This is a genomic window from Dyella sp., assembly GCF_035685805.1.
In the GTDB taxonomy this organism is placed as follows: Bacteria; Pseudomonadota; Gammaproteobacteria; order Xanthomonadales; family Rhodanobacteraceae; genus Dyella_A.
This window is the reverse complement of the sequence record NZ_DASSAB010000034.1, coordinates 1-57,671: the sequence shown is the minus strand read 5'-3', so window position 1 is coordinate 57,671 and position 57,671 is coordinate 1. Positions and strand designations below refer to the sequence as shown.

Here is a 57,671-nt window from a genome sequence, read left to right as displayed (position 1 = left end):
CCAGCTGCGCCACCGGCACGTAGAGCTTGTCGCCCTTGGCGTACTCGATGATCAGGAACTCGCCCTGCATGCCGCCGAGCTCCATCGACTCCAGGCCCTGATAGCGGCCCACGCCGTGGTCCACGTGCACGATCGGCGAGCCCACCGACAGCTCGGTGAGGTCGCGGATGATGGTGTCCGGATCGCGCGCCTGGCCGCGCCGGCGCTTGCGCTCGCTGCGCACGCGCTCGCCGAACAGCTCGCGCTCGGTCAGCACGGCCAGGGCCGGCTTGGCCAGCGCGAAGCCCTGCTCGAGCGGAGCCACGGTGATGGCGAAGCGCGTGGCGTCGGCGGCGACAAACGCCGGCCAGCTGTCGATCGCCTCGGGCTTCATCCCGGCGCCGGCCAGCTGCTCGGCCAGTGATTCGCGCCGGCCGGCCGAATCGGCGGCGATCAGCACGCGGCCTTTGTAGCTGGCCAGAAAATGCCTGAGCGAGGTGCCCGGTTCCTCGCCCTTGCGGTTCAGCGGCACCTCCGGTGCCGGCTGGGTCCCGCTGTCCACGCTGTGCTCGTGGCCTGTCGGCACGATCTCCACACGCAGGCGCTTGTTCCACTGCTCGCGCAGCTGCTCGGGCGACAGGTACAGCTCCGCCGGCGGCAGCACCGGGCGCTCAATGTCGTGGGCGCGCTGGTCGTAGCGCTCGGAGGTCTGCGCCCAGAACTGGTCCGAGGCTTCGCCGGCGCCTTCGCCCAGCACGAACAGGGCGTCGTCGGCGAGGTAATCGAACAGCGTGGCGGTCTGTTCGAAGAACAGCGGCAGGTAGTACTCGATGCCGCCGGGTGTCACGCCCTCCTTGATGTCCTGGTAGAGCGGGCAGCGGCGCACGTCGATCGGGAAGCGCTCGCGCAGCCGCACGCGGAAGTTCTTGGCCGCGTCGTCGGTCGAGGGAAACTCGCGCCCGGGCAGCAGTTCCACCTTCTCCACCGGCTGCTGCGATCGCTGGGTTTCCGGATCGAAGCTGCGGATCGACTCCACCTCGTCGTCGAACAGCTCGATGCGGTAGGGCTCGGCCGCACCCATCGGAAAGATGTCGATCAGCGCGCCGCGCACGGCGAAGTCGCCCGCTTCGGCGACCTGCGGCACGTAGCGGTAGCCGGCCGATTCCAGCCGGCGCTGTTCGGCCAGCAGGTCCAGCTTCTGGCCCTTGGCCAGCATCAGGCCGGCGCCGGTGATGTGGCTGCGCGGGGCGATCCGCTGCATCAGCGTGGCCACCGGCACTACCAGCACGCCGCGGGTCACCGAGGGCAGCCGGTACAGCGTGGCGATGCGCTGGGAGACGATGTCCGAGTGCGGGCTGAAGATGTCGTAGGGCAGCGTTTCCCAGTCCGGGAAATGCAGCACCGGCAGGTTGCCGGCAAACAGGCGCAGTTCGTCTTCCAGTGCGGAGGCACGCTGGGTGTCGCGGGTCACCGCCACCAGCAGGCCGCTGTGCGAGCGCGCCGCCTCGGCGATCAGCAGTGCCCGGGCGGAGCCGTGCGGCGGCGTCCAGTAGCGGCGCTGGCGGGGCGTGGTGGGCAGCGGGGGATGGGCGATCGGGGTGCTGGAAGCGGGCATGGACTGGCGCAGGGCTCGTCGACGCGCGGGAGGCGCGGGTAAAGCGTCCAAGTGTACCGCGGGCACCGTCACCGGCTGGCGGCGGCACTGTCGCAGCGACCAGCGGGCAGGCTGCGTCCGCAGGCCGCGTCGGCGACCGGAGGCGGCGTTGCCCCGCAGCCAGCGCCGCGGTTACAGCTTCAGCGAGATCTGGGCGGTGCCGGGTTCGTCGGTGGCGGCGCGACGCTGGAAGCCCAGTTCGCGGCAAAGCTCGAGCATGGGGCGGTTCTCCATCAGCACGTAGCCCCAGATCTCGTGCAGGCCACGGCGCCGGCAGTCGTCCACCAAGCGCTGCATCAACAGGGCGCCGAGGCCCAGTCGTGCCCAGTCGTGCTCCACCAGCACGGAAAACTCGGCGCTGTTGGCCGCCTCGTCCACATAGATGCGGCCCACGCCGCGCATCTCGTGCGGCTCGACCGTGGTGTCCATCAGCACCAGCGCGGTTTCCAGCGCGGGGCGGATCTGGCACAGGCGCTGCGCCATCGGCTCGGGCAGCTCGGACATCGAGTGCAGGAACCGGCGACGGATGTCCTCCGGCGAGAGCCGCGCGAAACAACGCTGCAGCGCGGCCACGTCGGTCGGCTCGATGCTGCGCAGGAGCAGGCCGCGGCCGTCGCGGGTGCTGACCCGCTCGCCCGCATCGTCCACCGGGCCGCGATCAGCGGCAGGCAGCGGCCGGGGCGCGAAACGATCGCTGCTGCGCGGCGGGATCGGGCGGTGCGTGACGAGCGGATCGGGGAGGGGAGCAAGCATGGCGTTCATTCCCATACTCTAGCGTATCTACCGCACTGCAACATTAACAGCCTGAGCCATTGCCAACCCGTCCCGGCTGTTCGTGCCGCGCTGCGGCAATCTGCCCGCTCGCAGCGCATGGCATCATCGCCGCTTCCCCGCCGCCCATCGAAGGAGCACCCATGGCGCAGACGCTCGGCCTGGTCACCCTGCTGGTAAACGACTACGACGAAGCGATCGACTGGTTCACCCGCATCGCCGGTTTCTGCCTGCGGGAGGATACGCCGCAGGGCAGTGGCAAGCGCTGGGTAGTGGTCACCCCACCGGGCAGCGACGGTGCCGGCCTGCTGCTGGCGCGGGCTGTCGGTGCGGAACAAGCGGCCGCGGTTGGACGCCAGGGCGGCGGGCGCGTGCTGTTGTTCCTGCATACCGACGACTTCCATGCCGACCATGCGCGGATGGTGCAGGCGGGCGTGCGCTTCCGTGAAGCGCCGCGCGAGGAGCCCTACGCCACCGTGGCGGTATTCGAGGACCTGTACGGCAACCCGTGGGACCTGCTCCAGCCGAAGTGATCTCGCTGCGTCAGTCGGTGAGGTCGGGCTCGAAGAAGCTCCAGCGGATGTCTTCGAACTCGGCCTTCATCGCCGCCTCGACCGTGTTGATCGCTTCGATCAGGCCACGGTCGGAGCTGGTCGGTTCCATCCTGGCCTTCACCGCCACCATCACGTCCGGGCCCATCTGCAGGGTGATGAGGTTGAGCACATCGGCCACCTCCGGCCGGCTCTTGAGAAACGTGAGCAGCTCGGCGCGGCGACGTGGCTCCACGCCCTGGCCGATCAGCAGCGCCTTCACCTCCACCGCCAGCAGCACGGCGACCACCAGCAGCAGCACGCCAATGGCGAGCGTGCCGATGGCGTCGTACATCAGATTGCCGGTGAGCATGGTCGCGCCGATCGCCAGCGCCGCCAGGCACAGGCCGAGCAGGGCGGCGAGGTCTTCGCCGAAGATCACCAGCAGCTCGCTGGAGCGCGTCTGGCGGAACCACGTCCACAGCGGCTGGTCGCCGCGGGCCTTGTTCACCTCCTGCATGCAGCCGCGCATCGAGATGCCCTCGGCGACGATGCCGAACACCAGCACGCCCAGCGCCAGCCACGGCCACTTGAGCGGCTCCGGGTGGCCAAGCTTGTGCACGCCCTCGTAGACCGAAAACATGCCGCCCACGCTGAACAGCAGGATCGCGACGAGGAACGACCAGAAGTACATCGCGCGGCCCCAGCCGAGCGGGAATTCATCGGAGGGAGGCCGCTTGGTCTGCCGGATGCCCAGCAGCAGCAGGCCCTGGTTGCCGCAGTCGGCCAGCGAATGCACCGCCTCGGCAAGCATGGCGCCGGAGCCGGTCATCAACGCGGCGACCAGCTTGGCAAGGAAGATCGCAAAGTTCGCGCCGAGCGCGAGGAAGATCGCCTTCAGCGAATTGGCGTGGCCGGACATGCGCGGTGTTCCATCACGGATCGGGCCGCACAGTGTAGTGGCGTCGCAGCTCCTTGCGACCGGCCGCGCTTCAGCGGATGCCCACGCCAAGGCCCACGCCGAAGTGCACGTTGCTGTGGCCCGATCGCATTTCCTCGGCGGTCCACGCGTGCGCCTGGTCGACCTGGACCAGCGGGAACACGTAGTCGGCCGCGCCGACCCGGCCGGCGCGGCTGCCGTCGAGCTTGCCGCTGACGGTGATCAGCGCGCCATCGGGGTAGGCCATCGGCTCGACGAAGCCCTTGATCACCGCGATGAAACGGCCGTTGCCGGAGTCGCTCACCTTCGGCCGCTGCGACTTGTCCAGCGGATACGCGAGCACCTCGATCTCGCTGTGGTCGGCGAGGTTGTTGACCGCCACAACGCGGCCGCCCCAGATCACGCTGCCGTTGGCAAAGCGCTCCGGACTGCGCGCCACCTCGAACGGCACCGCCGCCACGGCGTCGGTGCTGGGCTTGTAGATGGGCGCCGGGGCGCAGGCGGCGAGCGCGAGCATGGCGGCGGGGGCGAGCAACGGGGCGAGGAAGCGGACAGGGCGCATGGCAGAACTCCTGGGCGACGCGGCATGGCAGGGCGGCGCGAGCACGATTACCAACATCCTGATCGCTCGGCCGTGAAGGCCGCAGCGGCCTGCCGGGAGCGCAGGTTAGCGCGGTCGGGGTGAACGCGGTGGTGCCCGGCGTGCGGCAGGGGCGGCGGTAGCCGGCTCGGCGCTGTCGTTGGCCAGCCACTCCAGCTTCCATTCCGCCGGCCGGCCCTGGCCGAGCAGGCGTGCCAGGGCGCGGAGCGGCTCGCGCAGGGTCGCGTCGAGATTCCACGGGGCGTTCAGCACCACCATCCCCGAGCCGTTGAGCCGCAGCGGCGAGTCGTCCGGATGCACCAGCAGCTCCGCCCGCAGCACGCGCCGCGCGATGCCGTGCTGCAGCCCGCGCAGGAACGGCTGCACCTGGCTGCGCTGCTTGATCGGATACCACACCGCGTACATGCCCGTGGGCCAGCGCTCGATGGCGCCCTTGAGCGCCTGCTCGATCAGCCGGTACTCCGCTTCCTGCGCCTCGTACGGCGGGTCGATCAGCACCAGGCCGCGTTTTTCCTTCGGCGGCACCAGCGCCTTGAGCGCCTCGTAGCCGTTGCGGTGGTGCACGTGCACGCGGGCATCGTGATGAAACAGCTCGCGCAGTCGCGCGGCTTCCTCCGGATGCAGTTCGCACAACTGTGCGCTGTCGATCCCGCGCAGCGCGCGGGCCACCTGCAGCGGCGAGCCGGGGTAGAGCTTCAGGCCGTCCTCGTTGCCGGGCAGCGCGAGGATCGCATCGAGCCAGCGCCGCAGCAGCGGTGGCAGCGCGGAGGAGCTCGCGTCCGATGCGCCCAGGTCGGGAAACAGCAGCCGGTGGATGCCTTCCTTGTATTCGCCGGTCTTGCCCGCCTCGCGCCCGTCCAGCGCGTAGCAGCCGCTGCCGGCGTGGGTGTCGATGAACGCGAACGGCGTGGGCTTGGCCTGCAGCGCCTCGATCAGCGCCAGCAGCACGGTGTGCTTGAGTACGTCGGCGAAGTTGCCGGCGTGAAAGGCGTGGCGATAGTTCATGGCGGTCACGGCAGGCGGGGCCGGCCAGTATAGGGGAGCCGCCGCGGCGGCCCCGCGGCGGTCACTCCACCACGTTGTGGCTTTCGGCCGTGCCCAGCAACTCCGGCGCGGTGGCCTCGCCTTCGTGCCGGTGCAGCAGCGGATGGATGAACACCGCGCCGATGATCACCACCACGCCCACGTAGAACCACGCGTGCAGTTCGCGCTGCTCGCCCAGCAGCACGATCGCCAGCACGATCGAATAGACCGGCTCCAGGTTGGTCACCATCTGGATGCCGAACGCGCTCAGGTGCCGCAGCGCCACCAGCGCCAGCGCGAACGGCAGCAGCGTGCAGCCGAAGCTCAGCGCCAGCAGCATCCAGGTGTCGTGCAGGCTCGGCAGCATGAAGGCGCTGCCGGCATGCGGCATCAGTGGCGCCAGCGCGGTCAGGAACAGCGTGCCGGTGCCCAGCTCCAGGCAGGTGACGGTGAGCGGATCGCCGTGATCCACCAGCCGCTTGTTGAATGCCCCGAACAGCGCCACGAACAGCGCCGACAGCGCGCCCACCGCAATGCCGATACGCATGCCGTGCGGCACGCCGCCCACCACCATCGCCACGCCCGGCACCACCGCCACCGCAATCAGCAGCTCGCGGGTGTCGAACCGGCGCCGGGCGATCCACGGTTCGATGAAAGACAGGAACACCGGCCCCAGCGCAATGCAGGTGGCGCCCACCGAGGCATTGGAGAGCTTGATCGCGGCATAGAAGGTCAACCAGTGCAGCGACACCAACACGCCGATGCCCGCATAGGCCCAGCGCAACCGCGCCGGCATGGCGAGCAGCCCGCGCCAGACCCGCGGCACCAGCAGCAGCGCCACCGCCACCAGCAGCATCCGCCACCACACCAGCGGCAGCGCGGGCAGGGTGATCAGCTTGCCGAGGATCGCCGTGAACCCCCACAGCAGCACGCAGAAGTGGATCTGCAGACGGGCCTTGCTGATCGGTGCCATGACAGGGGATCGGAGCGGAGAAGGGCGCCATTCTAGCGGCGCCTCCGGCTATTTCCCGGCGTGCGTCGGCTCCGGCTTGCCCTCGCTGCGCAGCTTGCCCAGCACCGTGCGGCAGGTGTTGCCCGACTCGTCGTGATCGGGCGACACCAGCGCCAGCAGCGCTGCCGCCGGTGCGGCCACCGCGCCCAGCGCCACCGCACCGGCGGCACGCAATGCCAGCGGCCCGGCATGCACGCCCACGTCGGGGTTCTTCAGCGTGCCGCGCACGTACAGCGGCGAGCGCAGCGACAGGATGCGCAGACCCTTGGTCTGCGGCTTTACGTCGAGATCAAGCTTCTCCGTGCCCAGGTCGACGGTGCCGTCCACGGTGATCCGCGCATCGGTGGTGTCGAACACGAACAGCTGGGTGGAGAACACGCCGTCTTTGGCCGCAAAGTCGCTGGCGGCGCAGTTGATCTGCACGGTCTTGTCGCCGAACAGTTTGCGGATGACGACATTGCCGAGGTTGAGGCCGGCCGTTTCCAGCAGCGTCTTGCTGATCGCGCCGTCGTTCATCAGCAGCTTCAGCTCGCCGTCGGCGCTGCCGAGCAGTGCGGCCACCGAGTTGCCGCTCGCGTCCAGGTCGGTGTCGCCGTTGATCTCGCCGAGGCTGGTGCGCATCGGCTCGAAGGTGGGGAACATCTTCTTCAGCTGCAGGTGTCGCGCGTGCAGCTGGATCGATCCGCGCATCGGCTCGCGGCTGCCGTCCAGGCGCAGCGCTCCGCGCACGTGGCCGTCGGCCAGGCCGAACTGCAGCGGGTCCAGGTGCAGCAGGCCGTCGTCCATGGTCACGTGGGTGTCGAGCGAGTCGATCGGCAGCGCCTTGACGTGCGCGATGTGCGCCGCCTTGAAGCTCACGTCGGCATCCATGGCCTTCCAGCGATCCGTGCGGAACGGTTCGACCGGCAGGACCTGGCCCGGTGGTGGCGCGGGGCCGTCGTCCTGCGCGGTCTTGTCGTCATCGCCATGGACGCCGATCAGCGGTGCCAGGTCGCCGAACTCCAGCCGCTGCGAGTGCAGGTTGCCGCTGAGCTTGGGGCGTGCGCTGCCGGTGACGAACAGCAGGTCACCGTACAGGTCGCTGTCGCCCACGCGGCCGTGAAAGTCGCGATAGCTGAAGCGGTTCGCGTCCTTGTCCAGCGTCGCCTGCAGGCGGCCGCCGGTGGCATACGGGCGGGTGTCCGGCAGGGTTACCCCGATCAGCGGATAAAGCCTGGCCATGCTGGAGCCGGCGAACCACAGGCGCAGGTCCAGCGCGCCCAGGTGCAGCGGATCGGTGAGTGTGCCAACCAGCCCGATGTGGGTGTCGCCGACCCGCACCCGCGCCTGCACCGGGAACGGCTCGTTGTCGCGCTGCAGTGCGAGCACGGCGCCGATGCGACCGGTACCGTCCACCGGCACGCCCTGATAGCTGCCGCTGGCTTTCCACTGGAACTGGTAGCGCGTGTCGCGGGCAGCGACGCGCGTGCGGTCGGGTTCGACACGGCCGGTGGATGCCGCTTTCGCCGGCTGCGCCTGCGCGTCGTCGCCGTCGCCCCCGCGGGCCACGGCCTTGCCGGCCGCGGCGCCGGCGCTCTTGCGCGCCTGTGCCCGGGCGTCCTGTTCGGTGGCGGCGACCATCTGCGCGTAGGGAATGGCCTGCTGCAGCGGCGTGATCGCGATCGTCACATCCGCCTTGCGCGGGGCGTCGTCGTAGCGGATCCGGCCGCGGTCGAAGCCGATGTCGCCCAGCTGCAGCGACCAGCGCGATGGCGTATCGCCCTTGCCCACGGTGAAGGTCCAGTTGTTGCGGGTGGGCCGATCCCGCTCCAGGTTCACGCTCGGCTGCACCAGCTGAAACGAGGGCACCACGATGCGGTGTGCCAGCAGCGGCAGCGGCGACAGCCGGAAGCGCAGCGCGTCCAGGTGGGCGAACCGCGGTGCCTCGGCCCAGTCCGGGTTGGCCACCACGATGTCGCGCGCCGTGAACTGCGGCCACGGCAGTACGGCGGCGAGGCCATGGCCCGTGTGGTCAGTTGTCCACGCCACGGAGAGATCACCGCGGATGGCGAAGGAGCGGCCGATCGCCTGGCTGACCTTGTCGTTGATGAACGGCTTGATCCGGTTCCAGTCGAAGAAGATCACCACCAGCACCAGCAGCGTGACCAGCGCGAGCAGCACGCCGCCGATCCAGGTCGCGATTTTCCCGCTGCGTTTCATCCATTTCCTCCGGCCATTGACGGTGTGGCACCGCCGTGGGGGCGAGCGCTCCGTACCGGCATACCCGCCGGGGCGGCAAGATTCCGTGCTCGCCGCGTGTTTGCCGCAGCGGCGATTCATCGCCGCCGGGCGCGGCGTGGGCTCACGGCGTCGCCGCGGCCTTCCAGTAGCCGGTGGCCTTGACGTGCTCTTTCGGCACGCCCTGATCGGCCAGGGCCTCGCGCATGCGGCGCGCGCGCTCGGACTCGGCCGCGATCCAGTAGAACGTATCGCCCGGCGGCGGCGTCCAGGCGGCGAGCGCGTCCTCCAGCAAGGTGCTTTCGGCCGGCGCCACGCCGCTGCGCTCGAGCCAGGTCAGCGCGAACTCGGTGCGCGAGGTGAGCGGCTGGCGTTCGTAGCGGTCGGCGATCTCCACGAACACCCAGGCCGAGGTGCCGGCGGGCATCTCGTCCAGTCGGCGGGCGATCGCGGGCAGCGCGCTTTCGTCGCCGGCCAGCAGGTAGGCGTCGAAATCGTCGGCGATGATCGTCGAGCCGCGCGGTCCGCCGGCGCCGATCTGCTGCCCGGGTGCGGCCTGCGCGGCCCAGCGGGCGGCCGGGCCGTCGCCATGCAGCACGAAGTCGATGGTCAGCTCGTGGGTCTGCGGGTCGTAGTGCCGCGGCGTGTAGTCGCGCATCGGCGAATAGTCCACGCCGGGCACGCGCTCGAGCCCGTTGGGCCCCATCTCGGGCCGCACGATGGCGCCTGCGGCGTTGGGGAAGAACAGCTTCACGTGGTCGTCGGCAGCGGCGGTGACGAAGTGGCGCAGCGACTCACCACCAAACACCACGCGGCGCATCTGCGGGGTCAGCGTTTCCACGCGCAGCACTTCGAGCGTGCGGGCAACCAGCGGGTGGCGAATCGTCCGGTGGACATGGTCGGTCATGGTGTCTCCTTCGGCGGGGCGGGCACGGGTCCGGGTGCCGCGAAGCGGCGTGCGCATCGGCGCGGGCAGACCGAGCCCGGCGGGCCGTCGTGGCGGCTGCGGCGTGACGGCGGGTCACCATCACACCGCAGCGCAGGTCGGCGCGGCGTCGACGCCGGCGTCGGCTCAGCCGTCGCCGGCGTGTCCGCTGGCGATCTCGGTGGCTGCCCGCTCGAGGATCTTCGCCACCCGCTGTCCTTCGGCGCGGGTCCAGTCGGTGCCGCGCATCAGCAGGGCGTGCTTGAGTGCGTGCATGGCCTTGTGCACGCTCGCCGGCATCGCGGCGCGCGCCGCCATGCGCGCGCTACGGCGGGTCTGCTCCATCACCGCTTCCACCGCTTCGCGGTTTTCGTCGAGATAAGCGCGGCCGGCCTCGGTGATGGCGTAGCTCTTGCGCCCGCCCGCTTCCGGCTGCACCACCGCGTGGCCCATCTCCTCGAGCATGGTCAGGGTGGGGTAGATCGCGCCCGGGCTGGGGGAGTATTCGCCGTTGAACATGTCCTCGATGATCCGGATCAGCTCGTAGCCGTGGCGCGCCTGCTGTTCGATCAGGGCCAGCAACAGCAGGCGCAGGTCGCCGTGACCGAACATCCGGCCGCCGCCGCCGTGACGCCCGCCGCGCAGTCCGCCCAAGTCGACGGGATCACCGCCGCGCGCAGGACCGAAGCCGCCACGGCGGCCGCGGCCGATGCCGTGCATGCGCTCGTGCAGGGCGTGGCGGAATGCCGCGAACCGCTGTCCCGCTTCTGTCGGCGAACAGCGGCGGCCCTCGTGCGTCTCGTCACCGGACATGTCGTGAACCGGCATGTCGTGGCGGCCGCGGTGTCCACCGCAGCCCGTCCAGGGGCCGCCGGCAAGGCGGTGGTGATGTCTCATGATGTATCTCCGATATATCGCAATTGACGACGCTACGATATATCGCAAGAATATCGCAAGACAAGCCATCCCGACTGCCGAGGCCGCACCGCGGCACAGTCGCCTCCCATCGATGAAGCGGATCGAGCGCAGTGCCCGTGGCATGCTGCGGCCTCGCACGGACCGCAGAGGAACGCCCATGCCACGCCCTCCTGGCTCCCCCCGACGCGCTGGCGGCCCGCACCAGCCGCCGCCCGTGCAGAGCCTGCGCGAACGCTTCGCCGCGCTGCGCAACCTGCCGCCGTTCCTGCGCAGCATCTGGGCCACCAGCCGCTGGCTGACCGTGTCCAGCGTGCTGTTGCGGCTGACCCGCGCGCTGCTGCCGGTAGCCACGTTGTACGTGGGCAAGCTGATCATCGACGAGGTGGTGAGACTGGTCGGGCTGGGCGGTCGCCACGGCGACCTGGCCGGCTGGCTGCACAGCGGCGAGCTCGATCACCTGTGGCTGTTGCTGGCGCTGGAGCTCGCCCTGGCGGTGCTGGCCGACATCCTCGGCCGGGTGGTGTCGATGATCGACTCGCTGCTGGGCGAGCTGTACGCCAACAGCACCTCGATCCGGCTGATGGAGCACGCCGCTTCGCTCGACCTGGAGGATTTCGAGGACGCCGACCTGCAGGACCGGCTCGACCGCGCGCGTCGCCAGGTCGCCGGGCGCAGCTCGCTGCTGTCGCAGCTGCTGCAGCAGGCGCAGGACATCGTCACCATCGCCAGCTTCGCGGTGGGGCTGGCGGTGTATGCGCCGTGGCTGATCGTGCTGCTGGCGGTGGCGCTGGTGCCCGCGTTCCTGGGCGAGTTCCATTTCAACGCGCAGAGCTACGCGGTGAACTACGAGTGGACGCCGGAGCGGCGCGAGCTGGACTACCTGCGCATGGTCGGCGCCAGCGCGTCCAACGCGAAGGAGGTGAAGAGCTTCGGCCTCAACCCGTTCCTGATCGAGCGCTACCGCGTGCTGTCGCAGTCGATCTACCGCGCCAACCGCAAGATCGCGCTGCGCCGCGCCAGCTGGGGCGGCCTGTTCACCACGGTCGGCACGCTCGGCTACTACGCCGCCTACGCGATTATCGCCTGGCGTACCGTGCGCGGCGACTTCAGCATCGGCGACCTGACCTTCCTGTCCGCGTCGTTCCGACGCCTGCGCACGCTGCTGGAGACGCTGCTGGTGGGCTTCTCGCAGGTGGCCGGGCAGGCGCTGTACCTGGACGACCTGTTCTCGTTCTTCCGCATCCAGCCGGAGATCCTCTCGCCGGCCAACCCGCGACCGTTTCCGCAGCCGATGCGCGAGGGCTTCGTGTTCGAGGACGTGGGCTTCCGCTATCCCGACGCCGAACGCTGGGCGGTGCGCCACCTGAGCTTCACCCTGCGTGCCGGCGAAGTGCTGGCGCTGGTGGGCGAGAACGGTGCCGGCAAGACCACCCTGGTGAAGCTGCTCTCGCGCCTGTACGACCCGGACGAGGGCCGCATCCTGCTCGACGGCCACCCGCTTCACGAGTACGACCTGGACGAGCTGCGGCTGAATATCGGGGTGATCTTCCAGGACTTCGTGCGCTACTACTTCAACGCCTCGGACAACATCGCGGTGGGGCGCATCGAGGCGCGCGGGGACGAGGCGCGGATCGCCGACGCCGCCCGCCGCAGCATGGCCGATGAAGTCATCGCCAGGCTGCCGAAGGGCTACGCGCAGATGCTCGGCAAGCTGTTCAAGGGCGGGGTGGAGCTGTCCGGGGGCGAGTGGCAGAAGGTCGCCATCGCCCGCGCCTACATGCGCGACGCGCCGCTGCTGATCCTGGACGAGCCGACCGCGGCGCTCGATGCTCGCTCCGAGTACGAGGTGTTTCAGCGCTTCAAGGAGCTGTCGCACGGCAAGACCGCGGTGATCATCTCGCACCGCTTCTCCACCGTGCGCATGGCCGACCGGATCATCGTGCTCGACGGTGGCCGCATCGAAGAGGTGGGCACGCATGCCGAGCTGGTCGCCGCCGGCGGACACTACGCCGAACTGTTCGAGTTGCAGGCGGCCGGCTACCGCTGAGTGCCACCGCCCCTGACGCGGCCTTGACTCAAGTTATGCTCGGGCGGACCGACAACCGCATGTCCACCGCCCGACGGATCCAGGTCGGCCCTGGACCGGCCACGGTCGGCAGCATCCCGCTTTCCCGTGAAGCGGCATGTCGATGCACCAGCCGTTGCGCCGCGATTCTCTGGGGGTGATCCGATGCTGTCCGTGCTTGTGCCGCTGAAAAGCCGTATCCAGTCGCTGGCCCTGCGCTTTGCCGCGCAGTTGCCCGAGCGTTTCGTGCTCGATCCGCGCGAGCGCGTTCGCGTGGGCGAGCACGACACGCCGGTGCTGCGCAACGGCACCACCGTGCTGAACCTCAACTTCGGCGTGCCGGATCGGTTCACCCAGCAATCGGGTGCCACCGCCACGCTGTTCGCACGCAAGGGCGACGACTTCATCCGCATCACCACCTCGGTGAAGAAAAAGGACGGCGGCCGCGCCGTCGGCACCTTGCTGGATCGCTCGCATCCGGCCTGGACCGAACTGCTGGCGGGGCAGGCGTTCACCGGCTACGCCACCATCTTCGGCACCCAGTTCATGACCCGCTACGACCCCATCGCCGATGGCGGCGGGCAGGTGATCGGTGCCCGCTACGTGGGCCTGGACGTGAGCGCCATGCGCAGCGTCGGCATGCCGCTGCGCGTGGGCCTGACCACCGCCGTGCTCAACGCAGCGGTGTGGACGGCGCTCTGGCTGGCGTTGCCGCGGGCTGTCACCGCTGCGGCGATGCCGCTGTTCGCCGGGCTGGGCGCGGCGTCCAGCGTGGGCGTGGCGGCGCTGGTATACCTGCTGGTCCATCGCAACATCAGCGCACCGATGAGCGAGTGCAAGGCCGCCGCCGGCAAGATCGCCGCGGGCGACCTCAGCGCCCAGGTGCCGGTGGCCCGGCGTGACGACATCGGCCAGCTGCTGCAGGCCATCAACGGCATCAGCGTGGGCCTGGCCGACGTGGTCATGCAGGTGCGCCACTCCAGCGACGACATCCACACCGCCACCGGCCAGATTGCCGCCGGCACCGCCGACCTTTCCCACCGAACCCAGGATCAGGCCGCCTCGCTGGAGGAAACCGCCGCCGCGATGGAGCAGCTCACCGCGACCGTGCGCCAGAACGCGGCGCATGCGCGCGAGGCCGATCAGCTCACCGCTTCGGCCACGCTGCTGGCGCGCGAGGGCGGCGAGATCGTGGCGCAGGTCGTCACCACCATGGGCGAGATCAAGGCCAGTTCCCGTCGCATCGAAGACATTGCCGGCATGATCGACGGCATCGCGTTCCAGACCAACATCCTGGCGCTCAACGCGGCGGTCGAGGCGGCGCGCGCGGGTGAGCACGGCCGCGGGTTCTCGGTGGTCGCCAGCGAGGTCCGCGGCCTGGCCCAGCGCGCCGCCGCCGCGGCCAGGGAGATCAAGGAGCTGATCGGCAGTGCGGTGGCCACCGTGGATGCCGGCACCGTGCTGGTGGACAGCGCCGGCGACACCACGCGCCGGATCGCCGTGGCGATCGAGCGCTCGGCCCAGCTGATGAGCGAGATCTCCGCGGCCAGCGACGAGCAGAGCAAGGGCATCGAGGAGGTTGGCTCCGCCGTGGCCCAGATGGACGAGGCCACCCAGAGCAATGCCGCGCTGGTGGAAGAATCCGAGGCCGCCGCCCGCAGCCTGCAGGAACAGGCCGAGCGCATGCGTGCGGTGGTGGCGACGTTCCGCACCGCCGACCAGGTGGCGCGCGCCGGCCGGTAGCCGGCGTCGGCTGGATAGCCAGGCGTGTACGGGTCGCGCAACCCGCTGCCCGCAGGCGGAGCGCTAAGGAAACGAAAGTGCCCGGGCACGGTCACCGCGCGTTCTTCCGTTTTCGCGCTGGCGGGGGAAGGCGGCTTCTCATGTGCTACCCACGCCCGTTGTGACGAGCTGGCCGGCCGCGTTTCCGTGGATCGTGCGTTCGCCCCCATGTTTCCGCCGCACCAGGCGCTGCGTTCCATAGCCGCCGGCGACAGCACGCGGTTGGCCTCGCAACCACATGCCCCCCGAAGCCATCCCCGACATGGAATCAGCGCGCCACCGCGCGCCGTCTGCGGGTGATCCGCGTCCGCTTACTTCCCTGCCACCGGCCGAGTCGGGACCGTGATGCTGCACAGGTCGATCTTGCCGGCAGGCCGGGTGTAGAACGCATCGCGGCGGTTGCGCTTGGCTTCGACCAGGGCGGCGAAGCTGGGGCTGTCGGTGCGCAGGATCTCCACCGCGGGACGCTGGGCGGGTGGCAGGTCGGCGGCCACGGTCACGGTGCGAATCGGCAGCCGCTCGGCCGGCTTGGCATAGAAGCCCAGCGGACCGGTACCGCGCGGCAGTGCCGCCAGCAGCTCGGTGCCTTCGATCACCCGCCCGGCGATGGCCAGGTTGCGGTCCAGGCCGCGCGGCGCCTGGCCGATCACCATGTACAGCGAGCTGCCGCTGCCGGTCTCCGGCCCCACATCCCGCGCCACGCCGACCATGCCGTAGCAGTGGGTAAGCCATTCCTCACCGCTGGCCCGGTCGCGGGCAACCGGGAAGCCTTCGGAAAAGCCCACTTCCGGCGCGTACACGTCGCCATCGGGCAACGGCGTCCATTCCAGCTTGGGGTCGATCGGCCGCGTGTACTCCGGCGGCAGGGTCTTTTTCGCCTTGCCGAGCGGCTTCATCTTGCTGCGGTCGGCGTTGTCGTCGTCGTCGGGATCGCCCCACTGGGTGACGAAGTTGTCCTGCACGCGGATCACCGCCAGCCCGTCGAAATAATGCTCGCGCACCAGCGTGCGGATATTGGCCGCGTGCAGCGGCGTGAAATCCGGCGCCAGCTCAATCAGCACCCGTCCTGCGGGCAGCTGCATCACCAGCAGGTCACGAGGGTCGGGTGCGCGCCATTCCGCGGCCGTGGATTTGGCGAGGATCTCCTTCGCGGTCAGCGAAGGGGGCGGGGTGGCGTCGTCGGCGTGGAGGGCACTCGTGCCCAGCACGACAACGAGGGCAAAGGCGGCAAGACGACGGCGCATGGCGATTCCCGGGACAAGAGCAGAGCCGCAAGGTAGCAGAGGGAGCCCGCCCCGGCCCGGGATGCCGCATGGGCGGCGCTACGTCGGCGCGCCGGCGCCGTGTTCATGCTTCGGATGGCGGATCAAGACGCGCCGACCGCCGCCTCCGCGGCCAGCAGGGCCCGGGTGAAGCTTTCGCGGCTGAACGGCTTGCTCAGGCGCACCGAGTGGGCCGGCGCCCGCGGTGCCACCTCCAGCGGATCGTTGAGCATGAGCACCACGGCCATGTGTGGGCTCCGTTTGGCAGCGTCTTCCAGGTAGATGCCCGCCTGGCTTTCGTCGGGCGCGGGCACGCAGGCCGCCAGCAGATGGATCTGCGCGAAATCGGCGGCGAGGCGCGCAGCGCCGGCGTGGGTCGCGGCGGCCACGCAGTGGTAGCCGAAGCCGGCCAGCATGTCGTGGAGCGCCCCGGCGAGGTCCTGTTGCGGCTCGATCACCACGGCCACGCCGTTGCGTCGCAATCCGGGCATGTCGCCTCCTCGATTGAGTGTGCGGACGCACATGACCACGGTTCACTGCGGCCATGAGCTCGGTGATACATCCCCTTCACCGTAGCGCGGTAACAGTGAGGCTGGAGAAAAGGTCGCTGCCGGTTCCACACACTGTCCCGTCGCTAGTCGATGCGGCTGCGGAGGCTGGCGCGTTCCCGGAGATGGAAAGCCACGCATTGCCTCCGGCAGTTGCTGCCGGTGGATCCCTGCCAGCTGGCGCCCGGTAATTGTTCGTTATGTCTTTGGTGGTGTTGCAAGTGCCGTTTGAACGGCGTGTGGACGGCTCGTGGGTCGTGAACGTCAGGCATGGCGAAGACCGCCATTTCCGCACGCGTGTGGCCGGGCTCGCCTTTGCCGTGGAGGAAGCCAGGCGCCTGTCGCGGCGTGACGTGCCGGCGATCGTGAGCGTGGAAGGCGCCGACGGGCACTGGCGGGTGTTCGACACCGGGATGAAGCACTTCGCCGTCTGACGGTGCAGTCCGGTTTGGCTCCGGCTCCCGTGCAAGGGCAGGCCGGTCTCACGGCGCATGTCTTCACGACAGCTCGCCCGCGCAGCACGCCCGGCAGATGCCGCGCGTTGATCGCTGCGCGGCGCGTTCCATCTCGCAGGCATACGACTCGAACGTCTCCGCACCGCTCCCGCCGTTCCCCTGTCGCGGCCGCTTCGTTGCACCCTCGAGTCAATCGATGTCCCCGATCGTGCTGCCGGATGATCCGGCCAGCCGCCACGCCGCCTGTGTCCGCGTTTCGGCATCCGGCACTGCTGCTGCGTTGGCAGCGCAGTTCGGCGGCCGCCCCTGCTGCCGCCAGCCGCGCGCGCGCGTTCTGCCGTGTGGCTTCCTGAAAATGCGGCCGCCGACAGCCGGCATGACTTCAGGCCCATTCGCTAGGCATAAGTTCGTACTATAGTTCATCACGACACAGGTTGAAGGGCGATGATGCCGTGGATGAAGAACTTGCTGGCGCGCTGAAGAAATTCCAGAAGGAGTTGTCCGCCGGCACCGTCTCGCTGGCGTTGCTTTCGGTGCTGGGGCGGTCGCGCCAGCCGATGTACGGCTACCAGATCGCCAAGCGGCTGGAGGAGGCCGGCGAAGGCGTGCTGGCCGGCAAGCAGAGCGCGCTGTATCCGGTGCTGCGCAACCTCGAGGCGGCCGCACTGCTGGCCAGCGAGGTGGAGCCTTCGGTGAGCGGCCCGCCGCGCCGCTATTACCGCGTAACCAAGCTGGGTCGTGAGGTGCTGCGGGCGTGGACCGCGGCCTGGTGCGCGACCCGCGATTCCGTCGACAGGATTCTTGAGGGAGAGCTGTGATGACTGCGCCACGTACGATTGCCGAGTACCTCAAGCAGCTGCGCGTCGCGCTGCACGGGGCCGATCCCGCGCTGATCCAGGACGCGCTCTACGACGCGGAGGAACACCTGCGCGCCGAGCTGGCGGACAGCCCCGAGCAGGACGAGGCCGCCATGCTGGCCCGCGTGGTGGGGAGCTACGGCGCGCCGGAGGAGGTGGCGGCCATCTACCGCGACCAGGAGGTCACCATCCAGCGCGCGCTGCGTCCGCCGGCCGCACCGCGCCGGCGTTCGGCGCTGGGCCGGTTCTTCGGGGTGGCTACCGACATCCGCACGTGGGGCGCCATGTTCTACATGCTGCTGGCGCTGGGGACCGGCATCGCCTATTTCGTACTGGTGACGGTGGGGCTGTCGGTGTCGGCCGGACTTTCCGTGCTGATCATCGGCGTGCCGGTGATCGTGCTGTTCTTCGGCACGGTGCGCGGCATGTCGCTACTGGAAGGGCGCATCGTGGAGGCCATGCTCGGCGTCCGCATGCCGCGGCGCCCGCCGTATCCGACCCAGGGCATGTCGCTGCTGCGGCGCATCGGTGCCATGTTCACCGATCCGCGCAGCTGGACCACCATGCTGTACATGGTGCTGATGCTGCCGCTGGGCATTGCCTATTTCACCCTCACCGTGACCCTGATGGCGGTGTCGCTGGGCGCCGCGCTGTCACCGCTGGCCTACCTGATTGACGATGGCCGAGTCGACCGGCTGTTCGCTGGCGGCCAGCTCACGTTCGACTGGGGCATGGGCCCGCACGTGCCGGGCTGGGGCGAGCTGGCGGTGGTGTGCGTGGGCGGCATCGTGCTGCTGTTCGCCACCATGCACCTGCTGCGCGGACTCGGTTTCCTGCACGGGCAGCTGGCCAAGCATCTGCTGGTGCGCAGCGCCGGAGCCTGAGGTTCCGTGCTGGTCGCGCCACGCAGGCGCGACCAGCCGCAGGGTCAGAATTCGTCGACGAACTCCACCCCCATGTCCAGCTGCCCCGCTTCCACCTCGGCCACCGCCCGCACCGCATCAGCGTGCAATGCGTTGGGCGCGTTCACTTCCACGTAGTAGACGTTCCCCTCGCTGTCGTCCACCAGCTCGCTGGAGCTGGAGTCGTCACGCATCATGGGGGTGAGATCGTCCACCTCTTCGACATGTTCGATACCGTCGATGCCGTGCAGCGCATTGATCACGGTATCGGCATCGTTGCGGTTGCCGATCAGGCGCATGCGGACCATGGGCATGGGGTTCTCCTGTGCAAAGGGACGCCATGCTGGACCGCGGCGCGTGGGTACCAGGTGATGCCGGCGCACGCGCGGTTACCATGCGCGCTCGCCCCCGGGAGCACGCCGTGCCAAAAACCTACGACCGCGCGTACTTCGACAAGTGGTACCGCCACCCGGACCACACCGTCGCCTCGCCCGCCGAGCTGCGCCGCAAGGTGGCGCTGGCCGTGGCGCAGGCCGAGTACTACCTGGGCCGCCCCATCCGCAGCGTGCTCGACGTGGGCTGCGGTGAGGCGCCGTGGCGCGCCCACCTGCGCGCGCTGCGCCCGGAGGCGAGCTACCGCGGGCTGGACGCCAGCGAATACGTGGTCAACCGCTACGGCCGCAGCCGCAACATCGGCCTGGCAACCTTCGGCCAGCTCGAATACCTGCGCTTCGACACTCGCTTCGACCTCATCGTCTGCACCGACGTGCTGCACTACCTCAAGCCCGCCGAAATCCGCGCGGGCATCGGCGGCATCGTCGACATGCTCGAAGGCATCGCCTTCCTCGAAGTGTTCACCCGCAGCGATGACCCCGATGGCGACATGCACGGCTTCGTCGCCCGCACCCCGCAGTGGTACCTGCGCGAGTTCCAGCAGGCGGGGCTGCTGCCGTGCGGGTCGCATTGCTACCTGGGGCCAAGGCTGGAGCGGCGGGTGGCGGCGTTGGAGCGGGCGCAGGTGGTGGCGGTTTGAGGCGAGGGCGGATGTCCGCTGTCGACCCGAAGCGGACTTCCTCGTCGCCCAGAGTCCAGTTCAACTGGGGCCGACCAATGCCGCCATCGCCGCTGGACGCAGCGAGCGACGTTTGTCAGCGACTGTTGCGTCGCCCTTGGCCTTCGCATTTCACGCATGTATAAGCGGAACTATGGGTCCGTACACTCAATAGTGAGGTCTCCAGTGAAGGTACTCCGCTTTCCGAAAGAGCTCACTGTCCTGTTTCACCTGGATGGCAGCAGCCCCAGGACAACCCCTTCTGGCGCGAGCGGAGAGGATGAGCTCGCCGCCATCGAGAAAAATGGCGCTGAGGTGATCACGGCCACCGTCATGCTAGAAGATCGCATGATCGAGGCGGTGAGCAAGCTGCTCTTCGGTATAGCGCCTGATACCCGCGAGCGGCGGGACTTTTTTATCGCGGAAATCATGGCCACGTCCGATTTCTCCTTTGCTTTCAAGCGCCGCGTGTTTACGAGGCTGCTGAAACACACTGGAGCGCTGGACACTCCCGCTATTAAGGAGCTAAAGGCCGGGCTCAACAAGCTGATCGAGTGGCGCAATGCCTTCGCACACGGAAAGGTGCTGCATGAGCACAACGGCAGATACCTATTGCAGTACTACAACGGTGGCATCAAGCAGCTCGTGCTGGACGACGCGTTCTTTGAGAAGGTTGAGAGCACTGTCCGTAGCTGTCTGTACGCTTGCAACGGGGTCATCCAAGCCGCATAGCCGCCGTTCAGGGCGAATCGCTTCGCCGCCGCTTGATTCCGGCGCCAGGCGCCTTATGACACGTGGAGGCACATGACGACCCTTTACATCATTGGAAATGGGTTCGATCTTTGGCACGGATTGCCAACAAGCTATAGTCAGTTCAGCAATTTCGCGGAAGAAGCCTTGAGAGAAATCGAAAATTATTACTCGTTCGATGTTGCTCAAGGTGGGCCGTGGTTTGATTTTGAAAATTCGCTCGGCCGGTTCAATTGGAGCGAGTTCTATGATGCTCACAATCACATAGACGTGGCTTCGGAGAGTTTTAGGCCCAGCTTCGTCTATGGTCTTGAGGACGACCTCGCCGAACAAGCGGATCAACATGTCGGCGCCATCAGGGAGTGCTTTCAAGAATGGTTGTCCGAAATCGATATTTCGCTTGCAGAGCCGAAGTTTGCTCTTGCGCCGGATGCAAAATTTCTCACGTTCAATTATACGTCTACACTTGAAGTCGTTTATGGCATTCCCAATGCTCGGATCTTGTATATACATGGTAAGGCCGAGGCTTTTGATGATCTGATTTTTGGTCACGGCGACACGATGGAAGAGGAGCCCGAGTTAGACGAGCTAGGTGAGAGTAATCGGACCATGTTTTCAGATGCTGAGGGGGCTGCGAAATATCCGTTTTATGCGTTGCAGAAGCCCGTGCGAAAGATTCTAGAACAGCACAAAGATTTCTTTGACGCCCTTGGGCAAGTAGAAAAAATTCACGTTATAGGTCACTCACTCAATCGAATCGATTTGCCATACTTCAGGAGGATCGCTGAAAGTGTGCCAGCAGCTAAGTGGATCGTCTGCTGTTTCACTGCGGATGAAAAACTCCAGCGCGTTGAAGCGCTGGTTGAATGCGGAGTTTCACGCGCGCAAATTGCCCTATGCACTTATACAGACCTTGAGGTCTAAAGTCATAGGTACACCGAACAACACGTGGCGGGTGACGTTTGACCGGCTGCCTCGGGAAGGTGCTTCTTGAACTGGCGGATTTCCTCAGTGATTTCCACCGTCGTGTCGTCCGGTTGTGTGGGGCGCGTTGTCAGCTGTGGCCAAGGCTGGAGCGGCGGGCGTTGGAGCGGGCGCGAGCGATGGGCTGATTCAGGTTGGGAAAAATGCGACATTCGCCAGAATGCCGTTGATGACCAACAGGGGGACAAGGATGCGCAAGAGCATGAGTACGTGGCTCGCGGTGCAGGCATTGGGTGTGGTGCACGCCGCTGATGTCAAACCTCCGATCGTGACGGATCCAGTTTACGCACAGCCACAAAGGCTGGTGGCCATGGATAACGGCCGGCGAATGAACATCTACTGCCTCGGTCATGGCAAGCCCACCGTGGTTCTTGATGCGGGGATGGGGGACTCGACCATTTCCTGGGCGCTGGTGCAAAAGCCGATCGCCGCAGACACGCGCGTGTGTTCATACGATCGTGCGGGTCTCGGATTCAGCGACGCGCCGAATCGCCCGAGCACAGCTCTCAACATTGCAGAGGATTTGCACAATCTCTTGCGGGCTGCTGGCGAGAAGCCACCCTTTGTACTCGTGGGTCATTCGGCAGCAGGCATGTACATACGTGTCTATGCGGACCGCTATCCACAAGACGTGGTGGGCCTGGTGTCGGTGGAAGGATCGCATGAGGATCAGTCCATGCGTGGCTGGGCGATTGGCGAGCCCGGTCAGCAAGCCAAATGGGATGCATATCTCGCGGAGTACGACAGCTGCGTGGCGGAAGCCCGCAAAGGGCTCGTGCCCGGCACGCCTGTATTCGAGAAGTGCGTCGGCGCACCCGACCCGCGCTTCGGCGCGGAGATCAACGCGGCCCAGATGCGCTACGCAGCGACCGAGCGATGGCAGGCGGCCGCGGCATCGGAGCGTCACGCGGTGTTCTATGCAAGCGCCGACCAGACCCGTCGAACGCGTCGCAGTTTCGGGGACATGCCAATCGTGGTGCTCACGCATGCGCCGTACCCACCGGCGAAGGGCGAGACGCAGGCCTTGCGCGATCAAAGAACACTCTCGTGGGAGACCATGCACAACGAAGTAGCGGCGATGTCCACGCGGGGAATCAATGCCATTGTTCCGGGTGCAGGGCACTTCATCCAATACGATCGTCCGCAAGTTGTCATCGACGCGGTGGAGAACGTGGTTGGCACAGTCCGACGAGAACAGGCCAGGGCTCCTTCCAGCGACTCAGAGTCGCGAGACTGAAGGCCGCAGCCTTCAGTACCGACCCTGTCGCAGTTCCGCGGCGCGAGCATCTTCTCGAGCTGACTGCATAGAGCGGCGGTTACGGTGGCAAAGACGTGCCGAGAAGAATGCCGCGGCTGGATACCTTCATGTTCGGTGTGGGCCACAGCAGCGACGCAAAAAAAAAGCCGCCCGAGGGCGGCTTTCTCTTTTCAGCGATGAAGCAACCGATCAGCTGCTGCGCGAGGCCCGCTTGCGGTCGTTCTCGGTGAGGTGCTTCTTGCGCATGCGGATCTCTTTCGGCGTGACCTCGACCAGCTCGTCGTCGTCGATGAAGTCCAGTGCCTGCTCCAGGGTGAACTTGGTGGCCGGGGTCAGCTGGATCGCGTCGTCCTTGCCCGAGGCGCGCATGTTGGTCAGCGGCTTGGGCTTGATCGCGTTGACGGTGAGGTCGTTGTCCTTGGCGTGGATGCCGATCAGCTGGCCTTCGTACACCGAGTCGCCTTCGGCGGCGAACAGCTTGCCGCGCTCCTGCAGCGGCCCGAGCGAATAGGCAGGGGTGGTGCCGCCGGCGTTGGCGATCATCACGCCGTTCTGCCGCTTGGCAATCGGCGCGGGCGTGTACGGGCCGTAGTGGTCGAACACGTGGAAAAGCAGGCCCGAGCCCTGGGTGAGGGTCTTGAACTGGTTCTGGAAGCCGATCAGGCCGCGCGCCGGAATCATGTACTCCAGGCGCACGCGGCCCTTGCCGTCGGAGACCATGTTCTTGAGGTCACCCTTGCGGATACCCAGGCGCTCCATCACGCCGCCCTGGTGGACTTCTTCGATGTCCACCACCAACTGCTCGATCGGCTCCATCTTCTGGCCGTCGATCTCCTTGATGATGACTTCCGGGCGCGACACGGCCAGCTCGTAGCCTTCGCGACGCATGTTCTCGATCAGCACCGACAGGTGCAGTTCGCCACGGCCGGAGACCAGGAACTTGTCGGCGTCCGAACCGTCTTCCACGCGCAGGGCCACGTTGTGCACCTGCTCGCGCTCCAGGCGCTCGCGGATCTGGCGGCTGGTGAGGAACTTGCCGCCGGAGAGATCCTTGTTGCCGACGAACGGCGAGTTGTTGACCTGGAAGGTCATGCTGATCATCGGCTCGTCCACGCTCAGCGCGGGCAGCGCCTCGGGCACGTCCGGCGCGGTGATCGTGTCGGAGATGGTCAGCTCGGGAATGCCCGCAATGGCGACGATGTCGCCGGCTTCGGCGGTTTCCTGCTCGATGCGCTCCAGGCCGAGGAAGCCGAGCACCTGGGCGATCTTGCCCTGGCGCTTCTTGCCGTGGCGGTCGATCACGGCGACCTGCATGCCCTTCTTCAGGGTGCCGCGCTGCACGCGGCCGATGCCGATGACGCCGACGAAGTTGTTGTAGTCCAGCTGGCTGATGCGCATCTGGAACGGGCCGTCCGGATCCACGTCCGGCTTCGGCGCGTGCTGCATGATCGCTTCGTACAGCGGGGTCATGTCGCCTTCGCGGGCGTTCTCGTCCAGCGACGCATAGCCGTTCAGGGCCGAGGCGTAGACGATCGGGAATTCCATCTGCTCGTCGTTGGCGCCGAGCTTCTCGAACAGGTCCCACACCTGCTCGACCACCCACTCCGGACGCGCGCCGGGACGGTCGACCTTGTTCACCACCACGATCGGGCGGAAGCCCATCGCGAAGGCCTTCTGGGTGACGAAGCGGGTCTGCGGCATTGGGCCGTCCATCGCGTCGACCAGGATCAGCACGGTGTCCACCATCGACAGCACGCGCTCCACCTCGCCGCCGAAGTCGGCGTGTCCGGGGGTGTCGACGATGTTGATGCGGTTCTTGACGCCCTTCTTCTTGTCTTCCCAGGTGATGGCCGTGTTCTTGGCCAGGATCGTGATGCCACGCTCCTTTTCCTGGTCGTTCGAATCCATCACGCGCTCGGCCAGCACGGTGCGCTGGTCAAGCGTGCCGGACTGCTTGAGCAGCTGGTCGACGAGGGTGGTCTTGCCGTGGTCGACGTGGGCGACGATGGCGATGTTGCGCAGGTTTTCGATAGACATGGGTAAAGGCTCGGCGGGCGCCGTGAGGGCCGCCTGATAGGTTGTCAGAAGGAATAACCTGAGGATTATACGGACTTGTGTGACAACTTGCTGCGCTGCCGCGGACGGCGGTTCAGCCGCGCGGGCGCCGGCGTTGCGCCGACGCCCGTGGAAGGCCGGCGGCCAGCCGGCCCTGGATCAGGGCTGGCGGCAGCTGGCCGGCAGGTTCTTGGCGGGAATCTCGTCGGCATGGCAGCTCCAGCGGATCGCGTTGTTCTCGAGCGCCGGAGTGAGCTCCAGCGTCTTGCCGGCGATCTGTGCGTTGGCCTTGCTTGGTGCCTCGCTGCCGAAGTGCACAGTAATCGTGCCCTGTTCGCCGACGCTGACCGAGTCCACGTATTTGCCATGCATGGCCGGCGGCAGCGGCAGGCCGGTCGCCGCGTTGCTGGCCGGCCAGCGGCCGCGCTGGGCGCGGTATTCGGCGACCGCGGTCTTGACGGTATCCGCCAGGGTGAGACCCTCGGCGACCTGCGCGCGGATCACGTAGTCCTGATAGGCCGGGATCGCGATGGCCGCCACGATCGCGACCACCGCCACCGCGGTCATGCCGCTGCCGTTGCCACTGGCCCCGATCAACTCCAGCGGCTGCTGCTCGTAGTTCACCCGGAACGCGATGCCGTCGTTAGTGACGCCCAGGCTGAGCCCAGCAATGCCGTGATGCGGCAGCTTCAGTGTGTGCGCGGCCGGCATCGCCATCAGGTCGACGCTACCGCCGCTGAGGTCGTTGATGATCTGCAGCAGCTGCAGGTAGGCGTAGTAGGTGTTGCGCTGCGCGTCGCGGGTCACGGCGGTAACGCCGAGCAGGCTGTCCGCGCCTTCGTAACCTCGGGCCTTCAGCCAGCCGTCCAGCGCCAGCGAGGGATGTGCGGCCGCGCGATCGGCCAGCGCCTGCGGCACCTTGGCGAAGATCAGGAAGTCGCCGTCCTCCACCCAGTAGAAATGCGTGCCGATCCGGGATGCCAGTTCGGTGATGGCGGCCATGCCGGGATAGTTTCTCTTCGCGGCGTCCTCCGGCTTGGTCGAGCCGTGCACGGTGAGCGAATGGACGGTGATGCCGTCCAGCGAGCGCTCGGTGAAACGCCACTGATGCTGCTTCGCCAGCTGCTCGATCTGCGCGTAAAGCGCCTTGCGGTCGCGCACGCGCAGCGCCGTGTAGCTGCCGGCGTCGTCCTCGAACGAGATCAGCTCGGGGCCCACCCATTGCACGATCTCGGCGAGATCGAAGCCGGTCGTGGCCTTCCACTTGGCCATCGCCTCGCGCCAACTGGCCGCGCGCTCGGCGCCGAAGTCGAGTGCGAGGTTGTTCTCGAAGGCCTGCCACTGTGCGGCACCGGGCAGGGCGATATTGGCCACCCAGCGAGGCGCGCCGGCGGTGTCGAAGCTGGGGTCGAACTGCTGCGGGGCGAGGTAGCCGAGCAGGCGCGACTGCGGCGCGTGAAAGCGCAGCTGCATGTGGCCGTGGCCATCCACGCTGCCGGCACCGAAGGCGACGCCGTTGGCTTTGCTGAGCAGGTCGCCGGGCAGGGTGCCCGCGGTCGGCGGAATCGCGCCGGTCGCCAGACTGCCGACACCGTGCAGGCTGGCCCAGCCGAACAGGCCCTCGCCGGAGCCGTCGATGGCGTGTTCCTGCGTGGCGATGGCCTGTGCCACCGGGGTGTCGGTCTGCGTCTTGGCGATGCCTGCCAGCAGGGCGGTGAGCTGGGCGTTGTCGGTCGCCTGCTTGCCCACCAGCAGGAACAGTCGCTGGCTGGCGGCGTCGAAGTGCAGCGGTGCGCCCATCGCCAGCTGGCTGTCGCCGTTCGCGTCGAACGGTCTGGCCAGCGTCATCGCGGGGCCGAGCGCGGCGAAGCGCGCGGCAACTTCCGCGCCGGTGTGCTGTGCCAGCCGCATCGACAGCAGCACCTGGGTGCCGGGCGACATCACGCCGATCGGGTCGCTGGCCACCGCCTCCAGCGGCGAGCGCAGGTCGACCAGCAGCGGGATCACATAGGCAGCCGCGCCACTGTCGGCGAGCACCTTGTCCTTGGCGATCGCCTCGCGCAGCGCGGCGATGGTGGCGAGGTTGGCATCGCCGGCGGTGACCTGGTCCAGCGAGCGGCCGTCCGGCACCGCGCCGATGAGACCCCACGGCGAGGGAATGCGTAGGTAGGCGACGGTGGTGGACGGCAGGTGACTGCGCAGCCAGGCCGGTTGCGAGAGGGCGTCCTGCGCCCGCTGCAGGGTGGCGGCATCGACGGTTGCCGGTCCAGTGGCGGCGTCATCGCGATGGCAGGCGGCGATGGCAAAACAGGCGGCCGCGACAGCGGCGGCCACGGAGCGGCGCGAAAGGTTCATCCCTGATTTTCCCCTGATGGTAGGCGTCCACGCCCCGGGATGGTGGCGGACGCAACGTTCGCGAGCCTAGCAAAACCCGCAGGCCGGATCAGGCGCACTGGCCGATCCGGCCCGGTGGCGACTATTGCAGCAGGCTGACCTGATCGGCCGCCGTGTACCAGAGCAACTGGTAATGGCCGTAGGGGTAGTCGAGGCTGCGGTCCTCGCCGGGGATCGACGAGGTATGCACGCCGTCCACCGTGCACACGCCGCCGTAGCAGTTGATCTCGTCGATCCAGGATTTCATCGAGAACATGTGCGTGGCGAAGCGGTGCCCGGCGATCGAGTTCAGGAAGGGGCTGTGCACCGACAGGCCGTAGTAGCCGCAGGTGCTGGTGTAGACGTTGAACGGGTACGTGCCGCAGGACCACAGCCCGTGCACCGCGCCGGCGATGCCGATGAAGGTGTTCACCTTGGCCGCCACGCCGAGCTTGTCGATTTCGCGCATCGCCAGGGTCACGCCCATGGAGTGGCCGATCACGTCGATCTTGCCGCTGCACGAGCCGGCGATGGCGGTGGCGATGGCATTCTTCACCGGTGTCTCCTCGCTGCCACTGTGGTCGTTGCAGGCGGCGCAGTACGCGTTTCCCCAGGACGGGCGGACGATCTGCGCATCGGTCCAGCCGTTCTGGCGCAGCAGGTTGTAGGTGTTGACGAAATCGCCGGGGCTGCCGGTATTGCCGTGGACCATCACCACGGTGTCGTGGCAGACGGCGCGGGCGGCGGTGGCGGGTATGAGCAGCAGCAGGGCCAGCAAGACGTGCTTGATCGACATCGCGTGTTTCCTCCTTCGCTACATGCCTCGCGAACGAGGCGGGTGGCGCCGCGCGGATGCGTGGTGCCAGATGGGTAGCGACATCGCAGCGCGGTGGCGCCGGGGGAGGGATGTCGGGGTTTGGGGTGTGGTGTGGGTGCTTGTGCGGGGTGGGTTGTCGCTTGGCTCTGGGCTTTTCGTTGGTCATCCCCGCTGCGGCCCGTTGCTTGAATTTCTGCGGAGCCACCTATCTCCTCAGGCCGTCATTCCCGCGAAAGCGGGGCTCTCAACAGACGAACGTCTGGTCATCCACTTTGTCTTTTTGCATCGGAGCCGAATGGATTTCCGCTTGACCAGCCTTCGGCTCTTGAAAAGCGCTTCGCGGGAATGACGATCGGGGGCTTGGGGCGTTTTGGGGGGGCATCGGATCTGCCGCACCGCAACGCGCTCTCGCCTGGGCAGCGCCAGGAAGTACGGGTCATCGATCGTGCCGTGCCGGACGTTCACACCACCCCCGTCGCCGCATACACCGCGATCACCACCCCCACCGCCAGCGTCTTGATCACGGTGATGGCGAAGATGTCCTTGTACGACTGCCGATGCGTGAGACCCGTCACCGCCAGCAGGGTGATCACCGCGCCGTTGTGCGGCAGCGTATCCATGCCGCCAGAGGCCATCGCCGCCACGCGGTGCAGCACCTCCATCGGGATGCCGGCGGCCTGGGCGTTGCGGATGAAGGTGTCGGCCATCGCGCCCAGCGCGATGCTCATGCCGCCGGAGGCCGAGCCGGTGATGCCGGCCAGCGCGGTCACCGACACCGCCTCGTTGACCAGCGGATGCGGGATCGCACGCAGGCCGTCGGCCACCCACTTGAAGCCGGGCAGGGCGGCGATCACGGCGCCGAAGCCGTACTCGGAGGCGGTGTTCATCGAGGCCAGTAGGGCGCCACCGACGGCCAGCCTGCTGCCCTCGGCGAAGCGCTGCGTCACCGGCCTCCACGCACTGAACAGCACGCACAGGATGCCGACCAGCAGCGCACCTTCCACCGCCCAGATCGCCGCGATCTTCGCGGTCTCCTGCACCACCGGCGCGGGTTCGCCGATCACCGCGGGAACGAACGAGCTGCTGGCGCCGTACAGGCGAGGAATCAGGTCGGTGAGCACTTTGTTCACCACACCCACCAGCACCAGCGGCAGCACCGCCAGCAGCGGATGGGCCAGCTTGCCGTGCTCGAACGGCGCCGGCTCGTTGAGCAGGTTGTCGCCGTAGCCTTCGCCTGCCCACGCGGCCTTGCGCCGGCGCCACTCCAGATAGCTCAGCCCCATGACAAGGATGAACACCGCGCCGATCGTGCCCAGCCACGGCGCGGCCCAGCCGGTGGTGCCGAAGAACGCGGTGGGGATGATGTTCTGGATCTGTGGCGTGCCCGGCAGCGAATCCATGGTGAAGGTGAACGCACCCAGCGCGATGGTGCCGGGGATCAGTCGCTTGGGGATGTCGCTGGCGCGGAACAGCTCGGCGGCGAACGGGTACACCGCGAACACCACCACGAACAGCGACACGCCGCCGTAGGTGAGTAGCGCGCACACCAGCACGATGGAGAGCATCGCCCGGCTGCGCCCCACCAGCCCGATGGTGGCCGCCACGATCGCCTTGGAGAAACCCGACAGCTCGATCAGCTTGCCGAACAGCGCGCCGAGCATGAACACCGGGAAATACAGCTTGAGGAAGCCGACCATCTTCTCCATGAACAGCCCGGTGAAGATCGGCGCCACCAGCGACGGGTCGGTCAGCAGCACCGCGCCCAGCGCGGCGATCGGAGCGAACAGGATGACGCTGTAGCCGCGATACGCCGCGAACATCAGAAAGCACAGCGCGGCGAGCACGATCAGGAAGGCCATCCTTGCGGTTCCTCGGCGATGACGGGAGTCACGAATGGGGCCGGAGTATCGGGGTGCGTCGCCGCCGCGGGCACTGTACGAAGGTACAAGTGTGAGCCGTGCCCGCGCTGCCTAGGCTTGCCGCCATCAAGCATCCATCGTCGATGGTTGTGTCCACGGCCGGCGGCCCGCGCGGTCAGCTCACGAAAGGGAAGGGGAAACCATGAAGCGCACGCATCTGAGTCTGGCGATTGGTCTGGTGATGGGGCTGTCCTGCAGCGCCGCCCTGCACGCGCAGCAGGCCGACAGCGCCACCGCCAATGACACCGGCGCCCAGCGCGCCGAGGCCAAGCAGCTCGAGGCAGTGACCGTGAGCGCGCGGCGCCGCGACGAGTCGCTGGAGAAAGTGCCGGTGGCTGTCTCCGCCTTCACCGGCGAGGACATGAAAGACCTGCAAGCCAACGCCATCGACGGCCTGCAGGGCGCGGTGCCGAACATGAACATCGTGCAGGGCCGCGGCTCGTCGTCGGCGGTAAACATCTTCATCCGTGGCATCGGTCAGCCGGACGCGCTGCAGACGTTCGACCCGGGCGTGGGCATGTATGTGGACGACGTCTACTACTCGCGCATCCAGGGCGCGCTGATCAGCCTGTTCGACGTGGAGCGGGTGGAAGTGCTGCGCGGCCCACAGGGCACGTTGTACGGCAAGAATTCCACCGGCGGCGCGGTGAAGATCGTGACGAAGAATCCCACCGACACGCCGGAAGGCTCGGTCGAGGCGACCTTTGGCAACTACGGCCGGCGCGAGGGCAAGTTCTACGTCAGCGGCCCGCTCGGCGGCGCGTGGTCGGCCTCGCTGGCCGGCGCGGCGATCAAGACCGATGGTTACGTCACCGACCCGTCCACCGGCCACAAGTACAACGACGAGGACACCAAGGCGGTGCGCGGCAAGCTGCGCTTCCACCCGAACGATGCCTTCGACGCCACGCTGAGCCTGGACTACACCAAGCAGGACACCGGCCTCACGCTGGGCCAGCCGGTGTCGCCGCTGATCCAGACCGACCTGGTGTTCGGGCCGCAGGTGCTGGTGCAGCCCAACCTGGACGAGAAGTACAACTTCCAGACCCGCACCTCGTTCAGCCCGGACAAGGGCCAGACGCTGAAGCACGAAGGCGCGGCGCTCAACCTGAGCTGGAAGCTCGACGACCTGTGGACGCTCAAGAGCATCAGCGCCTACCGCAAGCTCGACAGCGCCTCGTACATCGATATCGACGCCTCCCAGTACGAGTTGGGCGACGTGCGGGTGGACTTCAACCAGAAGCAGGCCAGCCAGGAGCTGCAGCTGCAGTACGACAACGGCAGCAATCTGCAGGCGGTGTACGGCCTTTACTACCTGCGCGAGACCGTGCCCTCGCACCAGGAGGCCTATGCCGGCGACCTGTTCGCCATCTTCGGCACGCCGGTGGATTTCCTGCGCACCATCGACGACGACCTCACCACCACCAGCACCGCTGCGTTCGCGCACATGAACTGGGAGTTCTTGCCCAGCTGGACGCTCGCCGCTGGCGTGCGCTACTCCAGCGACAAGAAGAACTACGACCGCAGCACCAGCACGTTCTGGGGCCCGGCGCTGGCAGTGCTGGACGAAACCGTGGCCTTCAACGGCAACAAGCGCTGGAACGCGTGGACGCCGACCGTGAGCCTGCAGAAGCAGGTCGACGAGCAGACCATGGTGTACGTGTCGGCCAGCCGCGGCTTCAAGTCCGGCGGCTTCAACGGCCGCGCCAACAGCACCATCGACACCCAGACCGCCGAGTACGATCCGGAGACGGTGTGGACCTACGAGGCAGGCCTGAAGTGGCGCTCGGCCGACAACCGCCTGCAGGCCAACGTGGCCGCGTTCCACAGCGACTACAACGACTTCCAGGCGCGCGTGTCGGAGGTGGTCAACCCCGACGCAGCCACGCCGAGCTTCTCGTTCCCGGTGATCAACGCGGCCAAGCTGCGCATGGATGGCCTGGAGTTCGAAGGTGCCGCGGTGCTGGGCGAGGGGCTGCGGTTGTCGGCGCAGGTCGGTTACCTGAAGGCGCGCTACGGCCGCTTCGACGATGCCCGGCTCGATCCGACCAACCCGCAGTACAACCCGACCCTGCACGACCACGTGCCGTTCTCGCCGAAGTGGACCAGCCGACTGGCCGCGACGCAGAGCTTCAACCTGCCCGACGGCGGCGCGCTGACCTTCGGCGGTGACCTCTCCTACCGCACCGAGACCTGGCTCAGCGTGGACAACTACGCCGCGCTCAGCCAGAAGAACAACACCCTGGTCGGCCTGTTTGGCATCTACGACTCGGCCGACGGCCACTGGCAGTTCCGCACCGGCGTGAAGAACCTCACCAACCGCGTCTACAAGACCGACGGCCAGGAGTTCTCCAGCGTGGGCAACATCCGCACCGCCTACTACGGCATGCCGCGCAACTGGTACTTCAGCGCCCGCTACAACTTCTGAGGCACGCCACGCGCCGTAGTGACCTCTGCACCCTCTCCCCGCCGGGGAGAGGGCTGGGGTGAGGGGCTACCCGAAGCACTACCTTCAAAATCGCCTCACCTCCTGCCAAGGAACCCGCATGGCCCGTCTCAACACCACGCTTCGCACCGTCGCCCTGGGCCTCACCCTGATCGCCGGCACCGCCTGCGCCCGGGAGCCGTCCGGCGCGCTGCCCAAGCTCAAGCTCGATCCGTCGCGGGTGGCGGTGGTCGGCCTCTCTTCCGGCGCCTACATGGCCACCCAGGCGCAGCTCGCTTATCCGGACGTGTTTCCAAACGCGGCGATCGTCGCCGGTGGGCCCTACGGCTGCGCCGGCGGCAAGCTCGACGTGGCACTGAGCACGTGCATGAAGGGCACGCCGGCGCCGGATGTGGCCGCCCTGGTCGCGTCGGCGAGGAAGCGCGCCGCGGCGGGAGAGATTGGCCCGCTCGCTGAGCTGGCCCGCGCGCACGTCTACCTGCTGCACGGCGACAGCGACGGCGTGGTTGCCCCGGCCGTGGCCGAGGCCGGCGCGCATTTCTACCAGCAGCTTCGCGACGGCACACCCGCACTGGCCCGCATGCAGGTGGTGGACGACGGCAGCCGCCACTTCGGCCACAACCTGCCCGTGGCAGACAAGGGCGACGACTGCGACAAGTCGGCGTCGCCGTATCTCGGGCACTGCGGTTTCGATGCCGCCGGCGAGATCTTCCGCCAGATGTTCGGCCAGCCAGCGGGCCAGCCTGACGGGGCGCACGGCAAGCTGCTGAGCTTCGACCAGGACGCACTGCGCCCCGGCGGCAAGGACGCCTTCCTCGCCAGCACCGGCTACGTCTACGTGCCGCCCGCGTGTGCGGCCGGCAAGCCGTGTGGCCTGGTGGTCGCCCTGCACGGCTGCAAGCAGAACGCCGACGCCATCGGCCGGGCCTTCGTCGACGACGCCGGCTTCAACCGCTGGGCCGACGTCTACGGCGTGGCGGTGCTTTATCCTCAGACCCGCGCAAGCTTCGCGCCCTTGAATCCGCAGGCATGCTGGGACTGGTGGGGATACTCCGGCACCGACTACGACACCCGCGGCGCCGTGCAGCTGCGCTGGCTGGTGGATGCTGTGCGCGCGATGGGGTTGCCTGCGAAGCAGTGATGGCTGGACGTGCGGTTGACCCGGAAGGTCGTCACCCCGGCGCAAGCCGGGGTCCAGCGTCTTCGCGGTGCCTGGCACATCCTGGCAAAGCGGGAGCGAAGAGCGTTTCGAGCCGCTGTCGCGGCCCGAGTCACTTTTCTCTGTTTAGCCAGAGAAAAGTAACCCAAAGAGAGGCCACCCCGTTGCGGCGTCCGACGGCCATCCATGGCCGCCGGATGCGTGAGGATCGGCCGGGCGTTTCGACGGGGCATCCTGCCCCGGCGAAACGTGGCGGGCATCCTTGCCCACCACCCTGCGGGCCTTGTCGTCCGCTCCTCACCGCCGCAAAGGGGCCCCGGTACAGCCGCGCGCGTCCTGCGCGCATGGTGTGCGGGGGCTCGCTCTCACTCCTCACTCCTCTCCACTCACTCCTCGCCCCATGCTGAGCACGCCCCTCATCGCCGCCGCCGCACTGCTCTGGCTCGGCCTGCTGTTCGGCGTGGCGTTGCTGGGTGAGCGGCGGCCGCAGCTGTTCGAGAAGCGCTGGGCGATCGTTTATGCGCTGTCGCTGGCGATCCACTGCACCTCGTGGACGTTCTACGGCACGGTGACCCAGGCCAGCCGCTCCGGCTGGTGGCTGCCGCCGACGTTTGTCGGCGCGATTTTGATGTACCTGCTGGCGGTGACCGTGCTGCGCCGGCTGGTGCAGCTGGCGCGCGAGTACAACGCCGGTTCGATCGCGGATCTCGTTTCGGTGCGGCTGGGGCGCCACGCGGGGCTGGCAGCGCTGGTCACCGCGGTGATCATCATGGGCATCGTGCCGTACATCGCGCTGCAGCTGAAGGCGGTGGCGATGAGCTACGCCATGCTCAACCGCGGCCAGCTCGCCGAATCCGAGCCATGGCAGGACTCGGCGCTCTACGTGGCGCTGCTGATGGCGCTGTTTGCGATGCTGTTCGGCACGCGGCGCGCCTCGTCGACCGCGCACAACCGCGGGCTGGTGCTGGCGATGGCGTTCGAGTCGCTGTTCAAGCTGGGCGCGATGCTGGCGCTGGGCTCGCTGCTGTTCACGCCGCTGCCGGCGCACCTGCCGCCGGCGCTGCCGGTGCCGCACGACAGTCGCGGGTTCCCGGCGCTGATCCTGCTCGGAGCGCTGGCCATGTTCACCCTGCCGCACCAGTTCCACGCCGGCGTGGTGGAGTGCCGCGACGAACGCCACGTGCGCACGGCGCGCTGGCTGTTTCCGCTGTACATGCTGCTGATCTCGCTGCCGATCCTGCCACTGGCGAAGCTGGGCGACGCGTGGCTGGGGCCGAGCGGTGTGCCGTCGGATCTGTACGTGCTGGCGCTGCCGATGGCGCGCGGCCAGCATGGCCTGGCGCTGGTGGCATTCCTCGGTGGCCTGAGCGCGGCCACCAGCATGGTGGTGGTGGCCACGCTGGCGCTGAGCCTGATGGTGGTGAACCATTTCATCGCGCCGCTGCGGGTGCGCGCGGGCTGGGGGCGCGACGAGCGGGGCGACCTGCGCGGCGAGGTGATCAGCCAGCGGCGGGTGGCGATCCTCATCGTGATCCTTCTGGCCTGGGGCTACAGCCGCGTGCTGGCGCGCAACGACGCGTTGGCCGACATCGGCGCCATTTCCTTTTCGGCCCTGGCCGGTCTGGCACCGGCATTACTGGTGGCGATCTACCGACCGCAGCTGGGGCCGCGCGCGGTGTTCGCAGGGCTCGCTGCGGGCACCGCGGTGTGGTTCTACATCCTGCTGCCGGTGGTGCTGCCGCAGGTACCCGGCTGGCTGCTCGCGGGGCCACTGGGACAGGACTGGCTCGCGCCGGACCGCTTGCTCGGGCTGGGCGACTGGAGCCGGCTCGGGCGCGCGGTGGTGCTGAGCCTGGCGGCGAACGTGGCGGTCATCGGCTGGGTCGCCGGTACCCGCTACGGCCGCTCGGCCGGAGCCGCTGGCGTCGGCGACGTGGGGGTGGCCGAGTTGCGCGCGCTGGCGGTGCGGTTCCTGTCGCCGGAGCGGGTCGAGCACGTGTTTTCGCAGGCGCCGGAGCGCGGCCTGGCAGGCCCGGAGCGGATGGCCGAGGTCGAGCACGAGCTGGCGGCAGTGATCGGCGCGGCGTCGGCGCGACTGCTGCTGGAGGTGGTGCACCGGCAAGGGCGCGGCGACCTGGACACGGTGGCGGCGATCGTCGGCGAGGCGGCGCAGGACCTGCGCTTCAACCAGCGCGTGCTGGAGGCGGCGCTGGAGAACATGAGCCAGGGCATCTGCGTGGTCGATGCCGAGCTGCTGCTGGTGGCGTGGAACAGCCGCTACGCCAGCCTGTTCGACTACCCGCCGGAACTGCTGCAGGTGGGGCGCCCGGTGGCCGACCTCACCCGCTACGCGGTGACGCTGGGCATCGTCGGCGAGGTGCTTGACGAGGACACGCGCGAGGCACGCGTGCATCGCCGGCTGCAGCACATGCGCGCGGGCACGCAGCATCTTTCCGAGCGGCGCTTCCCCGACGGTACGGTGGTGGAGATTCGCGGCAACCCGATGCCCGGCGGCGGCTTCGTCGCCACCTTCACCGACGTCACCGCGTTTCGCCAGGCCGAGCGTTCGCTCAAGCGCATCAACGAGACGCTGGAGCAGCGCGTCGACGAGCGCACTCGCGCGCTGGCGGCCGCGTCGGACGAGGCGCAGCGCGCGAACGAGGCGAAGAGCCGTTTTCTCGCCGCCGTGAGCCATGACCTGATGCAGCCGCTGCACGCCGCGCAGCTGTTCGCACACGCTCTGAGCGAGCGCGGCGCCAACGCCGCCACTGCGCAGCACCTCAACGGCGCGCTGGCCGCCACCGAGGGGTTGCTCGCGGGCCTGCTCGACATCGCGCGGCTGGAGGGCGGCCGGCTGCATCCGCAGCCGCGTGCGGTGCCGCTGGCCGAGGTGCTCGACCCGCTCGCGGCTGAATTCGGGGCGATCGCGCGCGACCGCGGCGTACGGCTGGACGTGGTCGCCACGCGGGCGTGGGTGCGCACCGACCCGCAGCTGCTGCGCCGGGTGCTGCAGAACTTCCTTTCCAATGCGCTGCGCCATGCCGGCGACGGCCGCGTGCTGCTCGGCGTGCGCCGGCGCGGCGACGCGCTGCGCGTGGAGGTGTGGGACAACGGACCGGGCATTGCGGCACACGAGCAGCAGGCGATCTTCCAGGAGTTCCGCCGCGGCAGCGCGGCGGGCGGGCAGGGGCTCGGGCTGGGCCTTTCGATTGCCCAGCGCATGGCCGCACTGCTCGACCATCCGTTGGGCCTGCGCTCCACGCCCGGGCGCGGCAGCGTGTTCCATCTGGAAGTGCCGGCGGCGCGACCGGCGGCGCCACCGGCGAGCGCTGAGGCGCCGGTGCAGCCCCTTGCTGCCGGCCGCGCACTGGTGCTGGACAACGAGCCGGCTGCACTGGCCGCACTGAGCCAGTTGCTGACCGGCTGGGGCTGGCAGGTGCACGCGGCCCGTCACCTCGAACAGGCGCTGGCGGTGCCGTGGCGTCCGGACATCCAGATCCTCGACTACCACCTCGATGGCGGTCGCACCGGGCTGGAGGTTTGGCGGGAGCTGCTGGCGTTGCACGGCGAGGTGTCCAGTGTGGTGCTTACCGCCGATCGCGATCTTGAGCTGCGACAGGTGCTTCTGAGCGAAGGCGTGGATGTCCTCTATAAGCCGTTGAAGCCGCTGGCACTGAACCGGATGCTCCATCGGTCGATGGCCCGCCGGCAGGCTCCCTCGGCCGACGCCAGTTCCAGCACCAGCGCGATTTGACCCGCCGCCTGTTCGGGAGTACACAAAGGTGTGCGGTGCTGGCACCGCCAAGCGCCTCCATATTGATGTCGGCGTTTGAGCCGCCGGTGGTTTGGGCCATCGACGATGTTTTCCGGACAAGGAGATAGCCATGAAAACCTTGAAGATGCTCTTGGGTGCAGGTGCAGTGGCCTGCACCTTGATGGCCGGGTCGGCTTCAGCGAACGATGCAGCTGCCGTCATCACGCCCCCGCCGCCTGCCGAAGTGGCACAGTTCCGTGCCGCCGACCGCAACCATGACGGGGTGTGGGCGCGTTCGGAGGTGCCGGATTCAATGCAGTTGCTGAAGGCACGCTTCGCCCGCTACGACGATAACGGCGATCAGCGGCTGACACTGGCGGATTTTCGTGTGTTCGTAATCGATGTCCGTGGTGAGCGCCTAAGCAGTGATGATCCGATCCGTGGCTTCGGTCGCGGTGCACCGCCCATGCCCGTGGAGCGATATACGCCGCGGACGCAGATCTATTTCGGCGACAGCTGAGCGATAGGCTTCAGGCTGAAGCTGACTCATCGAGGCCGCTTCTGCGGCCTCGATGCGTTTCAGGGGAACTCGGGGGAGACGGCTGCCCGCGCGGGCTCGCCCAGTTCCAGCGTCTTCAGCACGCCGCTGGCCTGGGTGCGATTGCGCACGCCGAGCTTTTCGAAGATGGCGGTGACGTGCGCCTTCACCGTGCGCTCCTGAATCGCGAGGCGATCGGCGATCTGCTTGTTGAGCAGGCCATCGGCGAGCAGCACCAGCACGCGGTACTGCTGCTCGGTGAGCCGGGCGAGGCGGGCGGCCAGATCGGCGTCGGCCGGATCGGCGGGCAACGCGGCGACCGCGGCGGCGAGCGCGGCGGGTAGCCACTGGCGGCAGTCGAGCACGGCCCGGATCGCGTTGCCGATTTCCGCGGGACTGGCGCTCTTGGGGATGAAGCCGGACGCGCCGTGGTCGAGCACGCGGCGGACCACGCGCGGCTCGTCGTGGGCGGATACCACCAGAACCGCCACCCCCGGATGCTGGCCACGCAACGCGGCGAGGCCGGACAGCCCCTGGCTGCCGGGCATGTGCAGGTCCAGCAGCACCAGGTCGACGTCGGGATCGCTGCGCAGTTGCTCCAGTGCATCGTGCAGGTCGACGGCCTCGAGTACAGTGCAGTCGGCCACGCTAGCCGCCGCCGCCTGGTGCAGGGCGGCGCGAAACAGCGGGTGGTCGTCGGCGATCAGCAGGCGGGGCATCGGACGAAATTAACCGGCGGCGGCGATCACGTCGAGCAGGTGCACGCGCGACATGTCAGATATGGACTTTCGTACGATGGCCGCGCGGAACGCGCTTGCTATCGTGCATGGATGAACCTGCGCACCCTCTGCGTCCTGCCGCTGCTAGCGCTGGCCTTGCCGGCGTGCAGCACCCATCCATCCCGAGCGGAGCCGGCGATGTCCCGTCCCGATTTCCTCGTCAGCGACGTGCGCGTCACCGAACACCGCGACCAGGACGATCTGCTCAGCGCGGGGCTCGGGCTGGGCGGGCTGGCGGGCGCACCGTCGCCGTTCGCCGATCCGCTGCATCCGACGCCGGCGGAGTTGCGCCGGCGGGCGATCCAGACCAACTGGAAAGGCATTGCCGATCTCGGTCCGCTGGGTGGCTACGGCACCGTCTACGGCGCCGTGCCGAGCGTGCCCGGGCGCGAGTTCCAGGCGTTTGCGCGGGTGCCGGGCGCGAGCCAGCCGCATCGCGTGCTGCTGCAGGTGCCGGACGCGTTCGATGCGCAGCATCGCTGCCTGGTGGTGGCGCCCTCGTCGGGCTCGCGCGGCGTGTACGGAGCGATCTCGCTGGCCGGTGCCTGGGGGCTGCCGAAGGGCTGCGCCGTGGCCTACACCGACAAGGGCACGGGCGCCGGCTACTTCGATTACGCCGACGACAGCGGCGTGCAATTGGACGGTACGCGCGCCCGGCGGGGCGAGGCGATGCTGGAGTTCGAGCCTCCGCCCGCCACCGCCGATGCCGGCGTGGCGATCAAGCAGATGCATTCGGGCGACAACCCGGAGGCGGACTGGGGGCGCGATGTGATCCAGGCGGCGCAGTTCGGGCTGGCGATGCTCGATCGCGCCTTTCCCGCGCAGGCGCCGTTCACCGCGCAGAACACGAAGATCATCGCCACTGGCCTGTCCAATGGCGGGGGTGCGGTGCTGCAGGCGGCAGGGCTGGACGACCAGGGGCTGTTCGCCGGCGTGGTGGCACTGGAGCCCAATGTACTGGTGCCCGGCCTCGGTCGCCCGATGATCGACTACGCCACCGAGGCCGCGATCTGGCTGCCTTGCGCACTGGCCACGCCGCGGTTCGCGGCGGCGCCGTTCGCACGCGCGCCCGATGGCTCGCTGCCGCCGGCCTACGCCGGGCGCTGTGCCGCGCTGCACGCGCAGGGTCGGCTGGCTGGCGCCACGACCGCGGCGCAGGCGGAGGCCGCCTACCAGCGCCTGCGCGCGCACGGCTGGACCGACGAGGCGCTCGCCACCGCGGCCAGCACCACTGCGTTCGACCTGTGGCGGGTGATCGCCGCCGGCTATGCCTCGTCCTACCTGCGACGCGGCGCAACCGACATGCCCTGCGGCTTTCGCTATCTCACCGTCGATCACGCCAACCAGCCGGCACCGGCCGATCCCGCGACGCGCGCGGCTTGGTGGGCGGACGGCGTCGGCATACCGCCCGGCAACGGCATCGCGCTGGGCGGAGGAATGGATCACGGCGACGACCCGGCGCTGGCCGGCCTCGACTGCCTGCGCCAGCTGTGGACCGGCGACAGCGTCGACGCGCGCGCCCTGCATGCCAGCGTGGCGGCAACGGCGAGCAAACTGCCGCGGGCGGACCTGCCGCTGTGGGTGCTGCACGGCGCCGGCGATGGCCTGTTACCCACGGCGTTCACTTCCGAGCCGTACGTGGCGTGGCTGCGCGACAACGAACGCACACCGATCTACTGGCGTGTACCGCATGCACAGCACTTCGACGCGTTTCTCGCCGTGCCCGCCTTCGGCGCGGTGCACGTCCCCCTGATGCCGTACGGCTATGTGGCGCTCGACCGGATGTGGGCGCACCTGTTCCAGGCTGCGGCGTGGCCTGCGTCGCAACCTGTGCCGGCGCCACACCCGCGCGGCCCCGGTGCACTGGATGCGTCCATGCTTGACCTGCGCTGAGCGGGCGCACGCGCCGCAGCGGGTGGCTGCGTTATCCTTGCCGGCCCTTGCCGCCGTGACCGCCACGGCAGCGCGCCACGAGTCCCAAGGATTTTTTCGATGACCATCAACGTTACCTTCCAGACCAATCGCGGCCCGATTCACCTGCGCCTGCACGACGACAAGGCGCCGGTGACGGTGGCGAGCTTCGTCAACCTGGCCAAGCGTGGCTACTACGACGGCCTGTCGTTCCACCGCGTGATCAGCGACTTTATGGTGCAGGGCGGTTGCCCCCAGGGCACCGGCACCGGCGGCCCCGGCTACAAGTTCGAAGACGAGTTCAACCCGTCGCTGCGTCACGACAAGCCCGGCGTGCTGTCGATGGCCAATGCCGGTCCGCGCACCAACGGCAGCCAGTTCTTCATCACCCACGGCGCCACGCCGTGGCTGGACGGCAAGCACAGCGTGTTCGGTGAAGTCATGAGCGCGGACGACCAGAAGGTGGTCGACGCGATCCGTCAGGGCGACACCATCGAGAAGGTGATCGTGGAGGGCGACGTCGACGCGCTGCTGGCTGCGCAGGCCGAGCGCGTGAAGGAGTGGAACGGCATCCTCGACGCGCGCGGCTGATCGCCTCGCGCCACGCGGTGTTGCACGACGGCCGCCCTCGGGCGGCCGTCGGCGTTTTCGCGCCACCGCGCTTGTGCTGGGTGTGCGCTTGAACGCATAGTCCGGCCGCGGCGGTTGCCGCGGCGGGGATCCGGACATGCGGGTAAGGCTAGAAGACGTGGCAAAAGCGGCGGGCGTTTCGCCCAAGACCGTTTCGCGCGTGCTCAACAACGAAGAAAACGTGCGTGAGCCCACGCGCGAGAAAGTGCTGGCCGCAATGGCAGCGATGGACTATCGCCCGCACCTGTCCGCGCGCAGCCTGGCGAGCAACCGCTCGTACCTGGTGGCGGCGCTGTACGACAACCCCTCGTCCAATTACCTCACCGAAATCCAGACCGGCGTACTCGACGCCTGCGATGAGCACCATTACTCGATGATGGTGCGGCCGCTGCTGGTCGAGGCGCCGGACTTCGTGCAGCGGGTGGACGCGCTGATCGCCCACCATCGCCCGGACGGTTTCGTGCTCACGCCCCCGATCACCGAGCATCCGGTGCTGCTGGCGCATCTGCGCGAACGCGGCGTGCCTTTTGCCAGCGTCTCACCGGTACAGCACGCCTCGGCGATCGGCGCGTTCATCGACGAGCCCCGCGCGGCGCGCGAGATGGTGGGGCACCTGCTGTCGCTCGGTCATCGCAGGATCGCCCATGTCATCGGCCACCCCGCCCATGGCGCCAGCGGCTGGCGACTGGCCGGCTATCGCGAGGCATTGGCGGCTGCCGGGCTGCCATACGACCCGGCGCTGGTGATGGAAGGGGATTTCTCGTTTGGCTCCGGCGTGGCCGCGGCGCGCGCGCTGTTCTCGCTGGCGGACCGGCCCACGGCAGTGTTCGCCGCCAACGACGACATGGCCGCCGGCGTGATCTGGGCCGCGGGCGAACACGGGCTGGCGGTGCCGCGCGACGTGTCGGTCTGCGGCTTCGACGACACCCCGATCTCGCGCCAGATCTGGCCCACGCTGACCACCATCCGCCAGCCGAGTCGGGAGATGGGCCGCATCGCCGCGCTGCAGTTGCTCGCCTCGCTGCGCGGCCGCGGCGAGGAGCAGATGGTGCAGTTGCCGTTCGCGCTGCAGGTGCGCGAGTCGACCGCACCCGTAGCCTGAGGCTCTGCGGAAAAATGACGCAGCTGCAGGCGCGCCGCGTGTAGCCAAGGCGCGTGCCCGAGGCAGGCGTCAATCGGCTTTCGACCGTGGCGCAACGGCTCGGGAGCGCGCGCCATCACTGCCCTGACGAGGCCGGAACCCGGTTCCGCTTCGGGGGCAGGCCGGCGCGCATGGACGCGCTCACACCCGTTCCAGCCTGAAAGCGCAACCATCCAGCCGCCGCAGGGGCTGGCCGAGAAGGGTCCGATTGCTGCAATGCGGTTTGACAGCGCTGTCAGGCACTGCGAATACTCGGCCCATTCGGCGCCAGGCGATCGCTGGCGATGAGTCCAACAAGGGGGTCCCGTGCGTCTTTCTGCCCGCATCCACGCCGCATTCGGGCTGTTGCCCGCGACTGCACTGCTCGCGTTCGCGGGTGCAGCCCTGGCCGCCACGCCGAGTGCGCCGGACACCGCCGTGCACCCGCAGATCTGGCCGCAGGTCGAACCCGCGCTCAGGCCGGATCCGGCTCTGGAGGCGCGCATCGCCAAGCTGCTCGCGGGGATGTCGGTGGAGGACAAGGTCGGCCAGCTGATCCAGGCCGACATCACCGCGATCACCCCGGACGACCTGCTCACCTATCACCTGGGCTCGGTGCTGGCCGGCGGCAACAGTGGCCCCAACGGCAACGAGTGGTCGAGTGCGGCGCAGTGGCGTGACCTAGTCGACCAGTTCCACGCCGCGGCACTGAAACCCTCGGCCGATGGCCGCACGCCGATCCCGCTGATCTTCGGCGTAGACGCGGTGCACGGCCACAACAACGTGCCGGGCGCCACGCTGTTTCCGCACAACTCCGGGCTGGGCGCCATGCGCGATCCGGCGCTGATGCGCGAGATCGGTGCCGCTACTGCGGCCGAGGTACGCGCCACCCACATCGACTGGACGTTCGCCCCCACGCTGGCGGTGCCGCAGGATGATCGCTGGGGCCGCACCTACGAGGGCTATTCGCAGGATCCGAGTGTGGTCGCAGCCTACGGCAAGGCGATGGTCGAAGGACTGCAGGGCATGGCCGGCAGTGCTGAGTTCCTGCGTGACGGCCACGCCATTGCCACCGCCAAGCATTTTCTCGGCGACGGCGGCACCTTCGAAGGCCGCGACCAGGGCGACACGCGTGTCAGCGAGACCACCTTGCGCGACGTGCACGGCGCCGGCTACGTGGCCGCGCTCGGTGCCGGTGCGCAGACGGTGATGGCGTCGTTCTCGAGCTGGAATGGCGTGAAGATGCACGGCAACCATGCGCTGCTCACCGACGTGTTGAAGGGGCGCATGGGCTTCGACGGTTTCATCGTCGGCGACTGGCAGGCGCACGGCCAGCTCGACGGCTGCAGCAACGACAGCTGCGCCAAGGCGATCAACGCCGGGCTGGACATGTTCATGGCGCCGGACAGCTGGAAGGCGCTGTATGCCAACACGCTGGCGCAGGTGAAGTCCGGCGAGATCCCGATGGCCCGGCTGGACGACGCGGTGACCCGCATCCTGCGGGTGAAGCTGCGCGCGGGGCTGTTCGATCTTCCCGCGGCGACCGGTGCGCCCGATCTCTCGGTGATCGGCTCGCCTGCGCACCGCGAAATCGCCCGCCGCGCGGTACGCGAGTCGCTGGTGCTGCTGAAGAACCGCGGCGTGCTGCCGATCAACCCGCACCAGCACGTGCTGGTGGCCGGTGACGGCGCGGACAACATCGCCAAGCAGTCCGGCGGCTGGACGATCACCTGGCAGGGCACGGGCGTGCCGGCCACCGCGTTCCCCGGCGCTACCTCCATCTACGCCGGCATCGCGAGCCAGGTGAAGGCCGCCGGCGGCACCGCCACGCTCTCGCCGGACGGCAGCTTCGAGAACAAGCCCGACGTGGCCGTGGTGGTGTTCGGCGAAGATCCCTACGCGGAGTTCCAGGGCGACCTGAAGACCTTTGCCTACAAGAACGGCAGCGACGCGGACCTCAAGCTCCTGCGCAAGCTCAAGGCGCAGCACATCCCGGTGGTGTCGGTGTTCCTCGCCGGCCGGCCGCTGTGGGTGAATCGCGAGATCAACGCTTCCGATGCGTTCGTGATGGCCTGGCTGCCGGGCTCCGAAGGCGAGGGCATCGCCGACGTGCTGCTGAGCAAGCCCGACGCCAGCATCCAGTACGACTTCCACGGCAAACTCTCCTATGCCTGGCCCCGTACGGCGGTGCAGGTGGCACAGACAGCGGGCACGAAGGTGCAGTATCCGCTGGGCTTCGGCCTCACCTACGCCGACCATGACCGCGCCGGCAAGCTGCCGGAGGAGTCGGGACTCAGCGGCGTGCAGGATCCCAAGGGCGTGTTCCTTCAGCGCGGCAAGCCGATGGGCCAGCTGCAGCTGATGCTGGCCGATACCGGTGGCCCGGCGCAGGCGATTGCCGGCACGCCGGCCGCCAGCGCCCACGGCGGCATCAAACTCACGGCGGTGGATTACAAGGCGCAGGAGGATGCGCGCCGGCTGACCTGGTCCGGCACGGGTGGCTCGCTCGTGCTGGAGGCGGACAAGCCGCTGGAATTCAACCGCGAAACCAATGGCGACGTGATGCTGGTGATGACGCTGCGCCCCGACCGGGTTCCGCCCTCCACCCAGGCGAGCCTTGGCGTGGACTGCGCCGGCGCGTGTCGTACCCGCCTCCCGATCGGAGCCGCGCTCGCGGCGCTGCCGCCGGGCAAGTGGAGCACGCTGGCCATGCCGCTGAAGTGCCTGCGCGCAGCGGGCGCCACGATGGAGGCCCTGCGCGCGCCGTTCGTGCTGGAGAGCCGCGGGCCGATGCAGCTGTCGCTGGCCAAGGTGGAGTTGGAAAGTCATGCGGACACGGTGCTGCCGTGTCCGGCCCGCTAGCCCCGATAGTGCTGGAGCCGGCAGGCCAATAGCCGAACGTTTTTTCTCGTCGCACCGTGTCACTGCTGCATCGGGGGATGCCAGAACGCGAAGCGATGAGCCCATGCCGGAGCCGCTGGGTTCCGGCGTCGTCGGTCGACGTTGCCATCGCGCGTCGACCCTGTTCGTCGATCGCTTGCTCTGGGGAGAGAAGGCATGAATCTGTGCAGACACACCGCCTTGCTGTGCAAGGCAACCGCGCTGCTCGCGCTGGCAGGAATCTGGGGGCCGGTGCTCGCCCAGGAAGCGCCCGCTGGCGGCGCCACTGATACGACGCCGGCCAAGACCGAGCAAAAACCCAAGGCCACCGACCTCAAGCAGGTCACCGTGACGGTGGAACTGCGCGCGCAGAACCTGCAGAAATACGCCGGCACGGCACAGGCGCTGGACAGCACCGATCTGCGCGGCATGGCGATCAACTCGGTGCGTGACCTGCAGGTCGCCATCCCGGGCATGAACGTGGCGAACCAGGAGGGCAACACGGAGATCTTCATCCGTGGCGTGGGTTCGGCCAACAACACCGAGCTGGGCGATCCGGGCGTGGCGCCGCACTTGAACGGCAACTACATTCCGCGCCCGCGCGGCCTCGGCCTGATGTTCTACGACCTGGAGCGGGTCGAGGTGAACAAGGGGCCGCAGGGCACCCTGCGCGGCCGCAACGCGCTGGGCGGCACGCTCAACATCGTCACCAAGCAGCCGGAGCTCGGCAAATACGGCGGCTATCTGCAGCTGGACGCCGGCAATCGCGATTCGCACGGCGCCGAGGGCGCGTTCAACATTCCGCTGGGCGAATACTCTGCGCTGCGTTTCTCCGGCTACGCGCTGCGCAAGGACACCGGCTTCAACAACGCCGGTGCCGAGCAGGGGCTCAAGCCCGCGGGCATCCAGAAGGAAGTGGACGGCCGCGTGTCGTTCCTGAGCAAGCCGACCGACCGGCTCACCATCTTCGTGATGGGTGACTACGGCCACGAGGGCGGCACCGGCTATCCCGGCGCCAACATCTACTCGGCCACCCAGGCGGGCTATTTTCCCGGTGACTACAACATGCGCAACGTGGTGTACCGCGGCCCCGAAGGCACGCTGAACAACCACATCTGGGGCTTGCAGGGGAAGGTGTCGTACACGTTCGACGCGTTCAACCTGGAGTACAGCGGCAGCTATCGCAAGGTGGATTTCTATCAGCGCAACGCGTCATCCGACGGCGTGCTGTGGCCCGGTCGCGACGTCAGCCCGGCCGGTGAGGACTACGACGTGTTCTCCAACGCCTACTGGCAGACGCGCTCCAAGGCCACCACCCACCAGCTGCTGCTGACCTCGCCGGAAGATTCGGACGTGATCTGGACCGTCGGCGGTTTCTACTTCAAGGAAGACCAGCAGGTTGGCTACTTCTCGCTGGTGGACAAGGGCTACTGCTGCTACTCCGGCACCGAGTTCACCATGCCCAAGGTGCCCGGCCGCTCCAACGCGTTCTTCGCCGATCTCACCTTTCCGGTGGCCGATCATTTCCGACTGAAGTTCGGCGCCCGGCGTACCCACGAAACCAAGGCGCGCCAGGGTCTGGGCGGCAACTGGGCGCTTACGCTGGGCGGCGAGGGTTTCGGTTGCTGCTTCGCCACCCGACTCGGCACCGAGGGGTTCGTGCCGGCGCTGCTGGACCGTCCCAACTTCGACGTCTCCAACCTCACCACGCCCGCGCAGCAGGCGCAGTTCCTGATCGAGGGTGTGCTGCAGCCGGGCGCGCGCGACACGCTGATCCAGCAGCTGGCCGGCATCCCGGACGGCAGCCGCCCCAACGGCACCTGCGTGGATCGTCCGGACACCAACAATGGTGGCGCGGTGACGTGTCCGGCCGATGGTTCGCACTCGTTCGCCAACCTCACCATCCCGGCGGTGCAACGCGGCAGCTCGCGCTTCAATTACAACGACTTCCGCGCCGGCTTCGAAACCGACCTGAGTGACAACCAGCTGCTCTACGGCACCATCAGCACCGGTCACAAGGCGGGTGGCTTCAACGACACCTTCGACGTCAACAAGGTGCCCAGCACCTTCAAGCCGGAGAAGCTGGTGTCCTACGAGGTGGGCTCCAAGAACGAGTTCGAGTTCAACGGAAAGCTCGCCACCTTCAACGTGTCCGGGTTCCTCTACAACTACACCAACCAGGTGTTCCAGGACCTCACCACCATCGCGATCGACATCAACGGCAATGCGTCAGGCTTCTCGCTGGTCAATCGCAACGTGGGCAAGTCCAAGCTCTACGGCGCGGAGATGCAGAGCACGCTGCGCTTCGATCACGGTTTCATGCTCGATCTCAACGCGCTGCTGCTGCACACCGAGATCACCGAGGGCATCGTCGCCGACACGCGCAGCCAGAACTTCGACGCCGGCGGCATCACTTCGCAGATTGACCTGAAGGGCAACCAGTTGCCGCTCGCATCCAAGCTGTGGGCTACCGCCCGCCTGCAGCAGTTCGTGGAGATGAACAGCGGATCATTCGACTGGCAGGCGCTGGTGAGCTACCGGTCGCGCTACTACCTGACCCAGTTCAACCTCGATCCGGTGGTGTTCGTTTCCGATACGCAAGGCACCGTGAGCAGCGTGCAGCCTGCGGCGGCTGCAGGCTTCCCGGACCAGCAGAAGGGCTACTTCACCGTCAACCTGGGCTTCGGCTATTCGCCGCAGGACAGCATCTGGCGCTTCGAGGGCTACGTGTCCAACCTGTTCGATAAGCAGGCCTCGCAGAAGGCGCTGGTCGGCTCGGGCATCAACGTGCGCTTCCTCAACGATGCCCGCAGCTACGGCGTTCGCGTGCGCGCGGATTTCTAAATTTCCTTTTGCGAGGCCACCGGCACGCCCTGACGGCATGCCGGCATGCCTCCCTCCCCGAACCCGCCCGCGCCTTGCCGGCGGGTTTTTTATGGGTGGGGGAGGCGTCGGGTTTGTTTTGAGCATCAGTGACGGGAAAGCTGGCCGGCTGTCCCGGACGCTGATGCGCGCGCAGCGGTTGATCGGCGGGGCGTGTGCTGCCGGGCGTCGCCGCTGCGGGGCACCGTGCGGAGCCGCGCCGAATGATGCCGGCAATCGCCGGCCCGGGCGCGCCCGGCGCTGGGGACGGGCCCAGGCCTGCCTGCGCGCAAAGTGGACTACCACGGCGACGCAAGAGTGCGCGGTTCGGATCGACGGCAGGGGCCAGCGGCAAGCCGACTGTCGGCTGCGGGCTCAGCGGCGACAAGGGGCGGGCCGCACTCACGGGGCAATGCGGAGCGGGCTGCCGCTGCGCCAGCGTTAGGTAAGGCCGGGGATGCCCGCTCGTCCCCGGATCAGGCGCCGCTCCATGGCGGTATCCGGGCGCGTGCTAAAATCAGCCGGTTTGCAGCCTTGATCTCCCCTGCGAGGACGCCATGCCCCAGCTTGCCCAGCGTGTCGGTCGTGCCAAGCCCAGCGCGATCATGCTGATCGCCGAGAAGGCCCGCCAGCTCAAGGCGGCCGGCCGCGACGTGATCAGCTTTTCCATTGGCGTGCCCAACTTCCTGCCCGGCGAGCACGTCTATGCCGCGGCCCGTGAGTCGCTTGAGCGGGACTCGGGCCAGTACGGCAGCAATCGCGGGGCGGAGGTACTGCTGGATGCGTTCCTCGCGCACATCGAGGCGCTGGGCCTGACCGGCTACGGCCGCATGAACCTCTCCATCGGCATCGGCGCCAAGCAGGTGCTGTACAACCTGGCCGAGGCGATGCTCGACGAGGGCGACGAGATCTGCTTCGCCGCGCCGTTCTGGACCACCTACCGCGACATCGCCGACATCGTCGGCGCGAAGACCAACATCCTGCACTGCGGCCCGGAGCATAACTACAAGCTCGTTCCCGCGCAGCTGGAAGAGGCCCTCAAGCGCAAGCCCAAGGTGTTCCTGTTCAACAACCCGTCCAACCCCACCGGCATGGTCTACACGCGCGAGGAAATCGCCGCGCTGGCCGAGGTGCTGGTGAAGTATCCGGACACCTGGATCATCACCGACGACATCTACAACTCGATGGTGTTCGACGGCCTGGGCTACCACAACTTCGTGCACGCCAGGCCGGAGCTGAAGGACCGCCTGGTGTTCGTCGATTCGCTCTCCAAGACCTACGGCATGCCCGGCTGGCGGGTGGGTTTCATCGCCGGGCCGGAATCGGTGGCCAAGGCGGTCACCACGCTGAACTCCAACCACATCACCAGCCTGCCGGAAGTGATCACCGCCGCCGCGGTGGCCGCGCTCGCCGGGCCGCAGGACATCCCGCAGGCCAAGCGCGCCGAGTTCGCCGCCAAGCGTGACACCGTGATGGCCGCGCTGGACGCAATCCCCGGTGTGGTCTGCCCGCGTCCGCAGGGTGCCTTTTACGCCTTCCCCGATATTTCCGTTGCCTTCGGCAAGCGCCACGCCGGGCAGCTGATCGAGAACGACGTGCAGTTCTGCGCCGCGTTGCTGGAATCCAAGGGCGTGGCCTGCGTGCCGGGCTCGGCGTTCGGCGAGCCGCGTGCCATGCGCATTTCCTACACCTGCCCGACGGCCCAGTTGGCACCGGGTCTGGCGCGCATCGCCCAGTTCTTCACCGAGCTCACCTGACCATAGATCCCTGCAGGCGCGGCTCAAGCCGCGATGCCCCGGTCGCCTGACGGAAAAGCATCGTCGCCGGAGTCGGCCGCACCCACGTCACCCGTTTCCCACCAAGGAGCCAACCCCATGAAAGCCCCCGTTCGAGTTGCCGTCACCGGCGCCGCCGGCCAGATCGGTTATGCCCTGCTGTTCCGTATCGCCGCGGGCGACATGCTCGGTCCGGACCAGCCGGTGATCCTGCACATGCTGGAGATCACCCCGGCGCTGCCGACGCTGCAGGGCGTGGTGATGGAGCTCAATGACTGCGCGTTCCCGCTGCTCGCCGGCACCGTCGCCACCGACGACGTCAACGTCGCCTTCAAGGACGTCGACTACGCGCTGCTGGTCGGCGCGCGTCCGCGCGGCCCGGGCATGGAGCGCAAGGACCTGCTCGAGGCCAACGGCGCCATCTTCGGTCCGCAGGGCAAGGCGCTGAACGACCACGCCAAGCGCGACGTGAAGGTGCTGGTGGTCGGCAACCCGGCCAACACCAACGCCCTGATCGCCCAGCAGAACGCCCCGGACCTGGACCCGAACTGCTTCACCGCGATGGTCCGCCTGGACCACAACCGCGCGATGAGCCAGCTGGCCGAGAAGACCGGCAAGCACAACACCGACATCAAGAAGATGACCATCTGGGGCAACCACAGCTCCACCCAGTACCCGGACCTGCACCACGCCACCGTGGATAGCAAGCCGGCACTGAGCCTGGTCGAGCAGAGCTGGTACGAGAGCGACTTCATCCCGACCGTGCAGCAGCGCGGCGCGGCGATCATCAAGGCCCGCGGCGCCTCCTCCGCCGCCTCGGCCGCCTCGGCCGCGATCGACCACATGCGCTCCTGGGCGCTGGGCACCGCCGAGGGCGACTGGGTCTCGATGGGCATCCCGTCGGACGGCTCCTACGGCATCGCCCCGGGCGTGATCTACGGCTACCCGGTGACCGTGAAGAACGGCAAGTACGCGATCGTGCAGGGCCTGGAAATCAACGATTTCTCGCGTGCCCGCATGGATGCCACCGACAAGGAGCTGCGCGAAGAGCGCGCCGGCGTCGAGCATCTGTTCGCGAAGAAGTAAGCCAGCTCGTTTCGGCTTGGGGGAGGGCGGCTTCGGCCGCCCTTTTTTCGCGGCAGCCTCGCCGCTGACCTTGGTGCCACTTCACGGACATCCCGGCCATCTCCGGGACGCCGCTCTTCGGGCGATGCGAAGCGAGCCGTCACCGGGTCCCTTCGGGAGTCGAGCGGGGCGGGACGACAAGGCCCGCAGGGGAACGGGCAGGACGCCCGTTCCTTTTCGTCAGGGCAGGAGCCCTGTCGAAAAGCCCGGCCCGACCCGCGTGCCCGCAGCGCCAACGGCGCGGAGGGACGACGGACGCAGGGTGCCGTTCTCTTTGGTTACTTTCTCTTGGGCAAGCAAGAGAAAGTGACTCGGCGGCCGAAGGACGTCGAAACCGCTTTTGACTGGCGTGCAGATCACTGAGCCTGATATGCGAAGGGTGTCGCCTTGGCAGCCGAGCATCGCCTGATGGCGCCGAGTCATCGAAGAGATACACGCGTTGCGTCGAAATACAAGGCAGCGCAACGCGCCTCCAATCCCTAAAATGCGCGGCCGTTTTGCATGGTGGGTGCGCGCTGCATGGACATCGTCGTCAACGAAGAACTCAAGGCCTACATCGAGCCGATGACGCCGGAGGAATACGAGGCGCTGGAGCGCAGCCTCCTCGCTGAGGGTTGTCGTGACGCGCTGGTGCTGTGGGGCGAGATACTGGTCGACGGGCATCACCGCTATGCGATCTGCCGCAAGCACGGCTTGCCGTTCCAGACCGTGCAGCATCCGCATTTCCAGTCGATGGACGACGTGCACCTGTGGATGATCGACCAGCACCTGGGGCGGCGCAGCCTGTCGATGTTCCAGCGAGGCGAGCTGGCGCTGCGCAAGCGCGACATCCTCGCTGCGCGTCGTGCTCAGGCGCGGGTGAAGTTGCCGCCGCTGCCGCCGATTCCGGAAGACGCGGAAACCGCCACGGAAGATGCGGCGCCGGTGATCGAACCGGCAGTCAGCGCGCCGGAAGCGCCGGTGGAGGCACCGCCCAGCCGCGAGGCCTTGGCGAAGGCTGCGCGCCTGAGCAACACGCAGGTCGGGCTGATCGAGAAGATCCGCAAGCAGGCCGCCCCAGAAGTGGTGGAGGCGGTGAAGGCCGGCACGATCTCGATCAACGCCGCCGCCGCAGTGGCCAGCCTGCCGGAGGACGAGCAGCGCGCGGCGGCCAGCGGCGGCGACCGGGAACTGAAGGACGCCGCAAAGCGCGTACGCGAGTCGCGGCGCAAGCCGAAGGAGATTCCAGCGGCCGACCCGGAGGCGGCCGCTGGCGCGGACGATGAACTGCAGCAGCTGCGCCAGCGTGTGGCGGAGCTGACCGCCGAAGTCGCTTCGCTGCGCCAGCAGCTGGCCGAGCTGCAGGGCGAATAAGGGCGGGCACGACAGCCGGGCTGTGCGCCGGCCGAGCCTTCAGTGCGTGCGGGCGATCGTGCTCGTCGCGGCCTCGCGCACGTAGGCGAGCAAGGCGTCATCGACGGCGCTGCCGCTGCGCAGGTCCGGCTCGCGCAAATAGGCCTCGCGGATCTTGGCGTGGGTGGCCGGATCGTCGCCCGCGTATTCGCGGAACATCGCCATCCAGCGCTGCGCCATGGCCTGCACGGCCGGGTCGTGGGCGGGCACGCCGTCGGCGAGTGCGGTGCGCAGCGCAGCGATGAGCTCGGGCCAGGCGTACATCTGCTTGCCGTAGTGCTGGCGCATCCGCTGCATTTCCTGCTCGTCCAGATAGCGCTCGAAGATCGCCAGCCGTGCGCTCACCATGGAGCGCTCCACGAAGCGCTCCAGTGCCGGCGTGATGCCGCTGCGTTCGCGCATGCCCGGTTCGTCCTCGGTCATCGTGCGCAGGCGCAGCAGGAAGGCCGGGTTGTTGCCGGTGCCGCGACCGATCATCTCCATCCACTGCAGGGCCAGTTGCTGCGCGTCGGCGTCCTCCGGGGTGGCGCCGCGATCCATCGCCGACTGCACGGCGGTTACTAGCGCGCTCCAGGCCGGCAACACGTCCGGGTCGGTGTGCAGCGGCAGGGCTTTCAGTTCCTCGGGGGTGAAATACTTCTCGTACATCGTCATCTGCTCCAGCGTGTCCAGCCAGTCGGCCAGGTCGGGGGACTGTCCGGCCACGAGTTGGCCGCGCAGATGCACCAGCCGCTCGCGCAGGCGGGCGGCATCGGCCAGGTCGCGGTCGAGCTGCGCGATCTGGCGGTCCACCAGTTCGGCCAGCGGTGGCTGTGGTCCGGACAGGGCAAGTCCGATGTCGGCCAGCGGCAGGCCCAGCTGACGCAGGGCCTGGATGCGGTGCAGGCGTTCGATATCCGCCTGCCCGTAAAGCCGATAGCCGGCACCGGAGCGCGAAGACGGACTGAGCAGGCCGATCGCGTCGTAGTGGTGCAGGGTGCGTACGGTCAGCCCGCTACGCTTTGCCAGTTCGCCCACCGTCAGCTGCATCGCTAGTCACTCCGTTCGCCTCGCGTGGCCCACACGCTAAGGGCTCACGTTACGTGAGGGTCAAGCGTTCTGGCCACCGCCGTTTCGACCTTGGTCGCGGTGCCGCTGGCCGATGGCTGGACTAGGCTTGGGCGGGTTCTGGAGGGAGTGCGGCACATGGGCTACGACGCGTTCTACCGGCAGTCGATCGAGGAGCCGGAGCGGTTCTGGGGTGAGCAGGCGCGGCTGATTCACTGGGAAACGCCGCCGCAGCAGATTCTCGATGCCTCGAACCTGCCGTTCCGCCGCTGGTTCGTCGGCGGCACCACCAACCTCTGCTACAACGCGGTGGATCGCCATCTCGCCGAGCGCGGCGAGCAGCTGGCGCTGGTGGCGATCTCCACCGAGACCGATACCACCGAGGAGATCACCTACCGCGTGCTGTATCGCGAGGTGAACCGCTTCGCCGGCATCCTCAAGGGGCTGGGCGTGGGCCGCGGCGATCGGGTGGTGATCTACATGCCCAACATGGCCGAGGCGGTGTACGCGATGCTGGCGTGCGCGCGCATCGGCGCGATCCACTCGGTGGTGTTCGGCGGTTTCGCGGCGCACAACCTGACGCTGCGTATCGACGACGCGGAGCCGAAGCTGCTGATCTGCGCCGATGCGGGCATGCGCGGCGGCAAGGTTATTCCGTACAAGCCGCTGGTGGACACGGCGCTGGCCGAGGCGAAGGCGCCGCCGCCGCATGTGCTGATCGTCAGCCGCGGGCTGGATCCGGACATGCATCGCATGGAGGGTCGCGATGTCGACTACGCCCGCCTGCGCGCCGAGCACATGAACGACGAGGTGCCGGTGGAGTGGCTGGAATCGAACGAGCCCAGCTATCTGCTCTACACCTCCGGTACCACCGGCAAGCCCAAGGGCATCCAGCGCGACGTGGGCGGCTACGCGGTGGCGATGGCGCTGTCGATCCGCACGGTGTTCGACATCGCGCCGGGGCAGGTGATGTTCTCCACTTCCGACGTGGGCTGGGCGGTGGGGCACTCGTACAACGTCTACGGCCCGCTGATCGGGGGGGCCACCTCGCTGCTGTACGAGGGGCTGCCGACGCGGCCTGATCCCGGCATCTGGTGGCGGCTGTGCGAGAAGTACAAGGTCCGCACGATGTTCTCCTCGCCGACCGGCATCCGCGTGCTGAAAAAGCAGGATGCGTCGTGGCTGAAGAATGCGGACCTCTCCAGTCTCAAGTGGCTGTTCCTCGCTGGCGAGCCGCTAGACGAGCCCACCGCCCAGTGGATTACCGAGGGCCTCGGGGTGCCGGTGATCGACAACTACTGGCAGACCGAGACCGGCTGGCCGGCAATCACCCTGATGCCGGGGCTGGAGCTGAAGCCGGTGAAGTGGGGTTCGCCCGGACTGCCGGCGCCCGGCTACAAGATGAAGGTGATCAACGAAGCGACCGGCGAGGAAGCGGCCGCCGGCGAGAAAGGCGTACTGGTGTTCGTGCCGCCGCTGCCGCCGGGCTGCCTCACCACGGTGTGGCGCGACGACGACCGCTACGTCAACAGCTACTTCAGCCACTTCAAGGAGCTGCTGTACAGCTCGCTGGACTGGGCGATCCGCGATGCGGACGGCTATACCAACATCCTCGGGCGCACCGACGACGTGATCAACGTGGCTGGACATCGGCTGGGCACGCGCGAGATCGAGGAGTCCGTCGCCACGCATGCCTCGGTCGCCGAGGCGGCGGTGATCGGCATGAAGGACGAGCTCAAGGGTCAGGTGCCGGTGGTGTTCGCCACGCTCAAGCAGGGCGTGCTGGAACTGCCCGCCGACGTGACCCGGGCGATGCAGCAGTGCGTCACCGACCAGCTCGGCGCGGTGGCCCGGCCGGCGCGGATCTACGTGGTGAACGCGCTGCCGAAGACCCGCTCGGGCAAGTTGCTGCGGCGATCGCTGCAGGCGCTGGTGCAGGAGACCGATCCGGGCGACCTGTCCACGCTGGACGATCCGTCGTCGCTCGATGAGGTGCGCAAGGCGCTGGAGCGGGGGCCGGATCTGGGTACCTGAGGCCCCGCTTTTGCTACAAAGAAAAACGGGACGGCAAGCCGTCCCGTTTTCCCTCTTGCACACCCTGCGGGGGATTCTCAGGCCGCTTGGGCCACGTTGTCCTTGGCGGCTACCGGCAGCCGCATCAGGTGGTCGAACGCGCTCAGTGCGGCGGTGGAGCCCGCGCCCATCGCGATCACGATCTGCTTGTACGGCACCGTGGTGGCATCGCCGGCCGCGAACACGCCCGGCAGCGAGGTCTCGCCGCGGTCGTTGATGACGATCTCGCCGCGTGCCGACAGCTCCAGCGTGCCCTTGAGCCATTCGGTGTTCGGCAGCAGGCCGATCTGCACGAAGATGCCTTCCAGCTCGACCGTATGCGTGTTGCCGCTGACGCGGTCGGTGTAGACCAGGCCGTTGACCTTCTGGCCGTCGCCCAGCACCTCGGTGGTCTGCGCGTTGAGCAGGATCGCCACGTTCGGCAGGCTGCGCAGCTTGCGCTGCAGCACCTCGTCGGCGCGCAGCTGGCTATCGAACTCGAGCACGGTGACGTGACTGACGAGACCGGCCAGGTCGATCGCCGCCTCCACGCCGGAGTTGCCGCCGCCGATCACCGCGACGCGCTTGCCCTTGAACAGCGGGCCGTCGCAATGCGGGCAGTAGGCCACGCCCTTGTTGCGGTACTCGGCCTCGCCGGGCACGTTGACATTGCGCCAGCGCGCGCCGGTCGACAGGATCACCGTGCGGCTCTTCAGCACCGCGCCATTGGCCAGCTGCACCGCGACCAGGCCGCCCGGCTCGGCCGCCGGCACCAGCTTCTCGGCACGCTGCGCGTTCATGATCTCGACGTCGTAAGCGCGCACATGCTGCTCCAGCGCGGCGGCGAACTTCGGCCCCTCGGTCTCCTTCACCGAGACGAAGTTCTCGATCGCCAGCGTGTCCAGCACCTGGCCGCCGAAGCGCTCCGACGCGACGCCGGTGCGGATGCCCTTGCGCGCGGCATAGATCGCCGCCGCGGCGCCGGCCGGGCCGCCGCCGACGATCAGCACGTCATACGGGGCCTTGTCGGCCAGGCGCACGGCATCGCGCGCGGCGGCGCCGGTGTCAACCTTGGCAAGGATCTCGGCCAGCTCCATGCGGCCCGAGCCGAAGGGCTGCCCGTTGAGGTAGACGGTCGGCACGCCCATGATCTGGCGCTGCTCGATCTCGTCCTGGAACAGGCCACCGTCGATGGCGACGTGGCGGATGCGCGGGTTCAGCACCGCCATCAGGTTCAGCGCCTGCACGACGTCGGGGCAGTTGTGGCAGGTCAGCGACATGTAGGTCTCGAAGACGAAGTCGCCTTCGAGCGCCTTGACCTGCTCCTGCACGTCGGCCTCGATCTTGGGCGGGTGACCTCCGGCCTGCAGCAGCGCGAGCACCAGCGAGGTGAACTCGTGGCCCATCGGGATCGCGGCGAAGCGCACGCCGGGCTCGGCGGCGCCGGCGCGGCCGATCGAGAACGACGGGCGGCGTGCATCCTGGCCGTCGAAGCGGGCGCTGATACGGCTGGGGGCGATGGCAGCGAGCTCTTCGATCAGCTCGCGCATCTCCTGCGAGGCCGGCCGGTCGTCGAGGCTGGCCACCAGCTCGATCGGCTGCGTGATGCGCTCGAAATAGGCTTCAAGCTGGCCTTTGGTGGCGGCGTCCAACATGGCGTGTCCTTTCAGGTGTTCAGGCGAGGTCGTTCCGACCCCGTTGAGAGCACCGGCAGGAGCAGCCTGCGGCGCTGTCAGCGGGGCCTGTCCGGCCCTCCCCGGCCAAGCCGGGGAAGAGAAGCATCCGTGGCCGGCATGCCGCCGGCCCGGTGGCGGGTCATCAGATCTTGCCGACGAGGTCCAGCGACGGGGTCAGCGTCTTGGCGCCTTCGTTCCACTTGGCGGGGCAGACCTGGCCGGGGTGGCTGGCAACGTACTGGGCGGCCTTCAGCTTGCGCAGCGTTTCCTTCACGTCGCGGGCGATCGCGTTGTCGTGCACTTCCAGCGTCTTGATCACGCCTTCCGGGTTGATGATGAAGGTGCCGCGCAGCGCCAGGCCTTCCTCAGGGATGTGCACGCCGAAGGCGTTGGTCAGCGCATGGGTCGGGTCGCCGACCAGCGGGAACCTGGCCTTGCCGACGGCCGGCGAGGTCTCGTGCCACACCTTGTGCGAGAAGTGGGTGTCGGTGGTGACGATGTAGACCTCGGCACCGGCCTTCTGGAACTCGGCGTAGTTGTCGGCCGCGTCCTCGACTTCGGTCGGGCAATTGAAGGTGAAGGCGGCCGGCATGAAGATCAGCACGGACCACTTGCCCTTCAGCGACTCGTCGCTCACCGGCACGAACTTGCCGTTGTGGAAGGCTTCGGTCTTGAACGGCTGGACTTGGGTGTTGATGATGGACATGCTTGGCTTCCTCTGGCGTGAAGTGGTTGGGAGACAGCCGAGAGGTTAGGGCGGCGGCGCCCATAAGGCCAATTGATTGAGACAACCCTTTACATTGATTGCCTCTATTAGCTCCGGCCGTGCCGGGGCCGGATGAGCTCAATACTCGAGCCGCTCCGGCCTGATTTCCTGCAG

General features: G+C 68.0%; 44 protein-coding genes (1 of these 44 running past the window's edge). 24 read left to right on the top strand and 20 right to left on the bottom strand.

Annotated elements, in window-relative coordinates:
- Nucleotides 1-1,594, bottom strand: the beginning of a protein-coding gene (mfd, locus tag VFG40_RS08185; RefSeq protein WP_324896811.1) for a transcription-repair coupling factor. Its footprint begins 1,868 nt before the window's first position; the window shows 1,594 of its 3,462 coding nt (coding positions 1-1,594); it begins with the start codon at nt 1,592-1,594; the stop codon falls past the left edge of the window.
- 171 nt (nt 1,595-1,765) lie between these two features.
- Nucleotides 1,766-2,386 (bottom strand): GNAT family N-acetyltransferase, encoded by a 621-nt coding sequence (locus VFG40_RS08180; protein ID WP_324896809.1) that lies wholly within the window; start codon nt 2,384-2,386, stop codon nt 1,766-1,768.
- Nucleotides 2,387-2,547: 161 nt separating this feature from the next.
- On the opposite strand from VFG40_RS08180, the gene VFG40_RS08175 reads away from it, so the two are divergent.
- On the top strand, nt 2,548-2,937 hold the full coding sequence (locus VFG40_RS08175; RefSeq protein WP_324896807.1) for a VOC family protein: 390 nt from the start codon (nt 2,548-2,550) through the stop codon (nt 2,935-2,937).
- Nucleotides 2,938-2,947: 10 nt separating this feature from the next.
- Here the strand turns inward: VFG40_RS08175 and VFG40_RS08170 are convergent, their stop codons facing one another.
- From VFG40_RS08170 to VFG40_RS08140, 7 genes are all read right to left on the bottom strand, one after another.
- Complete coding sequence (locus tag VFG40_RS08170; RefSeq protein WP_324896805.1) at nt 2,948-3,856, bottom strand: cation diffusion facilitator family transporter; 909 nt, start codon at nt 3,854-3,856, stop codon at nt 2,948-2,950.
- A 70-nt stretch (nt 3,857-3,926) separates the two neighbouring features.
- Nucleotides 3,927-4,436: a Slp family lipoprotein gene (locus tag VFG40_RS08165; RefSeq protein ID WP_324896803.1), complete on the bottom strand. Its 510-nt coding sequence runs from the start codon at nt 4,434-4,436 to the stop codon at nt 3,927-3,929.
- A 105-nt stretch (nt 4,437-4,541) separates the two neighbouring features.
- Nucleotides 4,542-5,480 carry a 23S rRNA (adenine(2030)-N(6))-methyltransferase RlmJ gene (locus tag VFG40_RS08160; protein WP_324896801.1) on the bottom strand — a complete coding sequence of 313 codons (939 nt, stop codon included), beginning with the start codon at nt 5,478-5,480 and terminating at the stop codon, nt 4,542-4,544.
- Nucleotides 5,481-5,541: 61 nt separating this feature from the next.
- Nucleotides 5,542-6,471, bottom strand: a complete 930-nt coding sequence (locus VFG40_RS08155) for a DMT family transporter (protein WP_324896799.1) — start codon at nt 6,469-6,471, stop codon at nt 5,542-5,544.
- A 48-nt stretch (nt 6,472-6,519) separates the two neighbouring features.
- Nucleotides 6,520-8,709, bottom strand: coding sequence for an AsmA family protein (locus VFG40_RS08150; RefSeq protein ID WP_324896797.1), 2,190 nt, complete (start codon nt 8,707-8,709; stop codon nt 6,520-6,522).
- Between the two features lie 142 nt (nt 8,710-8,851).
- Entirely contained in the window at nt 8,852-9,634 is a 783-nt protein-coding gene (locus tag VFG40_RS08145) for a siderophore-interacting protein (protein WP_324896795.1), read from the bottom strand.
- 165 nt (nt 9,635-9,799) lie between these two features.
- The gene (locus VFG40_RS08140; RefSeq protein WP_324896793.1) at nt 9,800-10,264 is read right to left on the bottom strand and encodes a PadR family transcriptional regulator; all 465 of its coding nucleotides are present in this window, start codon (nt 10,262-10,264) and stop codon (nt 9,800-9,802) included.
- On the opposite strand from VFG40_RS08140, the gene VFG40_RS08135 reads away from it, so the two are divergent.
- From VFG40_RS08135 to VFG40_RS17840, 3 genes are all read left to right on the top strand, one after another.
- Nucleotides 10,253-10,576: a hypothetical protein gene (locus VFG40_RS08135; protein WP_324896791.1), complete on the top strand. Its 324-nt coding sequence runs from the start codon at nt 10,253-10,255 to the stop codon at nt 10,574-10,576. The two genes, VFG40_RS08140 and VFG40_RS08135, sit on opposite strands and share 12 nt — an antisense overlap.
- Nucleotides 10,577-10,727: 151 nt before the next feature.
- On the top strand, nt 10,728-12,617 hold the full coding sequence (locus tag VFG40_RS08130; protein ID WP_324896789.1) for an ABC transporter ATP-binding protein: 1,890 nt from the start codon (nt 10,728-10,730) through the stop codon (nt 12,615-12,617).
- A 183-nt stretch (nt 12,618-12,800) separates the two neighbouring features.
- Entirely contained in the window at nt 12,801-14,378 is a 1,578-nt protein-coding gene (locus tag VFG40_RS17840; protein WP_414649271.1) for a methyl-accepting chemotaxis protein, read from the top strand.
- 350 nt (nt 14,379-14,728) lie between these two features.
- Here VFG40_RS17840 and VFG40_RS08115 read toward each other — a convergent pair whose 3' ends face one another.
- Both VFG40_RS08115 and VFG40_RS08110 read right to left on the bottom strand, forming a co-directional pair.
- Nucleotides 14,729-15,661 (bottom strand): peptidylprolyl isomerase, encoded by a 933-nt coding sequence (locus VFG40_RS08115; protein ID WP_324896787.1) that lies wholly within the window; start codon nt 15,659-15,661, stop codon nt 14,729-14,731.
- Nucleotides 15,662-15,783: 122 nt separating this feature from the next.
- The gene (locus VFG40_RS08110) at nt 15,784-16,170 is read right to left on the bottom strand and encodes a hypothetical protein (protein ID WP_324896784.1); all 387 of its coding nucleotides are present in this window, start codon (nt 16,168-16,170) and stop codon (nt 15,784-15,786) included.
- Nucleotides 16,171-16,427: 257 nt separating this feature from the next.
- Here VFG40_RS08110 and VFG40_RS08105 point away from each other — a divergent pair, with 257 nt between their 5' ends.
- From VFG40_RS08105 to VFG40_RS08095, 3 genes are all read left to right on the top strand, one after another.
- Complete coding sequence (locus tag VFG40_RS08105) at nt 16,428-16,661, top strand: DUF2188 domain-containing protein (RefSeq protein ID WP_324896782.1); 234 nt, start codon at nt 16,428-16,430, stop codon at nt 16,659-16,661.
- Between the two features lie 473 nt (nt 16,662-17,134).
- Complete coding sequence (locus tag VFG40_RS08100) at nt 17,135-17,500, top strand: PadR family transcriptional regulator (protein WP_324896780.1); 366 nt, start codon at nt 17,135-17,137, stop codon at nt 17,498-17,500.
- Nucleotides 17,500-18,423 carry a sensor domain-containing protein gene (locus VFG40_RS08095; protein WP_324896778.1) on the top strand — a complete coding sequence of 308 codons (924 nt, stop codon included), beginning with the start codon at nt 17,500-17,502 and terminating at the stop codon, nt 18,421-18,423. Before VFG40_RS08100 ends, VFG40_RS08095 begins: the two co-directional genes overlap by 1 nt.
- A gap of 44 nt (nt 18,424-18,467) precedes the next feature.
- Here VFG40_RS08095 and VFG40_RS08090 read toward each other — a convergent pair whose 3' ends face one another.
- Nucleotides 18,468-18,755, bottom strand: coding sequence for a hypothetical protein (locus VFG40_RS08090; RefSeq protein WP_324896776.1), 288 nt, complete (start codon nt 18,753-18,755; stop codon nt 18,468-18,470).
- A gap of 107 nt (nt 18,756-18,862) precedes the next feature.
- Here VFG40_RS08090 and VFG40_RS08085 point away from each other — a divergent pair, with 107 nt between their 5' ends.
- The 4 genes from VFG40_RS08085 (at nt 18,863) to VFG40_RS08070 (ending at nt 22,463) form a co-directional block, all read left to right on the top strand.
- On the top strand, nt 18,863-19,474 hold the full coding sequence (locus VFG40_RS08085; protein ID WP_324896774.1) for a class I SAM-dependent DNA methyltransferase: 612 nt from the start codon (nt 18,863-18,865) through the stop codon (nt 19,472-19,474).
- A gap of 204 nt (nt 19,475-19,678) precedes the next feature.
- Nucleotides 19,679-20,224: a hypothetical protein gene (locus VFG40_RS08080; RefSeq protein WP_324896772.1), complete on the top strand. Its 546-nt coding sequence runs from the start codon at nt 19,679-19,681 to the stop codon at nt 20,222-20,224.
- 72 nt (nt 20,225-20,296) lie between these two features.
- Entirely contained in the window at nt 20,297-21,166 is an 870-nt protein-coding gene (locus VFG40_RS08075) for a bacteriophage abortive infection AbiH family protein (protein WP_324896770.1), read from the top strand.
- Nucleotides 21,167-21,428: 262 nt separating this feature from the next.
- Nucleotides 21,429-22,463: an alpha/beta hydrolase gene (locus VFG40_RS08070; RefSeq protein WP_324896768.1), complete on the top strand. Its 1,035-nt coding sequence runs from the start codon at nt 21,429-21,431 to the stop codon at nt 22,461-22,463.
- Between the two features lie 210 nt (nt 22,464-22,673).
- On the opposite strand, the gene typA is transcribed toward VFG40_RS08070, so the two are convergent.
- From typA to VFG40_RS08050, 4 genes are all read right to left on the bottom strand, one after another.
- On the bottom strand, nt 22,674-24,521 hold the full coding sequence (gene typA / locus VFG40_RS08065) for a translational GTPase TypA (protein WP_324896766.1): 1,848 nt from the start codon (nt 24,519-24,521) through the stop codon (nt 22,674-22,676).
- Between the two features lie 177 nt (nt 24,522-24,698).
- Nucleotides 24,699-26,894, bottom strand: a complete 2,196-nt coding sequence (locus tag VFG40_RS08060; RefSeq protein WP_324896765.1) for a pilin — start codon at nt 26,892-26,894, stop codon at nt 24,699-24,701.
- 121 nt (nt 26,895-27,015) lie between these two features.
- On the bottom strand, nt 27,016-27,708 hold the full coding sequence (locus tag VFG40_RS08055) for an alpha/beta hydrolase family protein (RefSeq protein WP_324896763.1): 693 nt from the start codon (nt 27,706-27,708) through the stop codon (nt 27,016-27,018).
- A gap of 482 nt (nt 27,709-28,190) precedes the next feature.
- On the bottom strand, nt 28,191-29,588 hold the full coding sequence (locus tag VFG40_RS08050; RefSeq protein WP_324896761.1) for a GntP family permease: 1,398 nt from the start codon (nt 29,586-29,588) through the stop codon (nt 28,191-28,193).
- Nucleotides 29,589-29,790: 202 nt separating this feature from the next.
- Here VFG40_RS08050 and VFG40_RS08045 point away from each other — a divergent pair, with 202 nt between their 5' ends.
- The 4 genes from VFG40_RS08045 (at nt 29,791) to VFG40_RS08030 (ending at nt 37,524) form a co-directional block, all read left to right on the top strand.
- Nucleotides 29,791-32,073: a TonB-dependent receptor gene (locus tag VFG40_RS08045; RefSeq protein WP_324896759.1), complete on the top strand. Its 2,283-nt coding sequence runs from the start codon at nt 29,791-29,793 to the stop codon at nt 32,071-32,073.
- Nucleotides 32,074-32,191: 118 nt separating this feature from the next.
- Nucleotides 32,192-33,232, top strand: a complete 1,041-nt coding sequence (locus VFG40_RS08040; RefSeq protein ID WP_324896757.1) for an extracellular catalytic domain type 2 short-chain-length polyhydroxyalkanoate depolymerase — start codon at nt 32,192-32,194, stop codon at nt 33,230-33,232.
- 418 nt (nt 33,233-33,650) lie between these two features.
- Entirely contained in the window at nt 33,651-37,004 is a 3,354-nt protein-coding gene (locus VFG40_RS08035) for a PAS-domain containing protein (protein WP_324896755.1), read from the top strand.
- Between the two features lie 130 nt (nt 37,005-37,134).
- Nucleotides 37,135-37,524, top strand: coding sequence for a hypothetical protein (locus VFG40_RS08030; RefSeq protein WP_324896753.1), 390 nt, complete (start codon nt 37,135-37,137; stop codon nt 37,522-37,524).
- 59 nt (nt 37,525-37,583) lie between these two features.
- Here VFG40_RS08030 and VFG40_RS08025 read toward each other — a convergent pair whose 3' ends face one another.
- The gene (locus VFG40_RS08025) at nt 37,584-38,261 is read right to left on the bottom strand and encodes a response regulator (protein ID WP_324896751.1); all 678 of its coding nucleotides are present in this window, start codon (nt 38,259-38,261) and stop codon (nt 37,584-37,586) included.
- 111 nt (nt 38,262-38,372) lie between these two features.
- Here VFG40_RS08025 and VFG40_RS08020 point away from each other — a divergent pair, with 111 nt between their 5' ends.
- The 8 genes from VFG40_RS08020 (at nt 38,373) to VFG40_RS07985 (ending at nt 51,977) form a co-directional block, all read left to right on the top strand.
- Nucleotides 38,373-40,214 carry a 3-hydroxybutyrate oligomer hydrolase family protein gene (locus VFG40_RS08020; RefSeq protein ID WP_324896748.1) on the top strand — a complete coding sequence of 614 codons (1,842 nt, stop codon included), beginning with the start codon at nt 38,373-38,375 and terminating at the stop codon, nt 40,212-40,214.
- Nucleotides 40,215-40,313: 99 nt separating this feature from the next.
- Complete coding sequence (locus VFG40_RS08015) at nt 40,314-40,823, top strand: peptidylprolyl isomerase (protein ID WP_324896746.1); 510 nt, start codon at nt 40,314-40,316, stop codon at nt 40,821-40,823.
- Between the two features lie 136 nt (nt 40,824-40,959).
- A complete protein-coding gene (locus VFG40_RS08010) occupies nt 40,960-41,964 on the top strand; it encodes a LacI family DNA-binding transcriptional regulator (RefSeq protein ID WP_324896744.1) in 1,005 nt (334 codons plus the stop codon).
- 345 nt (nt 41,965-42,309) lie between these two features.
- Nucleotides 42,310-44,844 carry a glycoside hydrolase family 3 protein gene (locus tag VFG40_RS08005; RefSeq protein ID WP_324896742.1) on the top strand — a complete coding sequence of 845 codons (2,535 nt, stop codon included), beginning with the start codon at nt 42,310-42,312 and terminating at the stop codon, nt 44,842-44,844.
- Nucleotides 44,845-45,039: 195 nt separating this feature from the next.
- Complete coding sequence (locus VFG40_RS08000; RefSeq protein WP_324896740.1) at nt 45,040-47,706, top strand: TonB-dependent receptor; 2,667 nt, start codon at nt 45,040-45,042, stop codon at nt 47,704-47,706.
- A 575-nt stretch (nt 47,707-48,281) separates the two neighbouring features.
- Nucleotides 48,282-49,481: an aminotransferase class I/II-fold pyridoxal phosphate-dependent enzyme gene (locus VFG40_RS07995; protein ID WP_324896738.1), complete on the top strand. Its 1,200-nt coding sequence runs from the start codon at nt 48,282-48,284 to the stop codon at nt 49,479-49,481.
- 117 nt (nt 49,482-49,598) lie between these two features.
- Complete coding sequence (locus VFG40_RS07990; RefSeq protein WP_324896736.1) at nt 49,599-50,585, top strand: malate dehydrogenase; 987 nt, start codon at nt 49,599-49,601, stop codon at nt 50,583-50,585.
- A gap of 558 nt (nt 50,586-51,143) precedes the next feature.
- Complete coding sequence (locus VFG40_RS07985) at nt 51,144-51,977, top strand: ParB N-terminal domain-containing protein (RefSeq protein WP_324896734.1); 834 nt, start codon at nt 51,144-51,146, stop codon at nt 51,975-51,977.
- A gap of 39 nt (nt 51,978-52,016) precedes the next feature.
- Here the strand turns inward: VFG40_RS07985 and VFG40_RS07980 are convergent, their stop codons facing one another.
- Nucleotides 52,017-53,045, bottom strand: coding sequence for a MerR family transcriptional regulator (locus VFG40_RS07980; protein ID WP_324896732.1), 1,029 nt, complete (start codon nt 53,043-53,045; stop codon nt 52,017-52,019).
- 156 nt (nt 53,046-53,201) lie between these two features.
- Here VFG40_RS07980 and prpE point away from each other — a divergent pair, with 156 nt between their 5' ends.
- Nucleotides 53,202-55,097 carry a propionate--CoA ligase gene (prpE, locus tag VFG40_RS07975; RefSeq protein WP_324896730.1) on the top strand — a complete coding sequence of 632 codons (1,896 nt, stop codon included), beginning with the start codon at nt 53,202-53,204 and terminating at the stop codon, nt 55,095-55,097.
- 77 nt (nt 55,098-55,174) lie between these two features.
- Here prpE and ahpF read toward each other — a convergent pair whose 3' ends face one another.
- Together ahpF and ahpC are read right to left on the bottom strand one after the other, a co-directional pair.
- Nucleotides 55,175-56,770, bottom strand: coding sequence for an alkyl hydroperoxide reductase subunit F (ahpF, locus tag VFG40_RS07970; protein ID WP_324896728.1), 1,596 nt, complete (start codon nt 56,768-56,770; stop codon nt 55,175-55,177).
- Nucleotides 56,771-56,933: 163 nt separating this feature from the next.
- Nucleotides 56,934-57,497: an alkyl hydroperoxide reductase subunit C gene (gene ahpC / locus VFG40_RS07965; protein ID WP_324896726.1), complete on the bottom strand. Its 564-nt coding sequence runs from the start codon at nt 57,495-57,497 to the stop codon at nt 56,934-56,936.
- Between the last annotated feature and the right edge of the window lie 174 nt (nt 57,498-57,671).

What these genes read in the sequence shown, in the direction of transcription:
- VFG40_RS08180 (WP_324896809.1), bottom strand. Translation starts at nt 2,386, where the DNA reads ATGCTTGCTCCCCTCCCCGATCCGCTCGTCACGCACCGCCCGATCCCG.
- VFG40_RS08175 (WP_324896807.1), top strand. Translation starts at nt 2,548, where the DNA reads ATGGCGCAGACGCTCGGCCTGGTCACCCTGCTGGTAAACGACTACGAC.
- VFG40_RS08170 (WP_324896805.1), bottom strand. Translation starts at nt 3,856, where the DNA reads ATGTCCGGCCACGCCAATTCGCTGAAGGCGATCTTCCTCGCGCTCGGC.
- VFG40_RS08165 (WP_324896803.1), bottom strand. Translation starts at nt 4,436, where the DNA reads ATGCGCCCTGTCCGCTTCCTCGCCCCGTTGCTCGCCCCCGCCGCCATG.
- VFG40_RS08160 (WP_324896801.1), bottom strand. Translation starts at nt 5,480, where the DNA reads ATGAACTATCGCCACGCCTTTCACGCCGGCAACTTCGCCGACGTACTC.
- VFG40_RS08155 (WP_324896799.1), bottom strand. Translation starts at nt 6,471, where the DNA reads ATGGCACCGATCAGCAAGGCCCGTCTGCAGATCCACTTCTGCGTGCTG.
- VFG40_RS08150 (WP_324896797.1), bottom strand. Translation starts at nt 8,709, where the DNA reads ATGAAACGCAGCGGGAAAATCGCGACCTGGATCGGCGGCGTGCTGCTC.
- VFG40_RS08145 (WP_324896795.1), bottom strand. Translation starts at nt 9,634, where the DNA reads ATGACCGACCATGTCCACCGGACGATTCGCCACCCGCTGGTTGCCCGC.
- VFG40_RS08140 (WP_324896793.1), bottom strand. Translation starts at nt 10,264, where the DNA reads ATGTTCGGTCACGGCGACCTGCGCCTGCTGTTGCTGGCCCTGATCGAA.
- VFG40_RS08130 (WP_324896789.1), top strand. Translation starts at nt 10,728, where the DNA reads ATGCCACGCCCTCCTGGCTCCCCCCGACGCGCTGGCGGCCCGCACCAG.
- VFG40_RS17840 (WP_414649271.1), top strand. Translation starts at nt 12,801, where the DNA reads ATGCTGTCCGTGCTTGTGCCGCTGAAAAGCCGTATCCAGTCGCTGGCC.
- VFG40_RS08115 (WP_324896787.1), bottom strand. Translation starts at nt 15,661, where the DNA reads ATGCGCCGTCGTCTTGCCGCCTTTGCCCTCGTTGTCGTGCTGGGCACG.
- VFG40_RS08110 (WP_324896784.1), bottom strand. Translation starts at nt 16,170, where the DNA reads ATGCCCGGATTGCGACGCAACGGCGTGGCCGTGGTGATCGAGCCGCAA.
- VFG40_RS08105 (WP_324896782.1), top strand. Translation starts at nt 16,428, where the DNA reads ATGTCTTTGGTGGTGTTGCAAGTGCCGTTTGAACGGCGTGTGGACGGC.
- VFG40_RS08095 (WP_324896778.1), top strand. Translation starts at nt 17,500, where the DNA reads ATGACTGCGCCACGTACGATTGCCGAGTACCTCAAGCAGCTGCGCGTC.
- VFG40_RS08090 (WP_324896776.1), bottom strand. Translation starts at nt 18,755, where the DNA reads ATGCCCATGGTCCGCATGCGCCTGATCGGCAACCGCAACGATGCCGAT.
- VFG40_RS08075 (WP_324896770.1), top strand. Translation starts at nt 20,297, where the DNA reads ATGACGACCCTTTACATCATTGGAAATGGGTTCGATCTTTGGCACGGA.
- VFG40_RS08070 (WP_324896768.1), top strand. Translation starts at nt 21,429, where the DNA reads ATGAGTACGTGGCTCGCGGTGCAGGCATTGGGTGTGGTGCACGCCGCT.
- typA (WP_324896766.1), bottom strand. Translation starts at nt 24,521, where the DNA reads ATGTCTATCGAAAACCTGCGCAACATCGCCATCGTCGCCCACGTCGAC.
- VFG40_RS08060 (WP_324896765.1), bottom strand. Translation starts at nt 26,894, where the DNA reads ATGAACCTTTCGCGCCGCTCCGTGGCCGCCGCTGTCGCGGCCGCCTGT.
- VFG40_RS08055 (WP_324896763.1), bottom strand. Translation starts at nt 27,708, where the DNA reads ATGTCGATCAAGCACGTCTTGCTGGCCCTGCTGCTGCTCATACCCGCC.
- VFG40_RS08050 (WP_324896761.1), bottom strand. Translation starts at nt 29,588, where the DNA reads ATGGCCTTCCTGATCGTGCTCGCCGCGCTGTGCTTTCTGATGTTCGCG.
- VFG40_RS08045 (WP_324896759.1), top strand. Translation starts at nt 29,791, where the DNA reads ATGAAGCGCACGCATCTGAGTCTGGCGATTGGTCTGGTGATGGGGCTG.
- VFG40_RS08040 (WP_324896757.1), top strand. Translation starts at nt 32,192, where the DNA reads ATGGCCCGTCTCAACACCACGCTTCGCACCGTCGCCCTGGGCCTCACC.
- VFG40_RS08035 (WP_324896755.1), top strand. Translation starts at nt 33,651, where the DNA reads ATGCTGAGCACGCCCCTCATCGCCGCCGCCGCACTGCTCTGGCTCGGC.
- VFG40_RS08030 (WP_324896753.1), top strand. Translation starts at nt 37,135, where the DNA reads ATGAAAACCTTGAAGATGCTCTTGGGTGCAGGTGCAGTGGCCTGCACC.
- VFG40_RS08025 (WP_324896751.1), bottom strand. Translation starts at nt 38,261, where the DNA reads ATGCCCCGCCTGCTGATCGCCGACGACCACCCGCTGTTTCGCGCCGCC.
- VFG40_RS08020 (WP_324896748.1), top strand. Translation starts at nt 38,373, where the DNA reads ATGAACCTGCGCACCCTCTGCGTCCTGCCGCTGCTAGCGCTGGCCTTG.
- VFG40_RS08015 (WP_324896746.1), top strand. Translation starts at nt 40,314, where the DNA reads ATGACCATCAACGTTACCTTCCAGACCAATCGCGGCCCGATTCACCTG.
- VFG40_RS08010 (WP_324896744.1), top strand. Translation starts at nt 40,960, where the DNA reads ATGCGGGTAAGGCTAGAAGACGTGGCAAAAGCGGCGGGCGTTTCGCCC.
- VFG40_RS08000 (WP_324896740.1), top strand. Translation starts at nt 45,040, where the DNA reads ATGAATCTGTGCAGACACACCGCCTTGCTGTGCAAGGCAACCGCGCTG.
- VFG40_RS07995 (WP_324896738.1), top strand. Translation starts at nt 48,282, where the DNA reads ATGCCCCAGCTTGCCCAGCGTGTCGGTCGTGCCAAGCCCAGCGCGATC.
- VFG40_RS07990 (WP_324896736.1), top strand. Translation starts at nt 49,599, where the DNA reads ATGAAAGCCCCCGTTCGAGTTGCCGTCACCGGCGCCGCCGGCCAGATC.
- VFG40_RS07985 (WP_324896734.1), top strand. Translation starts at nt 51,144, where the DNA reads ATGGACATCGTCGTCAACGAAGAACTCAAGGCCTACATCGAGCCGATG.
- VFG40_RS07980 (WP_324896732.1), bottom strand. Translation starts at nt 53,045, where the DNA reads ATGCAGCTGACGGTGGGCGAACTGGCAAAGCGTAGCGGGCTGACCGTA.
- prpE (WP_324896730.1), top strand. Translation starts at nt 53,202, where the DNA reads ATGGGCTACGACGCGTTCTACCGGCAGTCGATCGAGGAGCCGGAGCGG.
- ahpF (WP_324896728.1), bottom strand. Translation starts at nt 56,770, where the DNA reads ATGTTGGACGCCGCCACCAAAGGCCAGCTTGAAGCCTATTTCGAGCGC.
- ahpC (WP_324896726.1), bottom strand. Translation starts at nt 57,497, where the DNA reads ATGTCCATCATCAACACCCAAGTCCAGCCGTTCAAGACCGAAGCCTTC.